This window comes from Streptomyces sp. NPDC056061, assembly GCF_042266885.1.
Taxonomy (GTDB): Bacteria; Actinomycetota; Actinomycetes; order Streptomycetales; family Streptomycetaceae; genus Streptomyces.
The window spans coordinates 284,018-341,688 of sequence record NZ_JBHJWQ010000001.1 but is presented as its reverse complement, the minus strand read 5'-3'; the positions used below and the strand labels follow the sequence as shown (position 1 = coordinate 341,688).

General features: G+C 71.0%; 45 protein-coding genes (2 of these 45 running past the window's edge). 26 read left to right on the top strand and 19 right to left on the bottom strand.

Annotation, left to right across the window (positions count from 1 at the left end):
• The 3 genes from ACFC79_RS01540 to ACFC79_RS01530 form a co-directional block, all read right to left on the bottom strand.
• Window positions 1–373, bottom strand: the 5' portion of a protein-coding gene (locus tag ACFC79_RS01540) for a hypothetical protein (RefSeq protein ID WP_376233671.1). The gene continues 224 nt to the left of window position 1, outside the view; only the first 373 of its 597 coding nucleotides appear in the window; its start codon is at window positions 371–373; the stop codon falls past the left edge of the window.
• Between the two features lie 346 nt (window positions 374–719).
• Complete coding sequence (gene typA / locus ACFC79_RS01535; protein ID WP_376233668.1) at window positions 720–2,591, bottom strand: translational GTPase TypA; 1,872 nt, start codon at window positions 2,589–2,591, stop codon at window positions 720–722.
• A gap of 381 nt (window positions 2,592–2,972) precedes the next feature.
• Window positions 2,973–5,360 carry an ABC transporter family substrate-binding protein gene (locus tag ACFC79_RS01530; protein ID WP_376233666.1) on the bottom strand — a complete coding sequence of 796 codons (2,388 nt, stop codon included), beginning with the start codon at window positions 5,358–5,360 and terminating at the stop codon, window positions 2,973–2,975.
• 447 nt (window positions 5,361–5,807) lie between these two features.
• Between ACFC79_RS01530 and ACFC79_RS01525 the strand changes: the two genes are divergently transcribed.
• On the top strand, window positions 5,808–6,866 hold the full coding sequence (locus tag ACFC79_RS01525; protein WP_376233663.1) for a LacI family DNA-binding transcriptional regulator: 1,059 nt from the start codon (window positions 5,808–5,810) through the stop codon (window positions 6,864–6,866).
• Between the two features lie 230 nt (window positions 6,867–7,096).
• Here ACFC79_RS01525 and ACFC79_RS01520 read toward each other — a convergent pair whose 3' ends face one another.
• Window positions 7,097–8,092 (bottom strand): acetylxylan esterase, encoded by a 996-nt coding sequence (locus ACFC79_RS01520; RefSeq protein ID WP_376233661.1) that lies wholly within the window; start codon window positions 8,090–8,092, stop codon window positions 7,097–7,099.
• A 302-nt stretch (window positions 8,093–8,394) separates the two neighbouring features.
• On the opposite strand from ACFC79_RS01520, the gene ACFC79_RS01515 reads away from it, so the two are divergent.
• The 6 genes from ACFC79_RS01515 (at window position 8,395) to ACFC79_RS01490 (ending at window position 15,140) form a co-directional block, all read left to right on the top strand.
• On the top strand, window positions 8,395–9,645 hold the full coding sequence (locus ACFC79_RS01515; RefSeq protein ID WP_376233659.1) for a sugar ABC transporter substrate-binding protein: 1,251 nt from the start codon (window positions 8,395–8,397) through the stop codon (window positions 9,643–9,645).
• Window positions 9,646–9,650: 5 nt separating this feature from the next.
• Window positions 9,651–10,643 (top strand): carbohydrate ABC transporter permease, encoded by a 993-nt coding sequence (locus tag ACFC79_RS01510; RefSeq protein WP_376233656.1) that lies wholly within the window; start codon window positions 9,651–9,653, stop codon window positions 10,641–10,643.
• On the top strand, window positions 10,640–11,548 hold the full coding sequence (locus tag ACFC79_RS01505) for a carbohydrate ABC transporter permease (protein ID WP_376233653.1): 909 nt from the start codon (window positions 10,640–10,642) through the stop codon (window positions 11,546–11,548). The genes ACFC79_RS01510 and ACFC79_RS01505 overlap by 4 nt, the downstream gene beginning before the upstream one ends.
• Before the next feature lie 198 nt (window positions 11,549–11,746).
• The gene (locus ACFC79_RS01500) at window positions 11,747–12,949 is read left to right on the top strand and encodes a glycoside hydrolase family 1 protein (protein WP_376233651.1); all 1,203 of its coding nucleotides are present in this window, start codon (window positions 11,747–11,749) and stop codon (window positions 12,947–12,949) included.
• Between the two features lie 311 nt (window positions 12,950–13,260).
• Complete coding sequence (locus ACFC79_RS01495) at window positions 13,261–14,757, top strand: glucoamylase family protein (RefSeq protein ID WP_376233649.1); 1,497 nt, start codon at window positions 13,261–13,263, stop codon at window positions 14,755–14,757.
• Window positions 14,758–14,849: 92 nt separating this feature from the next.
• On the top strand, window positions 14,850–15,140 hold the full coding sequence (locus ACFC79_RS01490; RefSeq protein WP_376233647.1) for a hypothetical protein: 291 nt from the start codon (window positions 14,850–14,852) through the stop codon (window positions 15,138–15,140).
• Window positions 15,141–15,347: 207 nt separating this feature from the next.
• Here ACFC79_RS01490 and ACFC79_RS01485 read toward each other — a convergent pair whose 3' ends face one another.
• The 6 genes from ACFC79_RS01485 to ACFC79_RS01460 form a co-directional block, all read right to left on the bottom strand.
• Complete coding sequence (locus tag ACFC79_RS01485; protein ID WP_376234875.1) at window positions 15,348–17,909, bottom strand: SpoIIE family protein phosphatase; 2,562 nt, start codon at window positions 17,907–17,909, stop codon at window positions 15,348–15,350.
• A gap of 189 nt (window positions 17,910–18,098) precedes the next feature.
• Window positions 18,099–18,527, bottom strand: a complete 429-nt coding sequence (locus tag ACFC79_RS01480) for an ATP-binding protein (RefSeq protein ID WP_376233645.1) — start codon at window positions 18,525–18,527, stop codon at window positions 18,099–18,101.
• A 784-nt stretch (window positions 18,528–19,311) separates the two neighbouring features.
• The gene (locus ACFC79_RS01475) at window positions 19,312–19,722 is read right to left on the bottom strand and encodes a (deoxy)nucleoside triphosphate pyrophosphohydrolase (RefSeq protein WP_376233643.1); all 411 of its coding nucleotides are present in this window, start codon (window positions 19,720–19,722) and stop codon (window positions 19,312–19,314) included.
• A gap of 38 nt (window positions 19,723–19,760) precedes the next feature.
• Window positions 19,761–19,943, bottom strand: coding sequence for an SPOR domain-containing protein (locus ACFC79_RS01470; RefSeq protein ID WP_376233640.1), 183 nt, complete (start codon window positions 19,941–19,943; stop codon window positions 19,761–19,763).
• Window positions 19,944–20,254: 311 nt separating this feature from the next.
• Window positions 20,255–21,007, bottom strand: coding sequence for a GntR family transcriptional regulator (locus tag ACFC79_RS01465; protein ID WP_376233638.1), 753 nt, complete (start codon window positions 21,005–21,007; stop codon window positions 20,255–20,257).
• Between the two features lie 359 nt (window positions 21,008–21,366).
• Window positions 21,367–22,953 (bottom strand): S8 family peptidase, encoded by a 1,587-nt coding sequence (locus tag ACFC79_RS01460; protein WP_376233636.1) that lies wholly within the window; start codon window positions 22,951–22,953, stop codon window positions 21,367–21,369.
• Window positions 22,954–23,361: 408 nt separating this feature from the next.
• Between ACFC79_RS01460 and ACFC79_RS01455 the strand changes: the two genes are divergently transcribed.
• Both ACFC79_RS01455 and ACFC79_RS01450 read left to right on the top strand, forming a co-directional pair.
• Window positions 23,362–24,471 carry a pyridoxal-phosphate dependent enzyme gene (locus ACFC79_RS01455; RefSeq protein WP_376233633.1) on the top strand — a complete coding sequence of 370 codons (1,110 nt, stop codon included), beginning with the start codon at window positions 23,362–23,364 and terminating at the stop codon, window positions 24,469–24,471.
• Between the two features lie 81 nt (window positions 24,472–24,552).
• Window positions 24,553–27,180: a discoidin domain-containing protein gene (locus ACFC79_RS01450; protein WP_376233630.1), complete on the top strand. Its 2,628-nt coding sequence runs from the start codon at window positions 24,553–24,555 to the stop codon at window positions 27,178–27,180.
• Between the two features lie 182 nt (window positions 27,181–27,362).
• Here the strand turns inward: ACFC79_RS01450 and ACFC79_RS01445 are convergent, their stop codons facing one another.
• Window positions 27,363–27,920 (bottom strand): levansucrase, encoded by a 558-nt coding sequence (locus ACFC79_RS01445; RefSeq protein WP_376233628.1) that lies wholly within the window; start codon window positions 27,918–27,920, stop codon window positions 27,363–27,365.
• 336 nt (window positions 27,921–28,256) lie between these two features.
• Here ACFC79_RS01445 and ACFC79_RS01440 point away from each other — a divergent pair, with 336 nt between their 5' ends.
• From ACFC79_RS01440 to ACFC79_RS01430, 3 genes are all read left to right on the top strand, one after another.
• Window positions 28,257–28,664 carry a YciI family protein gene (locus tag ACFC79_RS01440; RefSeq protein WP_376233626.1) on the top strand — a complete coding sequence of 136 codons (408 nt, stop codon included), beginning with the start codon at window positions 28,257–28,259 and terminating at the stop codon, window positions 28,662–28,664.
• 8 nt (window positions 28,665–28,672) lie between these two features.
• Window positions 28,673–29,818, top strand: a complete 1,146-nt coding sequence (locus ACFC79_RS01435) for an RNA polymerase sigma factor (RefSeq protein ID WP_376234872.1) — start codon at window positions 28,673–28,675, stop codon at window positions 29,816–29,818.
• Window positions 29,819–30,130: 312 nt separating this feature from the next.
• Entirely contained in the window at window positions 30,131–31,303 is a 1,173-nt protein-coding gene (locus tag ACFC79_RS01430; RefSeq protein ID WP_376233623.1) for a hypothetical protein, read from the top strand.
• Window positions 31,304–31,527: 224 nt separating this feature from the next.
• On the opposite strand, the gene ACFC79_RS01425 is transcribed toward ACFC79_RS01430, so the two are convergent.
• Window positions 31,528–31,887 carry a zinc ribbon domain-containing protein YjdM gene (locus ACFC79_RS01425; RefSeq protein WP_376233621.1) on the bottom strand — a complete coding sequence of 120 codons (360 nt, stop codon included), beginning with the start codon at window positions 31,885–31,887 and terminating at the stop codon, window positions 31,528–31,530.
• Window positions 31,880–32,968 carry a redox-regulated ATPase YchF gene (gene ychF, locus ACFC79_RS01420; protein WP_376233618.1) on the bottom strand — a complete coding sequence of 363 codons (1,089 nt, stop codon included), beginning with the start codon at window positions 32,966–32,968 and terminating at the stop codon, window positions 31,880–31,882. The genes ACFC79_RS01425 and ychF overlap by 8 nt, the downstream gene beginning before the upstream one ends.
• Before the next feature lie 286 nt (window positions 32,969–33,254).
• Between ychF and ACFC79_RS01415 the strand changes: the two genes are divergently transcribed.
• Window positions 33,255–33,860, top strand: coding sequence for a DUF6542 domain-containing protein (locus ACFC79_RS01415; RefSeq protein ID WP_376233616.1), 606 nt, complete (start codon window positions 33,255–33,257; stop codon window positions 33,858–33,860).
• Between the two features lie 87 nt (window positions 33,861–33,947).
• Here ACFC79_RS01415 and ppgK read toward each other — a convergent pair whose 3' ends face one another.
• Entirely contained in the window at window positions 33,948–34,691 is a 744-nt protein-coding gene (ppgK, locus tag ACFC79_RS01410; RefSeq protein ID WP_376233614.1) for a polyphosphate--glucose phosphotransferase, read from the bottom strand.
• A gap of 312 nt (window positions 34,692–35,003) precedes the next feature.
• Window positions 35,004–36,023: a 4-hydroxy-3-methylbut-2-enyl diphosphate reductase gene (locus tag ACFC79_RS01405; RefSeq protein WP_376233612.1), complete on the bottom strand. Its 1,020-nt coding sequence runs from the start codon at window positions 36,021–36,023 to the stop codon at window positions 35,004–35,006.
• Window positions 36,024–36,097: 74 nt separating this feature from the next.
• On the opposite strand from ACFC79_RS01405, the gene ACFC79_RS01400 reads away from it, so the two are divergent.
• The 4 genes from ACFC79_RS01400 to ACFC79_RS01385 all read left to right on the top strand — a co-directional run bounded on the left by ACFC79_RS01400 (window position 36,098) and on the right by ACFC79_RS01385 (window position 40,517).
• On the top strand, window positions 36,098–37,486 hold the full coding sequence (locus ACFC79_RS01400) for an APC family permease (RefSeq protein ID WP_376233610.1): 1,389 nt from the start codon (window positions 36,098–36,100) through the stop codon (window positions 37,484–37,486).
• Between the two features lie 360 nt (window positions 37,487–37,846).
• Window positions 37,847–39,058, top strand: a complete 1,212-nt coding sequence (gene xseA, locus ACFC79_RS01395) for an exodeoxyribonuclease VII large subunit (RefSeq protein WP_376233608.1) — start codon at window positions 37,847–37,849, stop codon at window positions 39,056–39,058.
• Window positions 39,059–39,326: 268 nt separating this feature from the next.
• Window positions 39,327–39,611: an exodeoxyribonuclease VII small subunit gene (locus ACFC79_RS01390; protein ID WP_376233605.1), complete on the top strand. Its 285-nt coding sequence runs from the start codon at window positions 39,327–39,329 to the stop codon at window positions 39,609–39,611.
• Between the two features lie 315 nt (window positions 39,612–39,926).
• Window positions 39,927–40,517 (top strand): malonic semialdehyde reductase, encoded by a 591-nt coding sequence (locus ACFC79_RS01385; protein WP_376233602.1) that lies wholly within the window; start codon window positions 39,927–39,929, stop codon window positions 40,515–40,517.
• 201 nt (window positions 40,518–40,718) lie between these two features.
• Here the strand turns inward: ACFC79_RS01385 and ACFC79_RS01380 are convergent, their stop codons facing one another.
• A complete protein-coding gene (locus tag ACFC79_RS01380; protein WP_376233599.1) occupies window positions 40,719–41,237 on the bottom strand; it encodes a DUF4245 domain-containing protein in 519 nt (172 codons plus the stop codon).
• A gap of 143 nt (window positions 41,238–41,380) precedes the next feature.
• Between ACFC79_RS01380 and glpX the strand changes: the two genes are divergently transcribed.
• A complete protein-coding gene (gene glpX / locus ACFC79_RS01375) occupies window positions 41,381–42,412 on the top strand; it encodes a class II fructose-bisphosphatase (RefSeq protein ID WP_376233597.1) in 1,032 nt (343 codons plus the stop codon).
• A gap of 397 nt (window positions 42,413–42,809) precedes the next feature.
• On the opposite strand, the gene ACFC79_RS01370 is transcribed toward glpX, so the two are convergent.
• Both ACFC79_RS01370 and ACFC79_RS01365 read right to left on the bottom strand, forming a co-directional pair.
• Window positions 42,810–43,193 (bottom strand): WhiB family transcriptional regulator, encoded by a 384-nt coding sequence (locus tag ACFC79_RS01370; protein WP_376233595.1) that lies wholly within the window; start codon window positions 43,191–43,193, stop codon window positions 42,810–42,812.
• A 368-nt stretch (window positions 43,194–43,561) separates the two neighbouring features.
• Window positions 43,562–44,221, bottom strand: coding sequence for a DUF1707 domain-containing protein (locus tag ACFC79_RS01365; RefSeq protein WP_376233593.1), 660 nt, complete (start codon window positions 44,219–44,221; stop codon window positions 43,562–43,564).
• A 307-nt stretch (window positions 44,222–44,528) separates the two neighbouring features.
• On the opposite strand from ACFC79_RS01365, the gene ACFC79_RS01360 reads away from it, so the two are divergent.
• The gene (locus ACFC79_RS01360) at window positions 44,529–46,196 is read left to right on the top strand and encodes a fumarate hydratase (RefSeq protein WP_376233591.1); all 1,668 of its coding nucleotides are present in this window, start codon (window positions 44,529–44,531) and stop codon (window positions 46,194–46,196) included.
• 809 nt (window positions 46,197–47,005) lie between these two features.
• A complete protein-coding gene (locus ACFC79_RS01355) occupies window positions 47,006–48,307 on the top strand; it encodes a M18 family aminopeptidase (protein ID WP_376233589.1) in 1,302 nt (433 codons plus the stop codon).
• Between the two features lie 245 nt (window positions 48,308–48,552).
• Here ACFC79_RS01355 and ACFC79_RS01350 read toward each other — a convergent pair whose 3' ends face one another.
• Window positions 48,553–50,082: a ricin-type beta-trefoil lectin domain protein gene (locus ACFC79_RS01350; RefSeq protein WP_376233587.1), complete on the bottom strand. Its 1,530-nt coding sequence runs from the start codon at window positions 50,080–50,082 to the stop codon at window positions 48,553–48,555.
• A gap of 139 nt (window positions 50,083–50,221) precedes the next feature.
• Between ACFC79_RS01350 and ACFC79_RS01345 the strand changes: the two genes are divergently transcribed.
• The 6 genes from ACFC79_RS01345 to ACFC79_RS01320 all read left to right on the top strand — a co-directional run.
• Window positions 50,222–51,682 (top strand): class II fumarate hydratase, encoded by a 1,461-nt coding sequence (locus tag ACFC79_RS01345; RefSeq protein WP_376233584.1) that lies wholly within the window; start codon window positions 50,222–50,224, stop codon window positions 51,680–51,682.
• A gap of 426 nt (window positions 51,683–52,108) precedes the next feature.
• Window positions 52,109–52,558: a hypothetical protein gene (locus tag ACFC79_RS01340; RefSeq protein ID WP_376233581.1), complete on the top strand. Its 450-nt coding sequence runs from the start codon at window positions 52,109–52,111 to the stop codon at window positions 52,556–52,558.
• A gap of 8 nt (window positions 52,559–52,566) precedes the next feature.
• Window positions 52,567–54,381, top strand: a complete 1,815-nt coding sequence (locus tag ACFC79_RS01335) for an alpha/beta hydrolase (RefSeq protein WP_376233579.1) — start codon at window positions 52,567–52,569, stop codon at window positions 54,379–54,381.
• A gap of 37 nt (window positions 54,382–54,418) precedes the next feature.
• Complete coding sequence (locus ACFC79_RS01330; protein ID WP_376233577.1) at window positions 54,419–54,877, top strand: hypothetical protein; 459 nt, start codon at window positions 54,419–54,421, stop codon at window positions 54,875–54,877.
• A 373-nt stretch (window positions 54,878–55,250) separates the two neighbouring features.
• Window positions 55,251–55,964 (top strand): DUF402 domain-containing protein, encoded by a 714-nt coding sequence (locus ACFC79_RS01325; protein ID WP_376233575.1) that lies wholly within the window; start codon window positions 55,251–55,253, stop codon window positions 55,962–55,964.
• Window positions 55,965–56,337: 373 nt separating this feature from the next.
• Window positions 56,338–57,671 carry the 5' portion of a SpoIIE family protein phosphatase gene (locus tag ACFC79_RS01320; RefSeq protein WP_376233574.1) on the top strand. Its footprint extends 574 nt past the window's final position, so only the first 1,334 of its 1,908 coding nucleotides appear in the window; it begins with the start codon at window positions 56,338–56,340; its stop codon lies off the right edge, out of view.

Sequence of the window (57,671 nt, the reverse complement as noted above, 5' to 3'; positions counted from 1 at the left end):
CGGTGACGCTCTTGGTGGTCGTCTTGCCCTTCTGGTGGTTGTAACTCCCCTCGACATTCGCGTCGAGACTTATCAGCACCTTGGCCACCGACAGACCCGCCGTCGCACCGCCCTGGACGGACCACCCCGAAGTGAGCGTCTTCTCGTGCGCCAGCGTCTTGCTGATTTGCCTACTGCCGCCCGAGTACTCCTTCTCGTACCCCTTCACCTGGTGCGTGAGTACGCGGCTGTGGCTCGTGGTGACCCAGGAGACCGAGCCGGTGCCCGGGTCGCAGATCAGCGGGGCCGCACTTGCCGTGGCCGTCGGCACGACCACCAGCGCCGAGGCGGCAAGTGTCGTCGCTGCGGCCGCCGAGGCGAATCGCATCCTCACGTTGTTCCCCATTTCGTTCTCGCAGACGGCGGGGCATGCGAAATCACCCCCCTCTGCTTGCGCATGCGAATCATCACGACTCGCATCGCAACCCCGTGCCCCACCGGCTGGTGCGACAGGAAGGAGTCTGCCATCAACGACCCCTGCGCGACAGCTTTTTGATGATGCATTTTTGCTTTCGCAACCACTTGCTGGTCGTTCGGGGCGGATCACGGGGGCAGCCGCCGACCGGAGCCGGCCGTACCGGTGCTGCCGCTCGGGCGCCGACCGGGCGGCAGCACCGCGGAAAAGGGCCCGGCCCCTCCACGTCGCACGTGGAGGGGCCGGGCCCGAAAGGAGGGAGAGATCAGCGCTTGGCGCGCGAGGCGGCGCGACCGCGCTCCTTCTGGTCCAGGACGACCTTGCGGATGCGGACCGTCTCCGGGGTCACCTCGATGCACTCGTCCTCGCGGCAGAACTCCAGGGACTGCTCCAGGGAGAGCTTGCGGGCGGGCACCACGTTCTCCGTGGTGTCGGCGGAGGCCGCGCGCATGTTGGTGAGCTTCTTCTCCTTGGTGATGTTGACGTCCATGTCGTCGGCGCGGGAGTTCTCGCCGATGATCATGCCCTCGTACACCTCGGTCCCGGCCTCGGTGAAGATGACGCCGCGCTCCTGGAGGTTGACCATCGCGAACGGCGTCACCGTGCCGGAGCGGTCGGCGACCAGCGAACCGTTGTGGCGGGTGCGCAGCTCGCCGAACCACGGCTCGTGGCCCTCGAAGATGGAGTGCGCGATGCCGGTGCCGCGGGTCTGCGTCAGGAACTCGGTGCGGAAGCCGATGAGGCCGCGGGACGGAACGATCCACTCCATGCGGACCCAGCCGGAACCGTGGTTCGTCATCGTCTCCATGCGGCCCTTGCGGCTCGCCATCAGCTGGGTGATCGCGCCGAGGTGCTCCTCGGGGGAGTCGATCGTCATGCGCTCGATCGGCTCGTACGTCTTGCCGTCGACCTGCTTGGTGACGACCTCGGGCTTGCCGACCGTGAGCTCGAAGCCCTCACGGCGCATCTGCTCGACGAGGATGGCCAGCGCGAGCTCGCCGCGGCCCTGGACCTCCCAGGCGTCGGGGCGCTCGGTGTCCAGGACGCGGAGCGAGACGTTGCCGATCAGCTCGCGGTCGAGGCGGTCCTTCACCTGGCGGGCGGTGACCTTGTGGCCCTTGCCGCCCTTGCCGACCAGCGGCGAGGTGTTGGTGCCGATGGTCATCGAGATGGCGGGCTCGTCGACCGTGATCAGCGGCAGCGCGATCGGGTTCTCCGGGTCGGCAAGGGTCTCGCCGATCATGATGTCCGGGATACCGGCGATGGCGCAGATGTCACCGGGGCCCGCCTTCTCGGCAGGCTTGCGGGTGAGCGCCTCGGTCATCAGCAGTTCGGTGATGCGGACGTTGGACATGGTGCCGTCGCGCTTGATCCAGGTGACGGTCTGGCCCTTGCGCAGCTCGCCCTGCTCGACGCGGCAGAGCGCGATGCGGCCGAGGAAGTTGTCGGCGTCCAGGTTGGTGACGTGCGCCTGGAGCGGGGCCTCGGCGTCGTACTCCGGGGCCGGGACGTGCGCCAGGATCGTGGAGAAGAACGGCTCCAGGTTGTCGCTGTCCTGCGGGACGGTGCCGTCCTCCGGCTTGGTCAGCGACGCGATGCCGTCACGGGCGCAGGCGTAGACGATCGGGAACTCGATCTGGTCCTCGGTCGCGTCCAGGTCCAGGAACAGGTCGTACGTCTCGTCGACGACCTCGGCGATCCGGGAGTCGGGGCGGTCCGTCTTGTTGATGCAGAGGATGACCGGCATCTTCGCGGCGAGCGCCTTGCGCAGCACGAAGCGGGTCTGCGGGAGCGGGCCCTCGGAGGCGTCGACGAGCAGCACGACGGCGTCCACCATCGACAGGCCGCGCTCGACCTCACCACCGAAGTCGGCGTGGCCGGGGGTGTCGATGATGTTGATCGTGATCGGGTCCCCGCCGTCCTTGGGGTGGTACTTCACCGCCGTGTTCTTGGCGAGGATCGTGATGCCCTTCTCACGCTCCAGGTCGTTCGAGTCCATCATGCGTTCGTCGAGGTTCTCGGCGGCGTGCGCGGCGAAGGCGCCGGCCTGCCTGAGCATGGCGTCGACCAGCGTGGTCTTGCCGTGGTCGACGTGGGCGACGATGGCTACGTTACGGATGTCGTGGCGCGTGGGCATGTGTGGCTTGCGCTTCTCTCGATCGTGGGATCAGGCGTCTCAGCCGCTCTCGGGTCCTCGTACGCCCACCGGGCGGATGCGCCACGGCTGACCACCATGGTAAAGGGCCGACGCCGCGACGGCTTCCCCGACGGCTTCCGGCCGCCCGCGCGACGGGCGTCGCACCTCCCTCCGCACGGACCGGTCCGTGCCCCTGTCCTGCGGTGACCCGGCTCCGGGGAGCACGGCGGACCGGGTTCGGGTTTCGTGTTCCCGCCGCCGTGGCCATGTCTTCCGGCGGAGTTCACCGAAGGCGCGGCCGCGGTGCCCGGTGGGGCGTCCGGCACGGGGCGTGGGCCGGTCCCTGGCTCCCTGCGCCGTTCCGGTCGGCGCTCCCCGGGGCTACTGCTTCCGGTCCGGCGGGGCGCCTGCGGGCTGCGGCTTCTTGAAGCCGATGTCCTGGTAGTGGGGTGCGCCGAAGCCGAAGGCGCCGACGTTCAGCAGCCTCCTGTCGGTCGCCACCAGCTGCGGGCGCTGGTAGAGGGGGATCGAGGCCGCGGCGGCCCAGATCCGTGTGTCCGCCTGCCGCATCAGGTCCCGGGCGGTTCCCTCGTCGAGTTCGGAGGCCGCCTGGTCGAAGAGCTGGTCGATGTGGTCGGTGCCGACGCGGGTGTAGTTCTGCTCGACGAGCAGGGAGCCGTCCCCGGCGGGCACCGGCTTGGCGAAGATCGGGCGGTCGTCGGTCGCGGGGTAGGCGGTGGCGGGCCAGGAGTACAGCGCCAGGTCGTAGTCGCCGGAGGCGATGTGGTCCCGGAAGTAGCTGTCGTCGGCGACCTTGGTGATCGACGTGCCGATGCCGATCGAGTCGAGCATCGCGGAAATCTTGTCCCCGACGGCGCGCAACGGCTCCGCACCGGGTCCGGACGGCAGGACGAAGCGCAGGTTCAGCGGTTTGCCGTCCTTGCCGAGCGGGCCGCGGCCGGTGTCCGGCGCCTGGGCCGGGGCCGCGGTGCCCGCGGGGGCGTACGCTCCGGTGGCGCCCCCGGGGCGCTGGTCCCGGACGGCCGCCTCGGCGGTGGTGTCCTCGGAGGTGCCGGTCCGCGCCAGGTGCCCGGCCTGACGCAGCAGGGCGACGCCGTGCGCGGCGGCGGCCGGGGCGGGGGCCAGGACCTGGCGTGCCTGCCCGGTCGCCTCGCCGTCGCCGGGCTTGCCGTCGTCACCGACGACGTAGAGGCCGTCGGCGGCCCCGTGCCCGCCCGCGGTGTCGTGGTGCCGGTCCGCGTCGGCGCGGTGGGCACCGGCGTCCGCGTTCCCGGTGCTCCCGGCGTTCCCGCCCTTGTTGTCCTGGTCGGCCTCGTCCTTGCCGCCCTTCTGCCCCTTCTTCTCCGCCTCGCTGCCCGCCTTCGTGCCGTCCGACTTCTTGACCGCACCCTCACGGGTCCAGCCCGCCTCGGCCAGCAGCGCCTGCGCCTCCTCCTTGTCCTCCCCGCCCAGCGCGCCACTGCCGTCCTGGTACCCGGGCTGTCCGGCCAGGGCGAGGTGGCTGCCGAGCGGTGCGGCGGGGAGACCGAGCGGTTTGAGCACGGTGTCGGCGAGTGCCTGCCGGTCGAGGGCACGGGCGACCGCGCGGCGCACCCGGTCGTCGGCGAGCGGCCCGGACTCGCCGTTCAGGGCGAGCTGGGTGTACGCGGGCTCCAGCGCCTTGCGGACCGTGTAGGCGCGCAGTTTGCCCTGCTCGGCCGTGTACGTCTCGGCGGCGGCGCGGGCCTGTTCCCTGGCCGCCCGCGCGGCGGCCGCCTCCGTCTCGTTCGAACCGTGTGCCACGGCCCAGGAGCGCATCGCGGCGGCCGGTCCGGACTCGGCACCGGGCCCCTGGGCCAGGGGCTGTCCGTTCGCGCCCCCGTCCTGGCCCGCCTGCGCGACCCGGTGGGCGGTGGCGGCGTCGATGTCGGCGACCTCGACCGTGCCCGCGGTCAGGGCCCGGACGCGGTCCTGCGGCTTGACGGCCCGGAAGACCAGCGAGGCGAGCTTGGCCCGGTTGCCCCACCAGTGCGGGTCGCGGACCAGGGTGACCTCGCCCGTCTTCCGGTCCACGCCGCCCAGCCGGAACGGTCCGGCCGTGGCCTTGAGGGTGGTCCGGGCGCCGTCGTTGAAGGCGCTCGGCGAGCCGGTCACCTCCTTCGGGTACAGCGGGGAGAAGAGCGAGCGCCAGTCCGCGTACGGCTTGGCAAAGGTGACGCGGACCTCCTGGTCGTCGGCTCCGCGCTCGATCTTCTCGATCCGCTCGTAGCCGGCGTTGCGGGCGGTCCAGAACGCCGAGTTCTTGCCGTTCAGCGCCCGCCACTGGGCGACGAAATCGGGGGCGCCGATCTCCCGGCCGTCGCTCCACACCGCCCGCGGGTCGAGCCGGTAGAGCACCACCTGCCGGGGCTCGCGCTCCACCACCTCCGCGGACTTCAGGTAGTCCGTGTTGAGCTGCGGCCTGCCCTGGGTGTCCAGCGGGAAGAGCGTCGGCAGCAGGGCGCTGGTGATCCGGGCGGTGGAGGCGTCGGCGTCGGCCTGGAAGGCGTTGAACGTGGCGGGCACGGAATCGATCGCCCAGTGCACCGTGCCACCCGCGGCGACGGCGTCCCGGCTCGCGCGCGCGATGTCCTGCGGGGCGGCCGCCGCCGTTCCGCCGTCGTCGGAGCTGCACCCGGCCAGCACGGGGAGCGTCAGCACGCCCGTCGTGAGGAGCGCGAGCGAGCGGCGCTTTCGGGCCGTCCCCCGCGGGACGCCGACGTGGGTCATGGCTGATACCTCCGGGGCCGGCCCGGCCCACCCGCACCGGATGGGCCGGATTATGCGTTTGAGGCGGCATATGCAGTTGATCAGACTGATCTCGCCCACCCACTGAAGGCGCCCCCGCGCGGGAGGTGGCGCAGACACGGCGCGCACTCCCCCGAACCTCACCCGTGCGGCGCAGCACCCGCGCCCCGGACGGGCAGTACGCCGCACGCCCCGCTCCCGCCCGGCCCCGTTTCCGCAGCGCCCCCGCCTTCGCCCCGCCCCCTGCTCCCGCCCGTGTTCCGGCCCCGTGAGGAGGGGCGGGGAACCCTGCCGGGTCGGCTGTCGCTCCTCGGGACGGCCTTGCCCGTCGCACGGCCCGCGATCTAGGGTGAATGCGCTTTCAGCAGAGGGTCGGTACGTGCGGCAGCAGGTGCTTGAGGACGTAGGAAGAAGCGGACGGTCGGTCGAGTGAGTGCCCCCACGGTGTACGACGTCGCCGAGCGGTCGGGCGTCTCCATTGCCACGGTCTCCCGGGTCTACCGCACCCCCGACTCGGTGCGCGCCCAGACCCGCGAGCGGGTCCTGGAGGCCGCCCGCCAGCTCGGATACGTGCCCAGCGGGAACGCCCGGGGCCTGGCCAGCCGGACCACCGGTGTGCTCGGCCTCTGCTTCCCCGATTACTCGGACCCGGACACCGAGAACGAGGCGGCGGCGACCGACGAGGACGACGACCACGCCTTCATGCTCTACTCCGACCAGATCATCCGGGGCATGGAGCGCGCGGCCCGGCGTCACGGTTATGCCCTGCTGATCGCCGCCTCGCTTAAGGGCGGCCCGGAGAGCCTGGTGGCCAATGTCGCGGGGCGGGTGGACGGCTTCGCGGTGCTGGCCGGCACCGTGCCCACCGCCGATCTCGAAGTGATCTCGCGGCGGTTGCCGGTGGTCATGGTGGCGGGCCGGCGCGGCATCGACCATCTCGACCACATCGTGGTCGCCAACACCGACGGGCAGCGGACGATCACCCGCCACCTCATCGAGGACCACGGGCTGCGCCGCCTCGCCTTCATCGGCGGGGAGGCCGCGTCCCCGGACGCCGAGGCGCGGTTCACGGGGTTCCGGGAGGCGTGCCGCGACGCGGGGCTCCCGGTGCCCGACGAGCCCGCCGCCCGCGTCACGATGATGACCCAGGCGGAGGGGTTCCGGGTGACGGACGCCCTGCTCGACCGGGACGGGGAGCGACCGCAGGCGATGCTCTTCGCCAACGACCAGATGGCCGTCGGCGGACTGCACGCGCTGGAGCGGCGCGGGATCGACGTACCGCGGGACATCGCCGTGACCGGGTTCGACGGGATTCCGCTCAGCCGGCTCGTGCGCCCACCGCTGACGACGGTCCGGCAGCCCATGCGCCGCCTCGGCGAGGAGGCCGTGGAGCTGCTGGTGCGGCGCCTCGCCGACCGGGAGCGCGACCCGGTCTCCCTGATGCTGCCGGTGTCCCTGGCCCGCCGCGCGAGCTGCGGCTGCGGCTGAGTCCCCGTCGCGGGGACGGGCCCGTACGCCACCCCGACCGGAGGCCGTACGACACCGTCCGCCCGGACGCCCGCGCGCCCCGCCCCGCCCCGCCCCGGCAGGGCCCGTACGCCACCGTGCGCGCGGCACCCCGTGCCGAGCGGGCCCGTGCATCACCGCCCGCCCGGCACGCCGCTCCGGCCGGAAGCCTCGCGTCACCGTCCCCCACCCGGCGCCCCGGCCGGGCCGCCTCACCGCCCCAGGTGCGCTCCGAAGAACCTGGTCCGGGCCGCGCGCAGCTCCTCCGCGGCCGCCGCCGTCCCCGGGTGCTCGAAGTGCCCGGCGTCCAGCACCTGGAGCTCGCGCTCCCCTGCCAGGGCGTTGTACACGGCGAACTGCCCCGGCGGCGGCACCGACGGGTCGAAGAGCGCCGCCGCGACCAGGGTGGGCCGCTTCGTCCGGCTCGCCGCCGTGGCGGCGTCGAAGTACGGCAGCACCTCGGTGACCTCCGGGTGCGTCCGGCGGTAGGTGCGCACCGACTCCCCGCTGCCGATGCACGGCAGGGTGAGCCGCAGGGGGTGATTGCCGAAGGTGGGCACCGTCAGCTGCGCGGCCCCGAACCGGTCGTCCCAGGGCAGCGCCAGTGCGCCGAGACCGCCGCCGAAGCTCTCGCCGAGCAGGCCGAGCCGCGGGCCGTCCTGCGTGCGGGCCGTCTCCGGCACCAGTTCGTGCAGGGCGGAGGCGGCGCACCACAGGTCCGCCACGCAGTCGCCGATGACATAGGTGTCGCGGGACGCGATGCCGTGCAGCACGTGCGCGGCGGAGACGTCCGGGATGCCGGTCCGCAGTCCGCGCGCGCCCATGCCCCGTACGCACGGCAGGATCGCCGCGGACCGGGGCAGCGGCAGCGGCACGTCGGGGCCCGGCTCCTGTCGGCCGCCGTACCCGTGCCCGATGACGAACCCGTACTCCGCCTCGGCGCCCTCCGCGGGCAACGCGACCCAGCCGCCGAGCCGCACCCCGCCGACCGAGGTGAACGTCACCCCGTGGATGCGCACGCCGTCGCGCTCCTCCTCCAGCGGCCCCAGCTCGGGTTCCGTGGCGACGCCGCGCGCCTCCTCGTACCGGGCCCGCCAGAACGCGTCGAAATCGTCCGGCGCGTCGTCGGGGGCGGAGATCCGGAGCAGGTCGTCGAGCGTGCGCCCGTAGGCCGGATCGAAGGGGAAATCGTGTGCGAACGAAGCCATGGCCACGACAGTAGCGCCAGGCCCCGGCGGCACTGATCGCCGCCCGACGCCACCGGTGGGGACGACTGATCACCCATTTGGGCGGATCACCACAGGGATCCATCAACGGCGCGAAATCGGTCACAATCATTACCAATTTCGCAAACAACGTGTTTACCGTGCCAAGTTGAACATCCAGGTGTCCGGCACGTTGCACGAGTGTGACCCAACACCCTCTTGCGGATTCCCGAATTCCTGTCGCAGAGTGATGTATGCGCTTACAGGCAGCGCATACATTCGGATTGCTCAAGGAGGAGCCCTCCATGCCCCGCACCGCCAGAACCGTCTCGGCCGGCATCGCCGTCACCGCCGCGCTCACCCTCGGGCTCACCGCGTGCGGCGGCTCCGGTGGCGACGACGTCGCCGCGGACAAGAAGCAGACGCTGACCGTCTGGGCCATGGGCGCCGAGGGCGAGAAGCTCGCGGATGTGGCCAAGGAGTACACCAAGGCCCACCCGAACGTGACCGTGAAGGTGACCCCGGTCGGCTGGGACGTCGCCCACCAGAAGCTGGTCTCCGCCGCTGCCGCCGGCACCCTGCCGGACGTGGCGCAGATGGGCGGCAGCTACATGGGCGAGTTCGCCGAGCTCGGTGTGCTGGAGCCGGTCGACACGAAGACGTTCGACGAGAAGAACTTCTTCCCGTCCGGCTGGAAGCAGGGCGAGGTGAACGGCCAGGCGTACGGCGTGCCGTGGTACGTCGACACCCGCGTCCTCTACTACCGCACCGACCTTGCCGAGAAGGCGGGCATCACCAAGGCTCCGACCAACTGGAAGGAGATGCAGGACCTCGCCACGGCCTACCAGAAGAAGGCCGACACCAAGTGGGGCCTGTCCATCCAGCCGAGCGGCCTGGACACGGTGCAGAACTTCTACTCCTTCCTGTACTCGGCCGGCGGCGAGATCGTCGACGACAAGGGCAAGGCCGTCATCGACAGCCCCGAGGCCGTCAAGGCGCTCAAGGAGTACGCCTCGTACTTCGACAAGGGCCTGGCCAACAAGTCCGTCCAGCCCGGCTACGACGTGGTGAAGGACTTCGGCAACGGCCGCGTCCCGATGTTCTTCGGCGGTCCCTGGCACGTCACCCTGCTGAACGAGGGCCAGCCGCAGATCAAGGGCAAGTGGGCGGTGGCCAACGTGCCCGCCGACAAGTCCTCGGTCTCCATGGCCGGCGGCTCCTCCCTGGTGATCTCCAAGGACAGCGAGCACAAGGCCGCCGCCAAGGAGTTCATCTCGTACCTGACGGACACCAAGGGCCAGGCCGACTGGTACAAGCGCACCAAGGACCTGCCGGCCAACACGTCCGCCTGGACCTCCGGTGACCTCGCGGACGACGCGAACCTCCAGATCTTCAAGAAGCAGATGGACACCGCGAAGTCCTCGCCGTCGCTGTCCAACTGGACCGAGATCACCGACAAGGTCGACCAGGCCATCGCCAAGGTCACCCAGGGCAAGGCGTCCGCCGAGGACGCGCTCAAGACGGCCCAGTCCCAAATCGAAGGCCTCGTGAAGTAGGAGTCATGCGCACCATGACCTCAAAGGCCGCGGAGTCGGCCACGGTGCGGGCCGGGTCGGGGGCCTCCGGGTCCCCGGCCACCGGGCCCGCGGGTCGCCGGGGCGGCAGGAAGCCCTCGATGGGGGTGCAGAACCTGGCCGGCTGGCTGTTCTCCACCCCCTTCCTCGTGCTCTTCCTCGTCTTCATGGCGTTCCCGATCCTCGCGACGTTGGTGATGAGCTTCACCGACTTCGGGCTGCGCAACGTCACGCACCCGATGGACGCGAATTTCATCGGCTTCGAGAACTACGTCCATCTGTTCAGCGACGACAAGTTCCTCAAGTCGCTGTTCAACACGGCGTACTTCGTCGTGATCGGGGTCCCCCTGACGATCTTCCTGGGGCTGGTCGTCGCCGTGCTGCTGAACAACGGCATCGACCGGGCCCGGACCTTCTTCCGGGTCGGCTTCTACGCCCCGGTCGTCACGACCATCGTCGCGGTCGCCGTGGTCTGGCGGTTCGTGCTCGACCCGAGCGACGGGCTCGTCGCGGGGCTCTTCTCCGAAGTGGGCCTCACCTCGCCCGACTTCCTGGGCTCCGAGAAGCTCGCCATGCCGTCGATGATCGCGATGGCGGTCTGGCGCAACCTCGGCACGGTCATGGTGCTCTTCATCGCCGGCCTGCAGGCCATCCCCACCGAGGTGCGGGAGGCCGCCCGGCTCGACGGCGCCGGTGCCTGGCAGGAGTTCAGGGACATCACCGTGCCCCTGCTGCGGCCCACGCTGCTCTACGCCACGGTGATCACCACCATCGGCTACCTCAACGTCTTCGAGGAGCCGTTCGTGATGACCCAGGGCGGTCCCTCGGACTCCACGCTCACCGTGTCCCTGAACATGTACCGCGAGGGCTTCAACTTCTTCCACATGGGCTATGCGAGTGCCATGGCGTACGTCCTCTTCGTGGTGATCATGGGCATCACGGTGCTCCAGCTCCGACTGCTGAAGGACAACACGAAATGAGCGCCACCAGTGCACCGGGCGCCGTCTCGACGGCGCCGCCGCAGAAGTCCGGGGACACCCGGCCGTCCGGCCCGAGGAAGTCCCGCAGCCTGAGGCGTCCCCTCGTCTACGTCCTGCTCTCCCTCGGTCTGCTGATCATGTCGGCGCCGTTCCTGTGGATGGCCCTCGCGGCGTTCAAGACGCCGCAGGAGCTGACCGCGAGCCCGCCGGTGTGGATCCCGACCGAGTGGACCCTGGACAACTTCCGGGACCTGCTCGACAAGCTCGATCTGCCGCTGTACTTCATGAACTCGGTGTTCGTGGCGGTCCTGGTCACCGTCTCGAACCTGGTGTTCTGCTCGATGCTCGGCTACGCCCTGGCCAAGCTGAACTTCGCCGGCCGCAGCAAGATCTTCGGCCTGGTCCTCGGCGCCCTGATGGTGCCGGGCAACCTGATGCTGCTGCCGCTGTTCGTGCTGATGAGCAAGCTGGGGCTGATCGACTCCTACGCCGGTCTGGTGCTGCCGTTCGCCGCCGGGGCATTCGGTGTCTTCCTGATGCGGCAGTTCATGCAGTCGATCCCGGACGAGCTGCTGGAGGCGGCCCGGATGGACGGCGCCGGCGAGTGGTACATCTTCTGGCGGATCGTGATGCCGCTGGTCAAGCCCGCCCTGGCGACGCTCTCGATCTTCACGTTCCTGGGCTCCTGGAACAACTTCGTCTGGCCGCTCATCGCGACCAACGACCCCGACAAGTACACACTTCCGGTCGCCCTGGCCACCTTCGCCACCGACCCCAACAAGGCGGGCGGCTCCAACGGCATGCTGATGGCCGGTTCCTTCCTGATCGTGCTGCCGGTCCTCGTCGTCTTCATCGCGCTCCAGCGGCACTTCACCCAGGGCATCGCCACGGCCGGCATGAAGTAGTCGGCCCGGCGTACCGGGCCCGCCGGGACGGTCCGCGGGACCGTCCGGCCGCCACCCGTGTCGGCACCGGCCGGTCCCGGTCCCGGCGGGTCCGGCCTCGCCGTCGCCCCGCCCCGCCCCACCGAAACGTATGAGGTCGCGCGCCCGTACCCCGCGCGTCGGCCACACCCCTCACACCCATCAGAAGGACAGTCTGCGATGACTCACACCCAGGTCCCGTTCCCCGAAGGCTTCCTGTGGGGCGCCTCCACCGCCGCCCACCAGATCGAGGGCAACAACGTCAACTGCGACTGGTGGGTCAAGGAGCACGCCGAGGGCACCCACATCCAGGAGCCCAGCCTGGACGCCGCCGACAGCTACCACCGCTGGCACGAGGACATGGACGTCCTTGCCTCGCTGGGCTTCACCGACTACCGGTTCTCCATCGAGTGGGCGCGCATCGAGCCCGTCGAGGGCACCTTCTCGCGCGCCGAGCTCGCCCACTACCGCCGCATGGTGGAGGGGGCGATCGAGCGCGGCCTGCGCCCCATGATCACCCTGCACCACTTCACCGTCCCGCAGTGGTTCGAGGCGCGCGGCGGCTGGACCGCCGAGGGTGCGGTCGAACTCTTCGCCTGCTACGTCGCGGCCTGCGCACCGGTGATCTCCGAGGGCGTCGGCCACGTCTGCACCATCAACGAGCCGAACATGATCGCCGTCATGGCCGGTCAGGCCAAGCGCGGTGACAACAGCTTCCCGCCGGCCGGTCTGCCGACCCCCGACGACGAGACCACCGCGGCCGTCATCGCCGCGCACCACGCGGCCGTCAAGGAGGTCCGGGCGATCAACCCCGGCATCCAGGTCGGCTGGACCATCGCCAACCAGGTCTACCAGGCCCTGCCCGGCGCCGAGGAGGTCACCGCGGCCTACCGTCACCCCCGCGAGGACGTGTTCATCGAGGCGTCCCGCGGCGACGACTGGATCGGTGTGCAGTCCTACACCCGGACCAAGATCGGTCCCGAGGGCCCGATACCGACTCCGGAGGACGCCGAGCGCACCCTCACGCAGTGGGAGTACTACCCCCGCGCGGTCGGCCACGCGCTGCGCCACACCGCCGAAGTCCTCGGCAACGACGTGCCACTGATCGTGACCGAGAACGGCATCGCGACCGACGACGACAGCCGCCGGATCGACTACTACGCCGGTGCCCTGGACGAGGTCGCGTCCGCGCTCCAGGACGGCCTGAACATCCAGGGCTACCTGGCCTGGAGCGCCCTCGACAACTACGAGTGGGGCTCCTACAAGCCCACCTTCGGCCTGGTCGGCTGGAACCCGGAGACCTTCGAGCGGCTGCCCAAGCCGTCCGGCGTCTGGCTGGGCGAGATGGGCCGCACCCGCGCCCTGCCGCGCATCGCCGACTGACGTCGGCCCTCCGACCGGGAGCGGTCCGACCGCTCCCGCCCGTACGGGGCCGGCGAACCTGACGGACGCCGGTCCCGTGCCGCCCCATCCGCGTGGGCGGCGCGCGTCTCCAACCCCGCCGACGCCCGCCGCCCGCGCGGGTGCCGTACCCACACGCCGTACGGCGTACGTGTCGTGCGCGCACACGCCGTGCGCGCACACGCCGTACGCGCGGGTGCCCCGCACACCACGGCACCCCGCCCCCTCAGCACGCCCGACGAACGAAACCCGTCCACCGTCCACAGTCGGTGGCTCTTCTTCGAAGGAATCTGATGGATCGTCGAACCTTTCTCGCCACCGCCGGAACCGGGGCCGCCGCCCTGTCCCTCGGCGCGGTGACCATCCCCTCGGCCAACGCCGCCCCCGCCCCGGTCGCGTCCGCCGGGGCCCCCGTCGCGTCCGCACACGCCCCGCTGCTCCTGCGCTGGTTCCGCGACACCTACCGCTCGATGGAGGCGATGACCACCGGCCTCGGCCTGGCCGTCGACAAGATCGACATCAGCGGCCCCGGCGCCCCCGTCCCGTCCCGGCAGACCTCGCCCACCAACATCGGCTGCGGCCTGTGGTCGACCGTCGCCGCCGCCGGACTCGGCGTGATCGACAGGGCCACGATGGAACGTCGCCTGGACCGCACCGTCCGGTCCGTCGAGAAGCTGGAACGCCACCACGGCTTCTGGCTCAACTGGTACGACGCGCACGACGGTTCGGTCCTGACCGAGTGGCCCGGCACCGGCGATCCGGTACGCCCGTTCCTCTCCTCCGTCGACAACGCCTGGCTGATCACCGGGCTGCGCATCGCCGCCGACGCCGCCCCCACCCTGCGCCCGCGCGTCGCCCGCATCCTGGCCACCGCCGACTGGTCGTACTACTACACGCCCTACGACCCGGCCGACCCCGTCGCCGGCCCCGGGCAACTGCGCGGCGGCTTCTGGACCGACACCGGGGAGCCCACCGGCCACCACTACGGCGCGCTCAACACCGAGCCCCGCATGGCCAGTTACCTGGGCATCGCGGACGGATCACTGCCCGCCGACCACTACTGGCACCTGCTGCGCACCATGCTTCCCGAGCACGAGCAGGAGCAGCACCCCGGAGGCGGCTACGTCGCCATGGACGGCGTGCGCGTCTGGCAGGGGCACTACACCCACCGCGGCAGGAAGATCGTCCCCAGCTGGGGCGGGTCGATGTTCGAGGCCCTGATGGTGCCGCTGTTCGTGCCGGAGCCCGAGTGGTCGCCGCGCTCCTGGGGACTGACGCACCGGCGTTATGTGCGCAGCCACATCGAGCACGGCCTGGAGGAGGCCCGGTACGGGTACTGGGGCTTCTCCCCCGCCAACATCCCGGAGGGCGGGTACCAGGAGTACGGGGTCGACGCGATCGGCATGCAGGTCGACGGCTACGCCTCCAACACCGACCGCACCCACACCGTTGACGGCGCCCCGCTGCCTCCCCCGTCGGCGTTCACCAACGGGGTGGTCACCCCGCACGCCTCGTTCCTCGCCCTGCCCTACGCACCGGACGAGGCGATCGCCAACCTGCGGGCGCTGGACCGCGACTTCGGCGCCTATCACGCCGGATACGGGTTCCGGGACTCCGTCAACGTCGGCACCGGACGGGTCAGCGACTACGTGCTCGCCCTCGACCAGGGCATGATCGCCGCGGCACTGGCCCAGGCGCTCCGCCCGGGGCTGTTGCAACGGCCGTTCCGGACCGGCGGGTTCCAGGCACGGGTGCGTCCGCTGCTCACCAAGGAACGCTTCTCCATCTGACCGGACCGGCCGGACGGCGGGCCGCGCCCGGCGCGGGCGCCCCGCCGTCCGCCGGGTCGCGGGTCACCGGAAGCGGACATAGCCTCACAGACGTGACACCGTTCCCCGTGGACCTGATCCTCCCGGTGGCGGTCCTCGGCGCCACCGCGGCGGCCGCCGTCCATGCCTGCGCCGAGCGCCGGAGGCGGGCCACCACCCGCACCACACCCGGCGGAATCGTCCGGGACCCGGACGAGCAGCCCGGCCACGAGCGGCTCGGTCACGACCAGCCCGGTCACGAGCGGTCGGGTCACAACCAGCCCGGTCACGAGCGGTCCTGTGGCGAATCGTCCCGCCGGGAGGGTGTCCGGCGCCCGCCTCGGCACCCGCGCGACGGCCGCTGATTCGGCCCGGCCCATGGCCCCGCCGACTGCTGGACCCGCCCGGCCGATGAGCCCCCGTTCGGTGGCCCATCCGGTCGACGGGCCCGCCCGGCCGATCGCCCCCGCCCCGGCCGGTTGCGCCGACGCCCCGGCACCGCGCGCCGCGCCGGTCGCGGCCCCGGGGCCATCAGGTCACCGGACCACCGGACCATCAAGCCACCGGGCCACTCAGTACATGCTCAGCAGCTGCTCCACCGTGGGTTCGGCGGCCGGTTTCCCATCGGGCAGTGCCAGCTCGAACCAGACGGTCTTGCCGCGTGGTGTCCGCCTGGAGCCCCAGCCCGCGCTCAGCATCCCGACCAGTTGCAGCCCGCGCCCGCCCTCGTCGGTGTCGCGGGCCCGCCGTCGTCGCGGCTGGACGAGGCCCGCATCCCACACCTCGCACACGAGCGTGCGGTCGCGCAGCAGCCGGAGCCGGATCTCGCCCTCCCCGTACCGCAGGGCGTTGGTGACCAGTTCGCTGACCAGCAATTCCGTGGTGTCCACCAGCTCGCCGAGACCCCAGTCGAGCAACTGGTCGCGGGCCAGTTCACGGGCGCGGCCGACGGAGCGGGGCTCACGGGGCAGCCGCCAGTCGCCGACGGCGTCGACCGGGAGCCCCCGGATACGCGCCATGAGCAGGGCGATGTCGTCCTCGCCGTGCCGGGTGTCGAGGGTGTTCAGCACGTGTTCGCAGACGTCCTCCAGCGGCCGCTCGGGTTCGACGAGCGCGTCGCGCAGGGCCTTGAACCCCTCGTCGAGCGGGTGGTCGCGGGACTCGATGAGACCGTCCGTGTAGAGGGCGAGCAGGGCGCCCTCCTTCAGCTCGACCTCGACCTCCTCGAACGGCTCGCCACCGACGCCGAGCGGCATGCCGGGCGGGACGTCGAGCAGCACGGCCCGCTGCCCCGGCTCGACCACGGCCGGGGGGAGGTGTCCGGCGTTGGCGAAGGTGCACCGGCGGGTGACCGGGTCGTAGACGGCGTACACGCAGGTCGCCAGGTACACCTCGGAGAGGTCCGCCTCGCGCGACTTGTGGGCGGCCCGTGAGGGCCATTGGGCGCCGCCCTGGGAGCCCTTCGGGAGCGCACCCGCGCTGCCGCCCGGCGCGCCCAGCCCGCGGGCCACCTCGTCGAGCGCGGCGAGCACCTCGGCCGGTTCCAGGTCGAGCAGGGCCAGGGTCCGCACGGCGGTGCGCAGTTCGCCCATGGCCACGGCGGCGCGCAGGCCGCGCCCCATGACGTCGCCGACGACGAGGGCGGTGCGGTGGCCCGGGAGCTCGATCACGTCGAACCAGTCGCCGCCCACCTCGGTGGCCGTGTTGCCGGGGAGGTAGCGACAGGCGATGTCGAGTCCGGCGGCCTCCGGTGCGCCGGGCGGCAGCAGGCTGCGCTGGAGGATCAGCGCGCGTTCGTGCTCACGCCGGTAGAGGCGGGCGTTGTCGATGCAGACCGCGGCGCGGGCGGCGAGTTCACCGGCAAGCCCCCGGTCACGCTCGCCGAAGGGCTCGCTGCCCTTGGTGCGGGAGAACTGGACGAGGCCGACCACCGTGTCGTGGGCGACCATCGGCACGGCCAGGGTCGACTGGACGAAGCCGCGGTCGTCCCCGGGCACGACCTCGACGTTCCCGGTGCGCAGCGCGACGGCGCACGGCGAGCCGTAGGGGAACTGGTGCACGGCGCCGAGCGCGGGCGGACCGGCGTCCCGGGCCGCAGAGTCCGCCACGGTGGCGCCCATGGCGTCCGACACGGCACTGGCGAGGGCGACGCGACGCAGTTGCGCGGAGCCACCGACGGACTCCTGACGGAGCGAGTCCCAGCTGCCGGGCGGGGCGTCGTCGCCGGTGAGCAGCCCCTGGTAGAGGTCGACGGACGCGAGGTCGCAGAAGCCGGGCACGGCGACGTCGAGGAGTTCGCGGGCGGTGGTCTCCAGGTCGAGGGTGGTCCCGATGCGGGCGCCGGCCTCGTTGAGCAGGGCGAGGTTGCGGCGGGCACTGGCGGCCTCGCGGGCGGCGATGTGTCGTCTGGTCACATCGGTGGCCAGTCCGGCGATGCCGACGGGCCGGCCCGATCCGCTGTGCACCCGGTAGAGGTTCATGGACCAGTGCCTGCGGTCCGGTTCGCCGGGGGCGTGGCCGATGAGCTGGAGGTCGGTGACGGACGTGCCGGTCTCCAGTACCCGCTTCAGAGTGGCGGTGAGGCGGGCCGCCTCGGTGGGCGGAAGGTAGTCGTCGACGGTACGGCCGCGGTGGTCGTCGGCCCGCCCGCCGAAGACGGTGGCGAAGCGCTCGTTGGCCCGCACCACCGCGAGGTCCGTACCGAACAGCACGAAACCGAAAGGTGATTGGCCAAATATCGCCTGTGATGCGGCGAGGTCCGTCTCGATGCGGCGCAGCGCACGGACGTCCACGACGAGGCAGAGCGCGGCCCGTTCCCCGGTCTTCGTCTCGCTCGGCATCACATAGAGTTCGGCGACCCCGCGCACGGCCCGTTCCCCCGGGATCCGGAACGGGACGAGTCCCGTCCACTCCCTGCCGTCGAGGATCTCGACGACCCGGCGGTGGCCGTTGCGGCGCAGTTCCGCGGGCATGAACGCCTCGACCGGATCCATGCCCACCGCGGCGTCCGCGGTCATGCCGAACAGCTCCGCGGCCCGTCGGCTCCACTGCTCGATCAGGCCATCGGGGCCGATCGAGAAGGAGGCGACCCTGATGTAGTCATAGATCGAGCCGGGCGGACTGCTCTGCCACACGATGCTGCCCGCCGTCCCAGGTATTTCGCTCACGCGACCGTCCCCTCCAGCTCACACACCGGACCGGCCATGACCGCAGTATTCAGCACTACAGCCCCGACCGACACGGCGTTCACGATCACAGCACGGTCTCAGTCCCTTTCGGACAAGGTTCCGCCCGACCGCGGTGATCGCCGTCCCACCCCACTCCTAACCAGGCAGCGCCAGCTCGAACCACACGGTCTTGCCGCTCTTTCCGCGTCTGGTCCCCCAGCGACGGGCGGAGCACGCCACCAGTTGCAGCCCCCTGCCGCCCTCGTCGTCGGGGCCGGCCCTCCGTTCGGTGGGCGGATCCGGAAGCGGATCGGAGACTTCCACGAGCAATCCTGGGTAGGCGGAGGGCATGTCACCGTTGGGATGGGGGCGTTGCAGCCGCACGCCGATGGGGCCCGATGTGTACTGCATGGAGTTGGTCACCAACTCGCTGACCAGCAGAACCGTCATGTCTCCGAGCTCCGCGTCGAGCCCCCAGCCGCGCAACGTCCCATGGACCGCGTGCCGCGCGGTGCGCACCGCGCCGGGCTCGGCAGGAAAGATCCACTCGGCGCAGTCGCCTTCGCTGTCGATCACGCCGACCACTTCCCAAGACCAGCAACGGGGACGTCCTGTTTTACGCGGGCTAATCAGCACATACCCGATAATCAGGACGAAGTATCGCCGGGATCGACACGTGGGGCGTACGGGTGTATGACCATGCACACGAACAGATGTACGCAGAGAGAGGGGCGCACAGGACACGCGTCGCGCGCCGTGACGACGGGCGACAACACCACCCGCCACCCGATTCCGCGCCCGCGGCGCACGCCCCGAGGTCCGCCCTCGTCGAGGCACACCACACTGCCCGAATCCGTCGGCGCACACCACGCCGCGATCCGGCACAACCGCGCGGGACTCGCCGCACCCGCACTCCGACCGAGCGGCACGACACCCCCGTGCGCCGTCAATCCCGTGCGCCGTCGAAGCCACACGCCATCGAAGCCACACGCCGTCGATCCCGCACGTCGACGGCCCCGCGCACCGTCGCCCCCCACATGCCGCCGCCCCCGCGTGCCCGATGACCCCGCAGGTTCGATGGATGCGCAGGTCCAGTGGATCCGCGTGCCCGATGGCCGCACACACCGATGCCCCCGCGTGCCTGACGAATCCGCGCACTCGATGACCGCGCAGGTTCAATGGATGCACAGGTCCAAGGGATGCACAGGTCCAACGGATCCGCGTGCCCGATGAATCCGGACGCCGAAGTCCCGGGCCCCGGCCGGGCCCGCGCGGCCGACCCGGCCGCCGGGAAGAGCGGGGCGGCCACGGGGAAAGGCGGGACGGCCGGAATCCGGCCGCCCCGGGGCCGTGCGACGTCCGCGTCGTGTCAGACGTCGGAGGGGGCGCCGTCCGGAAGATGCTTCATCGCCTCCGCGACCGCCGGCCGGTCCTGATCCAGCCAGTCGACCGCGTCGATCTCGCCGGGCCCGAGCCAGCGCAGCTCGTCGTGCTCCTGGAGCGGCGCGGGCACACCGGACACCAGCCGGGCCGTCCACACCCGGAGCACGTACCCAGGCTTCAACGGCCACTCACCGGGAATCCGCGCCAGCGGCGCCACCTCCACGCCGAGCTCCTCCCGGAGTTCGCGCACGAGCGCCTGCTCGCCGCTCTCCCCCGGCTCCATCTTCCCGCCCGGCAGCTCCCAGCGCCCGGCCAGCTCCGGCGGGGTGCTGCGGCGCGCGGCCAGCAGACGCCCCCGGTCGTACACAGCCCCCGCCACCACCACACGATCATTCATGAGCCGGAGCGTAACTCCCCCGCACGCGGGCGCACGCCCTACAACCGCCCCCGCTGCCCGACACGCTCCACCCAATAGAGCTGCTCGTCTCCGTGGACGTCCAGCTTGTCGGCGATCTCCTGAGCCTCACCACGCGTGGCATATCTGCCGACGCGGTAGCGATTGCCGTTGCCGTCCTCCCTTATCACCAGCCAAGGGAGATCGGCACCGCTGTCGTTCATCGCGCCCCTTCCGAGCATCGCGCCCCTCCCTCAAGCAATGTGCATGTCTTTAAAAAATCCCAGGGAACCGCAGTACGCATATGCCGGAGCCTACGCCAGACCTTTACTCAACGAATACGTAATTACACAAAGAGATACCGATCCAGCCAAGAGAAAGGGGCGCATCCTCTCGGATGCACCCCATCCCCCTGATCATCCACCCCCACCGGGATCGAATTCCGCGGACATGACAAACGAAAGCGGGGCGGCCGCAGCCGCTCACGGACCCCGACCCGACGGCGGGGCGGCGGACGCCGCCCCGCGCACACAGGTCACCTGACCGGCAGGTGATAGGCGACCCGGAAGCGGTCGGCGGGCACCACCACATCCGCCGTCTCGACCGCCCGGCCCGAAGCGTAGAACGTACGCTCGATCACCATCACCACATGACCGGGAACGCCGCCGAGCGCCAGGAGCTCCTCCGCCAGCCCCGGACGCGCGCCGACCTGCTCGGCCACGTTGTCCACGACGACATCGATCGCGGCCATCCGCTCGACCACCCCGCAGCCGCCCAACGGCCCCTCCTCCGGCAGCATCACCGGCGTACGCCCGGTCACCGCGAGGGGCTCCCAGGAGGTGGAGAGCATCGTCGGCTCCCCGGCCTCCCGAAAGGTGTACGCCGTACGCATCACCCGGTCACCCGGCTCGATGCCCAGGCGCTCGGCCACCGCGGCGCTCGCACCCTCCTGCTCGCTGCGGGACTCCCACGTCCCCCGCGCGCCCTCCGCCGTCTGCTCCTGACGGAACGGACTGGCCCCCACTCCCGACCGGTACCCGGAACGGGCGATCCGGCGCGGAACAGGACGCTCTCTCACATACGTACCGGAACCGGATCGCCCCTCGACCAGACCCTCGGCCATCAACACCTTGCGCGCCTCCAGCGCGACGGTGTCCGAGACTCCGTACTCCTCGCGAATACGGGCCTGCGACGGCAGGCGCGTACGCGGCGGCAGCGAGCCGTTGACGATCTTCTCTCTCAGATCGCCCGCAACACGCAGATAGGCGGGCTGCTCACCGAAAGTCACAGGCCACTCCCAACAGGTTGACAGTCTGCAACAGACTGACAACGGTCGGTTGTGCATCGCAAGCACGGGCCAAAGTTTCACCTGAAGTGATGACTTCTCTCGGTTCCGCGCATAGCCTCACCCTTTCGCAGGAATGAACCGGCCATGCGTCCAAATCTCGCACAGCCGCGCCCGAGCACAGCGGTAAGCGTCGGCGGTCGCACGGCCGCATGCCGCGCTTCGCCCGCCGGATCGCACCACCCCCTGCGCCCCGCGCCCGCGCATCGGCGGACGGATGAGGGGCGGTCGCGAATGCGACCACCCCTCATCCTCGTCACGCCCTGTCGCGGCTCACGCCCTCGCGGCCCGACGGCTCGTCATCAGAACTGCAGACCCCAGGAGTTGATTCGCCCGGTGTCGCCCGCCCAGTTGTCGGTGACCCGCAGCTTCCAGGTGCCGTCGGCCGCCGAGGACGAGGCGTCCACGGAGTACGTGGCCTTCACGTCGTCGGCGCTGCCGCCCGCCCCGGACGCCTTCAGGTTGCGGACCGTGCCGTCGGGTGCGACCAGATCGATCCTCAGATCGCCGATGTAGGTGTGCGTGATGTCGACGGACACGCTCAGCGCGGCAGGCGCCTTGCCGGTGACACCGGTAACGGTGATCGGCGACTCGACCGTGGAGCGGTCGGCGATGGTGTAGGCGGTCGTGTTCTCGAACTTCTTGCCCGACGGCGGCGTGGTGCCCGCGCTGCCGACGTTCAGCAGGCGGTTGGGGGAGCCGGTGCCCGGGCTCGTCACCACGCCGGTGCTCGCCGCGGCGACCAGTCCGGCCGAGACCTGCGCCGGGCTCTCGTTCGGGTGATCGGCCAGGTAGAGCGCCGCGGCGCCGGCGACGTGCGGGGACGCCATCGAGGTGCCGGAGATCGTGTTGGTCGCGCCGTCACCGGTGTTCCACGTCGAGGTGATCGACGAGCCCGGTGCGAAGATGTCCAGCACGCTGCCGTAGTTGGAGAAGCTGGAACGGGCGTCCGTGCTGGTCGTGGAGCCGACGGTGATCGCCTCGGCGACCCGGGCCGGGGACTTCGTGGAGGCGTCGGTCGACTCGTTGCCCGCGGCCACCGCGTAGGTGACGCCGGACGCGATGGACTTGCGCACGGCGGCGTCCAGCACGGAGTCCGCCCCGCCGCCCAGGCTCATGTTGGCGACGGCAGGCTTGACCGCGTTCGCCGTCACCCAGTCGATACCGGCCACGACCTGTGCGGTCGTGCCGGAGCCGCTGTCGTCCAGCACCCGGACGGCGACGATCTTCGCCTTCTTCGCGACGCCGTACGACGAACCGGCGACGGTGCCCGCCACATGGGTGCCGTGCCCGTTCCCGTCCTGTGCGGTGTTGTCGTTGTCGATCGCGTCGTAGCCGTACGAGGCCCGGCCGCCGAAGTCGCTGTGGCTGATCCGTACACCGGTGTCGATGATGTACGCGGTGACGCCCTCGCCCGCCTTGTCCGGGTAGGCGTAACTCTGGTTCAGCGGCAGGGACTTCTGGTCGATCCGGTCCAGCCCCCACGAGGGCGGCGAGGGCTGGGTGCCGGTGGCGGTGAAGGTCCGGTTCTGCACGACGGACTCGACGGCCGGGTCGGCCGCGAACTTCTTCGCCTGCCTCTCGGAGAGTTCGACCGCGTACCCGTTGAGGGCGGCACGGTAGGTCTTCTTGATCGTGGCGCCGTACTCCTCGGCGAGCGCCTTGCCGCGCGCCGATCCGGCGTCGGCGGCCGCGCTGTCCAGAGTGACGATGTAGCTGCCGCTGATGGCGCCCGGGGCACCCGCGTACTCGATCCGCCCCTCCGCGGCGGCTTCGGCCGCGCCGGCGGGGAACGCCGCCGCGGTGGAGAGCACGAGAGCGGCGCCGGCCATGACGCCCGCGGCCGTGACTCTTCGCCGCGCGTGGGGGGTGTGACGCTTCACTGCCATGGGGGGAAGTCCTCCTCGATTGCGGTGCACTGGTGGGGGGTTCCGCGGAACACGGAGGTGGAACGAGACGAGCGACACCGACCGGAGCCGAACGGAGACGACCGGAGCCGACCGGAGCCGAACAGAGACGACCGGAGCTGACCGGATCGGAACGGGGCCGACCAGGTCGGAACGGGGCCGAACTGAGCCGATCGGAGCTGACTGCGGATCACGCCGAGCGAGACGGTTCACGCCACACACACGACTCTTCGAGTCATGCGCATGACAATCAACGGCTTCCGGCTCCCCGTCGTCCACAACCCGTTCGACAGCGAAAGATTGACCGATCCTTGGCCTTTGCACAAGGGTCCCTTGAGATGTGCCATACCTTCGACATCCGGTCGCCATGCGTCTGACATCCTGTCGGGCATGGCCACCTACGTCTGCCCGAAGGACGGCACCCGGGCCGAAACCACCGCTCTCACCTGGTGTTGTCCGCTCTGCCGCGGCCCCTGGGACCTCGACTTCGAGCCCTCCGCACCGCTCGCGCCCGACTCCCTTTCCGGGCGGGTCAATTCACTGTGGCGTTACACGGAAGCGCTTCCGCTCGGCCCTCCGACGGCCACGCTCGGCGAAGGGCGCACCCCGCTCGTCCCGCTCACCCCGACGGTGTCGGCCAAGCTCGACTTCCTGATGCCGACCCTCTCTTTCAAGGACCGCGGCGCGGTGATGCTCGCCGAGCTCGCCCGGCGTCTGGCCCCCGAACGCGCAATCGCGGACAGCAGCGGCAACGCGGGCACGGCGGTGGCCGCCTACTGCGCCCGCGCCTCGCTCCCCTGCACCGTGTACGTCCCCGAGGGCACCTCACCGAAGAAGACCGAGCAGATCCGCGCCCACGGCGCCCGGCTGGAAATCGTCCCGGGCGACCGCGAGGCGACCGCGCGGGCGGCCCGTGCCGCCGCCGACGTCCCCGGCACCTTCTACGCCTCCCACGTCTTCAACCCGTACTTCCTGCACGGCACGAAGACCTACGTGTACGAGCTGTGGGAAGACCTCGGCGGCAGGCTCCCGGACGCCATCGCGGTCCCGGTCGGCAACGGCACCCTCCTTCTCGGCGCGGCCCTGGCCACCGCCGAACTCCACGCCCAGGGGCTGATCGACAGACGTCCGAAGCTCGTCGCCGTACAGGCCGCGGCCGTATCGCCGCTGGCCGCCGCCTTCCACGCGGGCGCCGACGACCTGCCCGATGTCCCGGCCGATGTCCCGGCCGACACGGCGGCGCCGACCCTCGCCGAGGGCATCGCCATCACCCGCCCGCCGCGCGCCCGCGCCATCCTCGCGGCGGTGCGGGAATCCGGCGGCACCTTCCTCACCGTGACGGAGGAGCAGATCCGGGCCGCCCAACGGGACCTGGCCGCCCGCGGCTTCTACGTGGAGACGACGGGCGTCGCGTGCTGGGCTGCGGTCGGCGACCGGACGGACCGCGAGATCGTCGTACCGCTGTGCGGCGCCGGCCTCAAGACGGGTCTCGCCCCCTGACCGGGGCCGCCCGTTCACCCGCACGCCGCACGCCGTGCGCCGGTCCACCGGGGACGGCGGGGCACCCCCTACGTTCGTGGGGTGAGCCTCTCGCGGATCTGTCTCCTCGCGTCCCTGACGTCCCTGGTCGCAAGTTCCCTGCTCGCGCCGCCACCGGCCCCCTCGTACGCGGCGACGCCCCGCCCGCCCGCCGTCGGCGACTGCGGCCGGGACACCGACCCCGCCTGGGCGCCGGTCTCCACCCGCTACGGCGGGACCGACGGCTACGACCCCTACGTCGGCAACGGCTACCTGGCGCACCGGGTCCCCCCGGCGGGCGCCGGATACGCGGAACCGGGCGGGAAGAGCGGCTGGCCCCTGTTCACCCCGCGCTACGACGGCGCCTTCGTCTCCGGTCTGTTCGGGCGCGAGAAGGACCTCGCCGAGGGCCGCGAGGTGATCGCCGCACTGCCGAGCTGGACGACCCTCGACGTACGCGTCGGCGACGAGACCTACGGTCCCGGCACACCCGCCGGCCGGGTCTCCCGCTACCGCCAGACCCTGTTCCTGCGCTGCGGGCTGGTGCGCACGTCGCTGCGCTGGACCACGGCCGACGGACGAGCGACCGACCTCGTGTACGAGGTGCTCGCCGACCGGTCCGACGTGCACACCGGCGCCGTGCGGCTGCGCCTGACGCCGCACTGGAATGGCACGGCGACCGTGACCGCCCGGCTGGACCCGCGGGGCGCACGCCGGATCGCGCTGAACACGGACGGCACGTTCCGCGCCCGGGGCACCGGGACGGCGGGCGCGGTCGTGCAGACCCTGCGCGCCCCGGCCGCCGGTACCGCGCCCGCGCCGGGCACCGGTGGGCTCCGCCGCGACGTCCGGGTTCGCGACGGGCGGACGTACACCTTCGAGAAGTACGTCGGCGTCGACACCGCGCTCACCTCGTCCGCCCCGCGCACCACCGCCGCCGAGGCGTCGCGGCGTGCCGCCCGGCGCGGCTGGCCGGCCGTGCTCGCCGCGAACGCCACTGCCTGGCGACGGGCCTGGGCCGCCGACATCTCCGTACCCGACGGACCCGACCTCCAGAAGTGGCTGCGCTCCGCGCAGTACGGCCTGCTCGCGGCCACCCGGCCCGGCGCCCGGGACAGCATCGCCCCGGCCGGGCCCACCAGCGACGACTACGCCGGTCTGGTGTTCTGGGACGCCGAGACCTGGATGTACCCGGGGCTGCTCGTCACCCGTCCCGAGCTTGCCCGCTCGGTCGTCGAGTACCGCTACCGCACGCGTGACGCCGCACGCGCCAACGCCCGGAAGCTCGGGCTGAACGGCCTGTTCTACCCGTGGACGAGCGCGAGCCGGGGCGACCTGTGGTCCGAGTGCCAGAGCTGGGACCCCCCGCACTGCCTCACCCAGATCCACCTCCAGGGCGACATCTCGCTCGCCGCCTGGCAGTACTACCTGGCCACCGGGGACCGCGACTGGCTGGCCGGTCGCGGATGGCCCCTGCTCCGGGGCATCGCCGACTTCTGGGTCGCGCGGGCGACCGCGAACAACGACGGCAGCTACTCCCTGAAGGACGTCGCGGGTCCCGACGAGTACAGCAACGGCGTCGACGACGGGGTCTTCACCAACGCCGTCGCGGCCACCGCGCTGCGCGACGCCACCCGTGCGGCACGCCTGCTCGGATATCCCGCACCGGCCGACTGGACGCGGGTCGCCGACGGCCTGCGCATCCCCTACGACCCGGCGCGCAAACTCTTCCTCCAGTACGCGGGCTACAACGGATCGACGATCAAGCAGGCCGACACCGTGCTGCTGATCTACCCCCTGGAATGGCCGATGGAGCCGGGCGCCGCCGCGGCCACGCTCGACCACTACGCCACCCGCACCGACCCGGACGGCCCGGCGATGACGGACTCGGTCCACGCGATCGCCGCCGCCGCGATCGGTGCGGCCGGCTGCCCCACGTACACCTACCTCCAGCGGTCCGTGCGCCCGTTCATGCGCGGCCCGTTCGCCCTGTTCAGCGAGGCGAGGGGCACGAAGGCGGGCGCCCAGGACCCGTTGTCGGGCTCCCCCGCGCAGGACTTCCTCACCGGGAAGGGCGGCTTCCTCCAGGTCTTCACCCACGGCCTGACGGGCCTGCGGCTGCGGGAGGACGGGGTGCGCCTCGACCCGCTGCTGCCGCCCCAGCTCGGCAGGGGCGTCACGCTGACGGGCCTGCGCTACCGGGGCCGTACGTTCGACATCGCGATCGGCCCACTGACCACCACGGTCCGGCTGACCTCCGGCACCCCGTTCACCGTGCACACCCCCACCGGCCCCCGCCTCCTCACCGCCACCCTCACCCTCCCCACCCGCCGCCCCGACCTCGCCGCGACGACGAACGCCGCCCGCTGCCGCCCCGTCGCCGCGACCTCCGAGAGCCCCGGCCTGTACGCAGCGGCCGCCGTGGACGGCAGCCCGGCCACCTCCTGGTCCCCGGCCGGCGCGACGGGGACGCTCACCGTCGATCTGGGCCGGGTCGCCCCGGTGACCTCGATCCGGCCCGAGTGGACGGACGCGCGCACCGTCGCGCACCGCCTGGAGACCTCGCTGAACGGCACCGCCTGGCGGCCGTACCGGCCGGGAGCGACGGCGAGCCGGGTACGGCTGACGGTGACCTCGGAGGACGCGGAGAAGCCGGTGGGCGTACGGGAGTTGAGGGTCACGCAGCCGTGAGACGGCTGCCCGGGACTGCGGTCCGGAGGCCCGCGAGCCGACGCCACCCGGGCCCCGTACCGCCCGGACCTCGTACCGACCAGGCCCCGTACCGCACGGGCCTCATGCCGCACGGACCCCGTGCCGCCCGAAGCAGTTCGGAGCGGACCGGTTCAGAGCGGACCGGTTCGGAGCGGACCGGTTCAGACCGACGGTGAGAAGTATCGATCGCCCTTCTCGATCAGGTGCGAGGCGTAGGCGCGCCCCACGGCCGGCTTCCCCCGGTACATGCCCACGTATCCCCGTGTGCCGTCGACGACGACCGGTCGCGCGAAACAGGCGAACTGGTTGCGCTGTTTCTCCTCCGTCCAGGCCATCGCCGCCGGGTCGATCCGATCGCTGACCAGGACGGGGAAGGCGGCGATGCCGGTCTGCATCCCGACGGGCAGACCGCCCTTGTTCCTCCTGGCGTGGGTGAGCACCTGGGTGGTGAAGGACTCGACGACCGGCAGGCTGACCTCCGGTGCTGCGGCCGCCACGGTGAACAGGTGCAGGTTGGTGGCCGCCCACCGCAGCCGGAAATCGGACCGCCGCCCGACCAGGACCGGAACCCCGCCCCAGTCCTCCCGGCGCGCGGAGCGCAGCCGTCGGCCGCCGGCCTGGCCTCGACCCCTGCCAGGTAATTCCGTATCGCCTCTTCGCTCATGGCCGTGATTGTCCACGAGCCGCGCCGCCGGGAATCCGCCGCGTCCGAAGAACACATCGTCGGGAATCCGCCGCGTCCGAAGAACACATCGTCGGGAATCCGCCGCGTCCGAAGAACACATCGTCGGGAATCCGCCGCGTCCGAAGACCTCATCGCCGGGCATCACCGGGCCTCCCGTCCGAACACCGGGAGACGACTCTCCCGGATGCCGACGACACGACTCGCCCGGGTGCCGGGGACGCGTCTCACCCGGACGCCGGGGAACGAATCACCCGGGCTCGGCCCCCGAACCGAAAAAGATCCGCCGACGGTGTCGAAATCCCCCGCGCGGCTCCGTCCCCGAGGTGAGCGCGCCCACAATGGACCGCACCAGCACCGAGGAGAGATCCCCATGGCCAAGTATTTGCTGCTCAAGCACTACCGCGGCGCTCCGGCGGCGGTGAACGACGTGCCCATGGATCAGTGGACGCCGGAAGAGGTCTCGGCGCACATGCGGTACATGGAGGACTTCGCGGCCCGCCTGGAGCGGACCGGTGAGTTCGTCGACGGTCAGGCGCTCGCACCGGAGGGGACGTTCGTCCGGTACGACGGCGAGGGCCGTCCCCCGGTCACCGACGGCCCCTTCGCCGAGACCAAGGACCTCATCGCCGGCTGGATGGTGATCGATGTCGACAGCTACGAACGCGCCGTCGAACTGGCCGGGGAGCTGTCCGCCGCCCCCGGGGCAGGAGGGAAGCCGATCCACGAGTGGCTGGAGGTGCGCCCCTTCCTGACCGCGCCGCCCACCATCACGGAGTGACGTCACCGATGGACGAGGTCCTGCTCCGCAGCCTTACCCCGAAGGTGATCGCGATCCTCGTCCGCCGCGGAGCCGACTTCGCGGCGGCCGAGGACGCCGTGCAGGACGCACTGGTCGAGGCCCTCCGCGTCTGGCCGGCCGACCCTCCGCGCGACCCGAAGGGCTGGCTGGTCACCGCGGCCTGGCGCCGGTTCCTCGACGCGACCCGGTCAAACGCCGCCCGCCGTCGCCGCGAGGATCTCGTCCACGAGGAACCGCCGCCCGGACCGGCCCCCTCGGTGGACGACACGCTCCGGCTCCACTTCCTGTGCGCCCACCCGTCGCTGACGCCGTCGTCCGCCGTCGCTCTCACCCTGCGCGCCGTCGGCGGACTCACCACCCGCCAGATCGCCCGCGCCTACCTGGTGCCCGAGGCGACCATGGCGCAGCGCATCAGCCGCGCCAAGCGCACTGTCTCCCGCGTACGGTTCGACCGGCCCGGCGATGTCACCACCGTGCTGCGCGTCCTCTACCTGGTCTTCAACGAGGGCTACTCCGGCGACGTCGACCTCGCCACCGAGGCCATCCGGCTCACCCGGCAACTCGCGGCGGCGATCGACCACCCCGAGGTGGCGGGGCTGCTCGCCCTCATGCTGCTCCACCACGCCCGACGCGCCGCCCGTACGACATCCGACGGCAGCCTGGTGCCGCTCGCCGAACAGGACCGCAGCCGATGGGACACCGAGGTAATCGCCGAGGGCGTCGAAATCCTCCAAGCAGCCCTCGTCCGCGACCGGCTGGGCGAGTTCCAGGCCCAGGCCGCCGTCGCCGCGCTCCACGCCGATGCGCCGACCGCCGAGGAGACCGACTGGACGCAGATCGTCGAGTGGTACGACGAACTGGTACGCCTTACCGACAGCCCGGTCGTCCGGCTCAACCGCGCAGTTGCCGTCGGGGAGGCCGACGGCCCGCGCGCCGGTCTCGCGGCGCTCACGACGGTGGACGACTCGGTGCCCCGCCACACCGCGGTGGCGGCCTACCTCCACGAGCGCGACGGCAACTCGACGACGGCCGCCCGGCTGTACGCCGAGGCGGCGCGGAAGGCGACCAACCTCGCCGAACGCGACCACCTGACCCGCCGGGCCGCCCGGCTCAACACCCGCCGGGACGACTGACGGACACCCGCCGGAACGGCTGACGGAGGCAGCTGACAAACGCCCGTCGGGACGGCTGACGGGGCGTGCGGCCGGCTCGTCGGGCGGATGCCTCCTGCCCGCGCTGCCCTCAGCGGCGGGGGGCGGGTCCGGAGGCCGACGACCTCGCCGTGCGTTCCGGGCGCTCGCTCAAGCGGCCACGATCTCGTGGCGCGACTCGCGCAGCCGGTGAACACCGCGCTCCGGACAAACCCCGGATTCCGCGACGGCCTCCCCCGCCACGCAATCCCTACCGGCACGCCCGCTGTCAGTGACGGATGCTTCCATGACGCCATGAGTACCGTGCACGAGACCGCCGCCCGCCTCCCCGGCCCCGTCGAGCTTCGCGCCCATCTGCGCGCGTTGGCCCTTCTGGACGCCGCGATCGGCGACGATCCGCGGTTCTGCTGCTACACCTTCGACACGGCCCGGGGCCCCGGCAAAGAGGCCGCCTCGATGAAGAACGGCGCGGGAGACGAATTCTCCGTCCTCTTCACTCCGGCCGGCGTACTCATAATCGGCTTCGACCACGAGTCGGAGATGAGCCCGTACGGGACGGACGACGAGCAGGTCTGGCCCGGCGTCATCGACGAAGTGCCCGCCGCGCTGAGCCCGCTCCTGAACGAACCCGCCTTCTTCGACGAGGGTCTCGACGCCCCTCGCATCACCGTCTGTCTGTGGTGGGAGACCGGCGACACGGTCTGGCGCACCGGCTCGGCCATCGTCTTCCCGCCGGGAAACGAGGACCCGGACGGCTCCGGTTTCCTCTTCCACCTCCTCGCCGACCGCTCCCCCGAGACCGTCCAGGCCCACTTCGAGAGCTACTACGAACGGCCCGTCCCCCTCGACGCCGTCCGTCACGTCCTCGCCGGGGTCCCCCTCACTCCCACGATCGCCGCGGCCCTCAACCCGGCCGCTGTCGCGGACGCCGCCCTGCTCCGCAGGATCACGGCGCATCCCCAGGTCGCCTCCTACCTGGCCTGCGACGGCGAGTTCGACCTCGCCCGCACCGACCCGATCGAGCCGATCGCCCTGCCCAACGGCCTGCCGGTGGAGCCCGTCGCCGGCTGCAACGCGGGCGGCACCCACTACCTCTGCGGCCCGGCCGTCCCCGACGGTCCCCGCCCCGTCCTCTACACCGACTCCGAGGGCCGGGCATCCTTGATCGCCGAGTCCCTGGCCGAGGCCCTGACCCTCGTCATCGTCCTCCCGTCCTGGCACGACGCCCTGGCCGGATTCCGCCCTCCCGCCCTCAACTCCGACTACCTCGACGACCACCCGGACCACCCCACCGTCCGCGATCGGCTCCTTGCCGCCCTTCGGCTCCCCCCGGCCACCGAGCAGGAGGTCCTGGCCCGCCTCCTCGCCACCGCCGCCCGCACCGTCCCCGACGGTTTCCTCCCGAACGTCTCCGACGACGACGAGGACTCCTCCTTCCGACCGATGCTCGAACCACTTGCCGACTAAAGGCTGCCCCGTAGGCGCTGCTTCACCGGCTCGACGCCGAAGGGGCGGACTCATGAGAGCCCGCCCCTTTCTGACCAGCGTGTTCGCCAGGTCCGCGACGTGGTGTCACGTCATCCGCTCAGACGTTGCAGCGGAATTCCGCGGCATCCGGCTCGGCAGGCACCGTCGGGTTGCACCCCGCGATGGCCGCGCCGACCAGATCCGCCCGCCGGTCGGTCATCCGCTCAGCCGGACTTCTTCACGACGCTCGACTTGAGCTGCATGCGGCCGAATCCGGGCACGGTCGCGTCGATGTCGTGGTCGCCGACGCCGTCGGAGATCAGTCGGATGCCACGCACCTTGGTGCCGACCTTGACCACACCGCCGCCGGCGCCCTTGACCTTGAGGTCCTTGACAACGGTGACCGTGTCGCCGTCGGCGAGCTCGTTGCCGACCGCATCGCGGATCGCCGCAGGCGCTGTGTCCTCGTTCGCGACCGTCCCGGCCGACCACTCGTGGCCGCACATCGGGCACGCCAGCAGCGCGCCGCTCTCATATGTGTACGCCTCGCCGCACTCCGGGCACGGCGGCAGTTGCTCAGACATTGAAGCGGAACTCGACCACGTCGCCGTCCTGCATGACGTAGTCCTTGCCCTCCATGCGGGCCTTGCCCTTGGCGCGGGCCTCGGCGACCGAGCCGGTCTCGACCAGGTCCTCGAAGGAGACGATCTCCGCCTTGATGAAGCCCTTCTGGAAGTCGGTGTGGATCACACCGGCGGCCTCGGGGGCGGTGGCGCCCTTCTTGATCGTCCAGGCGCGGGCTTCTTTCGGGCCGGCCGTGAGGTAGGTCTGGAGACCCAGGGTGTCGAAGCCGACGCGGCCGAGGGTGGCGAGTCCGGGCTCCTCCTGGCCCATGGACTGGAGGAGCTCCAGGGCCTCGTCGTCGTCGAGCTCGATGAGCTCGGACTCGATCTTGGCGTTGAGGAAGATCGCCTCGGCGGGGGCGACCAGGGCGCGCTGCTCGTTCTTGAAGTCCTCGTCGACGAGCTCGTCCTCGTCGACGTTGAAGACGTAGAGGAAGGGCTTGGTGGTGAGGAGGTGCAGCTCGTGGAGGAGCTTGCCCTTCTCGGTGCCCGCCGTGATGCCCGCGGCGAACAGGGTCTGGCCGGACTCCAGGATCTTCTGGGCCTCCTCGACCGCGGCGAGGACCGCGACCTTGTCCTTCTGGAGGCGGGACTCCTTCGTGAGACGCGGGACGGCCTTCTCGACGGACTGGAGGTCGGCGAGGATCAGCTCGGTGTTGATCGTCTCGATGTCGTCCTTGGGCGAGACCTTGCCGTCGACGTGGACGACGTTCTCGTCCTTGAAGGCGCGGATGACCTGGCAGATCGCGTCCGACTCACGGATGTTCGCGAGGAACTTGTTGCCCAGGCCCTCCCCCTCCGAGGCGCCACGGACGATGCCGGCGATGTCGACGAAGTCGACGGTGGCGGGCAGCAACCGCTGGGACCCGAAGATCTCGGCAAGCTTGTTCAGGCGCGCGTCGGGAACGCCCACGACGCCCACGTTCGGCTCGATCGTGGCGAACGGGTAGTTGGCCGCCAGCACGTCGTTCTTGGTCAGGGCGTTGAACAGGGTCGACTTGCCGACATTCGGCAGACCGACGATTCCGATCGTGAGCGACACGTTGGCGACTTCCTGAGGCGATGGGAGGGCGGGTGGCCTCGGCCCCGGGCGGGCCGATTCTCCAGTTTACGGGCGGTGGCAAGCGACCGGCCCCGCAGCCGGAGGAACGGGCGCTCCGGCCGATGCGGGGTCGGCGGAACGGGGCCGGCCCGGGGCCCCGGGCCGGGCCGGCCGGTGGTGCGGTCCGGTTCCGCTTCGGCCCTGTGGGATCGAACTCACCCCCAAGGTCGCCCAAAGGGCGTGTCCCGCACCCGCTTCCTCCCGCTCGGCGACCTACGTTGTCACGGTGGAGCAGCACAGAACACGTCCCCCGCAGCGCAGACAGCCCCAGCAGGCCCCGCTGTCCCCGCAAGGCACCATCGACGAGGCCGCCGCCGTCTACCGAGTGATGGACGCGAAGCCGGAGGGCCGACCCCGGCCGGTGCCGCCGGCCGTTCTCGCGCTCCGCAGACTGCCCAACCCTCGGCTGACCGGCATCGGAGCGGGACTCTTCGCCGCCGCCGTCATGTTCGCACTGGCCTGCCTGGACGCACTGTTGCTCGACGGTTCGGCGACCGTGTTCGGAGTGCTGTTCCTGCCGGTCAGCGCGTTGACCGCGCTGTGGGTGCGGCCGGCCGACCTGGTGACCGCCCCGATCATCGTGCCGATCGCGTTCGCCGTCGGGATCATCCCCATCTCCGGCGGCGACGGGGGCTTCGCGGGCCAGACCATGGCGCTCGTCACCGCGCTCGCCGTGCACGCGGGGTGGCTGTACGGCGGCACGCTCATCGCGGGCCTCATCGCGACCGTGCGCAAGGTGCGGCTGATGCGGCAGCGCAGGCGCCGGGGCACGCCCGGTTCGCCGGCGGTACGGAACCGGGACGAGCAGGGTCCGCGCCGCCCCCGGCGCTGATGGCCGGGCCCGGGATCTCGGGCCGAGCCCGGGCCCCAGGACGCGCCCTTGCGACCTGGGGAGTAGAGGGGCGGACCCCCGAGGTCGTTACGCCACCGTGTCCGAGGCCGCCATCGCCGCGCCCACGATGCCCGCGTTGTTCTGGAGTTCCGCGGGCACCATCTCGGCCCGGACGTGCTCGATCAGGGGCAGGAACTTGTCGGCCTTGCGGCTGACTCCGCCACCGATGACGAACAGCTCCGGCGAGAACAGCATCTCCACATGGCTCAGGTACTTCTGCACCCGGTGCGCCCAGTGGTGCCAGCTGAGCTCCTCGTCCTCCTTGGCCTTGGTGGAGGCGTGCTTCTCCGCGTCGTGGCCGTTCAGCTCCAGGTGGCCCAGTTCGGTGTTGGGGACGAGCTTTCCGTCGACGAACAGGGCGCTGCCGATGCCCGTGCCGAACGTCAGGACGATCACGGTCCCCTTGCGGCCCCGCCCGGCGCCGAACGTCATCTCCGCGATGCCCGCGGCGTCGGCGTCGTTCAGGAGAGTGACGGGGAGGCCGAGTCTGTCGCCCAGCATGCCCCGGGCGTCCGTGTCGATCCATGTCTTGTCGACATTGGCGGCGGTCCGGGTGCAGCCGTCGGTGACGACGCCGGGAAAGGTGATGCCCACCGGGCCCGACCAGTCGAAGCGGCCGACCACCTCGGCCACGCAGGCGGCCACGTCCTCGGGAATGGCCGGATGCGGTGTGAGTACCTTCTGGCGTTCCTGCGCCAGGTCTCCGCGGTCCAGGTCAACGGGAGCGCCCTTGATCCCGGATCCGCCGATGTCCACGCCGAAGATCTGCATGCAATCCACGGTACGGGCAGGTGGCCCGGCCCACTTCCCGAAGCACGGAACCGCCCACCCGCCCGCCGGACACGAGTCCCGACGCGTACGCGGGAACGGCGCGTGCGCCGGACGGCACCGCACGCAGGAACGGCACCGTACGCCGGAACGGCACGTACGCCGGAACGGCACGTACACACCGGAGCAGCGCGTGCACGCCGGAGCAGCGCGTGCACGCCGAAGCAGCGCGTACGCCGGGCCGATACGGGTGGAACCCCGGCACCGGCCGGGATTCCACCCGTCACTGCTGTCACTGCTCCATGAGCACTCCGGCTACTTCTCCGGCTGCTTCTCCAGCTCCGACTGCTTCTCCATGAGTGCCGCGGCCTCGCCGCGCAGATCGCGCCGGAGCTCCTTGGGCAGCGAGAACGTGATGGACTCCTCGGCCGCCTTCACGATCTCCACGTCCTCGAAGCCGCGCGCGGACAGCCACTCCAGGACGCCGTCGACGAGTACCTCCGGGACGGACGCACCCGAGGTGACACCGACCGTGGAGACTCCGTCCAGCCATGCCTCGTCGATCTCGTCGGCGAAGTCGACAAGATGGGCGGCACCGGCTCCGGCACCGAGGGCGACCTCGACCAGGCGGACCGAGTTGGAGGAGTTCTTCGAGCCGACGACGATCACCAGGTCGGCGTCCGTGCCCATCTGCTTCACCGCGGTCTGACGATTCTGCGTGGCGTAGCAGATGTCGTCGCTGGGCGGCGAGATCAGGAGCGGGAACTTCTCCTTGAGCGCGCCGACCGTCTCCATCGTCTCGTCGACGGAGAGCGTGGTCTGGGAGAGCCAGACGACCTTCGACGGGTCGCGCACCTCGACTTCCGCGACATCCTCCGGGCCGTCGACCAGGGTGATGTGGTCAGGGGCCTCGCCGGAGGTGCCGATGACCTCCTCGTGGCCCTCGTGACCGATCAGGAGGATGTCGAAATCCTCCTGCGCGAAGCGGACGGCTTCCTTGTGGACCTTCGTGACCAGCGGGCAGGTCGCGTCGATGGTGGCGAGCTTCCGCTCGGCCGCCTCCTGGTGCACGGTCGGCGCGACACCGTGCGCGGAGAACATCACGATCGAGCCCTCGGGGACCTCCGCCGTCTCCTCGACGAAGATCGCGCCCTTCTTCTCGAGCGTCTGCACGACGTACTTGTTGTGGACGATCTCGTGGCGTACGTAGACCGGGGAGCCGTACTGCTCCAGGGCCTTCTCCACGGCGATCACGGCACGGTCCACGCCCGCGCAGTAGCCACGGGGAGCGGCGAGCAGGACGCGGCGAGGTGTCGGAGCAGTCATGCGCACCATCGTAAGGCCGCGCCGGACGCGCGGAAGATCGACGGGCTCGCCAGACTGATGCGTACGCGATCGACGGAGGGCTCATGTCGGGGACCGGAAGCGGCGGCGGAGTCGACGGAACCGTGGAGGGACAGGGGGCGCACCAGGAGGCGGGGCGGCTGCGGCGCACGCTCGGCTTCCGGGATCTGGTGGTCTACGGGCTCCTCTTCATCGCGCCGATGGCGCCGGTCGGCGTGTTCGGCACGCTCGACGCGAAGTCGGGGGGCGCGGTCGCGCTGGTCTACGTCGCGGCGACCGTGGTGATGGCGTTCACGGCGTTCAGCTACGCCCAGATGGTGCGCGTCGCCCCGTTGGCGGGTTCGGTCTTCGCGTACGCGCGCAAGGGGCTCGGGGAGGGGGCGGGGTTCGTCGCGGGGTGGATGGCGATGCTCGACTATCTGCTGATCCCGGCCGTCGCCTACCTCTTCTCCGGGATCGCGCTGCACGCGCTCGTGCCGTCGGTGTCGCAGTGGGTGTGGACGGCGTTGGCCGTCGTCGTGACCACACTGCTCAATCTCCGGGGCGTACGGACCGCCGCCCGGGTCGGCTTCGCGGTCCTCGCGATGGAGATCGTGGTGCTGCTGGTGTTCCTGGTGTCCGCGGTGGTGGTTCTGGTGCGGGACGGGGCGCAGCGCGGCTGGCTGACCCCGTTCACCGGGGATTCCGGCTTCGCGCTGTCGGCGGTGCTGGGGGCGGTGTCGGTGGCGGTGCTCTCGTATCTGGGCTTCGACGCGATCGCGTCGTTCGCGGAGGAGGTGGCGGGCGGCTCGGAGAAGGTGTCGCGGGCGGTGCTGTTCTGTCTGCTGCTCACGGGCACGCTGTTCGTGGCACAGGGGTACCTGGCGGCGCTGCTGGAGCCGATGTCGTCGGCGGAGCTGGCCGCCGACCCGGCCGCGCAGGGCTCGGCGTTCTACGACGCGGTGGACGTGTCGGTCGGGAGCTGGCTGCACGATCTGGTGGCGGTCAGCAAGGCGATCGGGGCGGCCTTCGCGGCCCTGGCCGGGCAGGCGGCTGCGGGACGGCTGGTGTTCGCGATGGCCAGGGAGCGGCGGCTGCCGTCGGCACTGTCCAGGGTCGATCCGCGGTCCGGGGTGCCGCGGTTCGCGATCCTGCTGGCGGCGGCGGTGACGCTGGTGGCCGCGGTGTGGGCGGCACGGCGGCCGGACGGCCTCGATCATCTGGTGTCGGTCGTCGACATCGGCGCGCTGACGGCGTTCGTGCTGCTGCACGCGTCGGTGGTGGGGTGGTTCGCGGTGCGCCGGATGGAGGGGCCGCCGAGCTGGTGGCGACATGTGCTGGTACCGGTGGTGGGGGCGGGGGTGTTGGTCGCCGTGATCGCGGAGGCCACCGCGAGCGCGCAGGTGGTGGGGGTGTGCTGGTTGGGGGTGGGGCTGGTGGTGCTGGCCGTGCAGTGGGGGCGGCGCCCGATCTGACGGACGAGGTGCCCGGCCTGACGGGCGAGGTGCCCGGCCTGACGGGTGAGGTGCCCGGCCTGACGGACGGGGGTCCGGGGAGCGGTGGGGGTCCGGGGAGCGGTGGGGGTCCGGGGAGCGGTGGGGGTCCGGGGAGCGGCCTGATCGCCGGGAACCCGGGAGGCGGCAAGGTGCCTGGGAATCCGCCGGACCGGATGCCCCCGGCGGCCGGGAACCCGAGAACCGGCCGGAACCCGGGAACCGGCCGGAACCCGGGAACCGGCCGGATCGGATGCCCGGGAACGGTCGCGTCGGATGACGTGTGCGTGGCCGGTTCGCCTGGGCGGCCGTTTGTCGGTGCGGGCGGATACGCTCCCTCGCATGGCTCTCCAAACGTCCGCGGAAGCACCGCTGCCCGTCGGTGAGGTGTCCCGGCTCATCGGCGGCTGGATCGACCGGCTGGGCGCGGTCTGGGTCGAGGGGCAGATCACCCAGCTGTCCCGGCGGCCGGGTGCCGGCGTGGTGTTCCTGACGCTGCGCGACCCGTCGCGGGACGTCTCGGTGGGCGTGACGTGTTTCCGCCAGGTCTTCGACCGGATCGCGGACGTGGTGACGGAGGGGGCGCGGGTCGTCGTCCTGGCGAAGCCGGAGTGGTACGCGCCGCGCGGGCAGCTGTCGCTGCGGGCCACCGAGATACGGCCGGTGGGCGTCGGTGAGCTGCTGGTCCGCCTGGAGCAGCTGAAGAAGTCGCTGGCCTCGGAGGGCCTCTTCGCACTCGACCGGAAGAAGCCGCTGCCGTTCCTGCCGCAGCTGATCGGCCTCGTCTGCGGGCGGGCCTCGGCCGCCGAGCGCGATGTGCTGGAGAACGCCCGTAGGCGGTGGCCCGCGGTCCGGTTCGAGGTGCGCAATACGGCGGTGCAGGGCGTGCACGCGGTCAATCAGGTGGTCCAGGCCGTGAAGGAGCTCGACGATCTCCCGGACGTCGACGTGATCGTCGTGGCGCGGGGCGGCGGCAGCGTGGAGGACCTGTTGCCGTTCTCGGACGAGCAGCTGATCCGTACGGTCGCCGCATGCCGCACGCCGGTCGTGTCCGCGATCGGCCATGAGCCCGACTCCCCGCTGCTCGACCTGGTCGCGGACCTGCGTGCCTCGACACCGACGGACGCGGCGAAGAAGGTCGTGCCCGATGTCGGCGAGGAACTGGACCGGGTGCGGCAGCTGCGGGACCGCGCGCTGCGAACGGTCCGGGGACTGTTGGACCGGGAGGAGCGGGGGCTGGCGCACGCGCTGGGACGGCCGTCGATGGAACGTCCGCAGCGGATGGTGGACGAGCGGGCCTCGGAGATCGACGCGCTGGTCGGGCGGAGCCGCCGGGTGCTGGGCCACTTGCTGGACCGGGCCGATTCGGAGCTCGCCCACACCCGGGCGCGCGTGGTCGCGCTGTCGCCCGCGGCAACGCTGGAGCGCGGATACGCGGTGCTGCAGCGGGCGGACGGTCATGTCGTACGGACCCCCGAGGACGCCGGCCCGGCGGGCGATGTGCTGCGGGCCCGGGTTTCGGGGGGCGAGTTCGCGGTGCGGGTCGCGGAATGAGCGTACGGGCGCCGGTGCGCGGCGGTACGTCGCACGGCGCTCGGCCGCGCCTCCGACGGAACCGTATCCGGCATCTGGCATCCGGCATCCGGCGACGGAACGGAAGCCGGATACCGGTCCCACAGCAACGGAAGCCGGTCCCGCAGCCGAGACCGGCAGCGGGACCGGAACGCAGACGAGGCGGAGCACAGCCGTCCGGCAGCCGCTGCCTCGCCGGCGAACGACGACGTCAAGGGCCCCTGGTGGGCCGGAACATAGGGTGATGAACATGACGGACGACGGAACCACGACGGCGGGTGCCACGGGCACGCTCGGATACGAGCAGGCCCGTGACGAGCTGATCGAAGTGGTACGACGCCTGGAGGCGGGCGGTACGACGCTGGAGGAGTCCCTCGCGCTGTGGGAACGGGGCGAGGAACTGGCGAAGGTCTGCCGGCACTGGCTGGAGGGCGCACGCGCACGCCTGGACGCGGCCCTGGCAGGGCCGGCCGAACCGCGGCAGAGCGGCGACGCCCCCGGTGAGATCGGCGGGGGCACGGCGGACGACGACTGAGGCCCCGGCGCCCCGGGCCCTTTCGCGTCCTCGGCTCTTTCTCGCCCCCGGGCCCTTTCGCGTCGCCCGCTCTTCCTCGCCTCCCCGGCTCTTCCTCGCCCCGGCCCCTTCGCGTCCCCGGCACATTCGAGTCCGGAAAGCGGTCCGAACACGGCCCGGAAAGCGGTTGAAACACGGCCCGGGACGCGGCCCGGGATGCGTGTCCGTTGTGGAAGAGATCACTCCACTTCGTTTTAGTTGAAAGTTAACCTACATCTCCCGTACGGTGTTCGGCGTTGCTCGATCCACGCGTAAGCCCGGAAGGTAGACCGCACCATGTCCCTCGTTCTTGATTCCGCCGCCCAGGACCTCCTTTTCCGTGAGGCCCGTACCGCCAACACCTTCACCGACGAGCCGGTGACCGAGGAGCAGGTCCAGGCGATCTACGACCTGGTCAAGTACGGTCCCACCGCGTTCAACCAGTCGCCGCTGCGCGTCGTCCTGGTCCGCTCCGACGACGCCCGCGCGCGCCTCGTGAAGCACATGGCCGAGGGCAACCAGCCGAAGACGTCGACCGCCCCGCTGGTCGCGATCCTGGCCACCGACAACGAGTTCCACGAGGAGCTCCCGGCGCTGCTGCCGCACTTCCCGCAGGCCAAGGACGCGTTCTTCTCCGAGCGCCCGGTCCGTGAGTCGGCCGCCACGCTCAACGGCGCCCTGCAGGCCGCCTACTTCATCATCGGCATCCGCGCCGCCGGTCTGGCCGCAGGCCCGATGACCGGCTACGACGCCGCGGGCATCGAGAAGGAGTTCCTGGACGGCGACCACAACGTGCTGATGGTCGTCAACATCGGCAAGCCGGGCGAGGACGCCTGGTTCCCGCGCCTGCCGCGCCTGTCCTACGACGAGGTCGTCACCACCGTCTGATCACGTCACCGCGGACCATCCCCCGCGGACGCCGTCGGCACAGCAACGCCCCCGGGGACGCCGTCGCCACGGACCCGAAGAAGGCCCCGGAACAGCACTCATCCCGTTGCTGCCCCGGGGCCTCTTCCGTACACGTCGACACGCACCGCGCGGACTCGGGGAACCGTCGCCCGGACCGGCGACGGGCACGCCGCGCGAACCTCAGGACGCCTTCAGGGCCGCGGCCATCTCCGCGAGCCGCTCCGTCGAGGCGGACCCCGTGACCACGGTGGTCACGTCCTTGCCGTGACGCACGAGGGCGTCGTACTTGTCGCCCTTCCAGTGCTGCCACGCCTCACCGGCCACCTGCTGTGTACGCCCGGTGTCCTTGGCGTCCTGGCTCACCTCGGTCACGTACTTCTTCGCCTGGGACGTGGACTGCTCGACGGCGACGTACTTGCCCTCCGGGTCGAGGAAGCCCAGGTGCCAGCTGTTGCCGGCCTCGCTCTCGTAGCGGACAGAGGTCGGCTTCCACTCCTTGGCCAGCCCGTCCGGGGCGACAATGGGATACGGCGCAGCACGCCGCGCCGTCAGGAGTTCCACCCGGTAGTCGATCGCCTCGACCGGGTTTGCGTTCTCGTCGTGCGGAACGAAGATGTAAACGAACCCTGCCGCGGCGGTGGCCACCGCCATCGACAGGAACATCCCCCGCACCGTCTGCTTGCCTCGCTTGCTAGCCACGGGTCCATGGTCGCATCAGGGCCGTCGGCCCCACTCCTCGGGGCGACCCGCTCAAAAGTGACCCGGTCTGCTCATAATATCGATCTGGCGATAGAGTCACAGCACCCTCTTCCGGTCGTCGCCGTACAGAAAGGTGCGCTCCGATGCCCGAGCATCATCTGCCGTCTCAGCTCGAGGTCTCCCCCGAGGCCCCCGACCGCAACCTCGCCCTGGAACTGGTCCGGGTCACCGAGGCCGCCGCCATGGCGGCGGGGCGCTGGGTCGGCCGCGGCGACAAGATCGGCGCCGACGGTGCCGCCGTGAAGGCCATGCGGACCCTCGTCTCCACCGTGTCGATGAACGGTGTCGTCGTCATCGGCGAGGGCGAGAAGGACGAAGCCCCCATGCTGTTCAACGGCGAGCACGTCGGTGACGGCACCGGCCCCGAGGTCGACATCGCGGTGGACCCGATCGACGGCACGACCCTGAACGCCAAGGGCATGCCGAACGCGATCGCCGTACTGGCCGCCGCCGACCGCGGCGCCATGTTCGACCCGTCCGCGGTCTTCTACATGGACAAGCTCGTCACCGGGCCCGAGGCCGCCGACTTCGTCGACATCAACGCGCCCGTCTCGGTGAACATCCGCCGAGTCGCGAAGGCGAAGAACTCCGCCCCCGAGGACGTCACCGTCGTCGTCCTCGACCGCCCCCGCCACGAGGGCATCGTCAAGGAGATCCGGGAGACCGGCGCCCGGATCAAGTTCATCTCCGACGGCGATGTCGCCGGCTCGATCATGGCCGCCCGCGAAGGCACCGGCGTGGACCTGCTGATGGGCATCGGCGGCACGCCCGAGGGCATCATCTCGGCGTGCGCCATAAAGTGCCTCGGCGGCGTCATCCAGGGCAAGCTCTGGCCGAAGGACGAGGCCGAGCGGCAGCGCGCCCTGGACGCCGGGCACGACCTGGACCGGGTCCTGTCCACCGACGACCTGGTCAGCGGCGACAACGTGTTCTTCGTCGCGACCGGCATCACGGACGGCGAACTGATGCGTGGTGTGCGGTATCGCGCGGAGACGGCGACCACCGAGTCGATCGTCATGCGGTCCAAGTCCGGCACGATCCGGAAGATCGACTCGACGCACCGGCTGTCGAAGCTGCGCGCCTACAGCGCGATCGACTTCGACCGCGCGCAGTAGTCCCACCCCTGCGAGAAGCAGTCCCGCCCCCCCTGAACCGCGGCAGAACCGCGGCAGGACCGGGGCGGAACCCTGTCAGGCCCCTGGCAGAGCCCTGGCAGAACCGCGACCGGTCCGCCCCGCGGACAGGACCACAGCCCCGTTCCGTGGACCTGTACCGGTGGATCCCCTCTGCGGATCCGCCCCGAAGGGCCCGGGGGACGTACGCGAAGAGGCGCCCCGTATGTGCGGTGGGGCGCCTCTTCGCATGCACGGCCCCTGCTCCGCCCGCACCGGGGACGCCCGTCGCCCGGCCGGGAGACGTCCCGGGCCCAGGAACCCGTCGGTGCGCTCCCCGTCGCCCGCGCCGGTGCCGATCGATTCCGGCGTGCCCCCGCGGCTCCGCCGTACCCGCAGTTCAGCCCGCTGCGGCGACGCGGCCCGCGGCCGGGGAGGACGCAGCCGACGCCTTGAGCTCCATCTCGCGGCGCCTGCGGCGGGCGAGCACCACACGGCGTTCGGCGGCGGTGAGGCCACCCCACACGCCGTACGGCTCCGGCTGTATGAGCGCGTGCTCCTGGCATTCGACCATCACCGGGCAGCGTGCGCAGACCCGCTTCGCGGACTCCTCGCGCGCGAGTCTGGCAGCGGTCGGTTCCTTCGACGGCGCGAAGAACAGTCCCGCCTCGTCGCGGCGGCACACCGCCTCCGAGTGCCAGGGGCCGGCCTGGTCCTCCCGAGCGGGGGTGCGCTGGGGAGGGACGGCGGCGACCTGCAGGGGCTGATGCGGCGGTTGCAGCACGGTCTACTCCTGACGACGGCTTCGCGAGCGAGCGGCGATGGAGCAGTCCCTACCCGCTGTGCGTACGCCTATGCACTGAGTGGCCCCCACTTCCAGGCTGCGGAAGTGCGTACGGTCGGGAGTTTGGCTGGATCTCGAAGGCGGTCCGGCAGAGGCTCGAAAGGGGTCCGGCAGAAGCCGGAAAGGGGCACGGCAACGGGCCGAAACGCGACCCGGGAGCCCCCGGAGAGCTGCCGGGAACACGGGTGCCAGGGGCGTTCCGAAGGGGGCGGGCCGGAAGCGGACGGGCCCGGGGAAGGCGGGCCCGCAGAAGAGGCGGACCGGAAGCGGCACCGCTCACCGCCCGGCATCGGCCCGGGTACCCGGCCTCAGCCCAGGTACTTGCGCATGCGCTTCTGGAGGTCGGCGATGAACTTGCCGCGCTTGGGCCTCGCCTCGACGCTGCCGAGGACCGCGTACCCGTTGACGACGACCACCGGCGCCTCGGGATCCTCGGATTCCAGCGTGGCAACCTCGAAACTGCCCAGGACCCCGGTGCCGTTGCCGCGCAGGGAGACGTTCTCCGGGACTCTGATGTCGACGCTGCCGAAGATGGAGGTCGCGTTGATCACCGTGAGCCTCTGGCCGAAAAGCGCCTCGGTCAGATCGATCTCCACGCTGCCGAAGACCGAGAAGGCGTTCGTGCGGCCGCTGACCCGCCAACGCCCCCTGCGCGTCGAACTGCTGAAGACCGCCACCAGGTTCTCGGCCGGCCCGGCCGGGTTCTCCTGGTCGTGGGTGCCGGGCACGGCACTCCGGCCGGAGCCGCCGGGCACGGGCAGGTCGCGCACCAGTGGTTCGAGTTCACCGACGGTCTTGGCGCGGTAGACCGCGTCGATCCGCTCGGAGTGCTCCTCCGCGGTGAGCCGGCCCTCGGCCAGGGCCTCGCGCAGAATGTCCGCGATCCGGTCGCGGTCCGCGTCGGAGGCGCGGATACCGGCCGGTTCGGCCGAGGCTACGGGCTGCTGAGGGTGCTTTTCGAGGTCCACCGCCCCAGGGTACCGAAACGCGATAGATCGCGACTAGCCCCTGCCGTACCCCGCCGTGTCGCCCCGGCGCCGACCACCCCGCACACTCCGCCCACCCCGCCTCCCGGCCCCCGCCGCCCTGCTCGCCCGGCCTCATCTCACCCGCCCGCCCCGCTCACCGGTCCCGCCCTGCTCGGGGGCGCCGCGCGCGCGGACCGTCCGGACTGAGCCCTACCTCACAGCTTGGGCCTCGGTGCGCCGTTCTACCCTGGTGGATGCGCTGCCCGAGGGAGGCCAGCCGCCGTCTGCCGAGTGAGGAATGGCCGTAATGCCAGAGTTTGCGTACTCCGATCTGCTCCCCCTGGGAGAGGACACCACGCCCTATCGTCTGGTGACCTCCCAGGGTGTCTCCACCTTCGAGGCCGACGGCCGTACGTTCCTCAAGGTCTCCCCGGAGGCGCTGCGCACCCTGGCCGCCGAGGCCATGCACGACATCTCGCACTACCTGCGCCCCGCCCACCTGGCGCAGCTGCGGCGGATCGTGGACGACCCCGAGGCGTCGTCCAACGACAAGTTCGTCGCGCTCGACCTGCTGAAGAACGCGAACATCGCCGCCGCGGGTGTCCTGCCGATGTGCCAGGACACCGGCACCGCGATCGTCATGGGCAAGCGCGGGCAGAACGTGCTCACCGAGGGCGGTGACGAGGAGGCGCTGTCGCATGGCATCTTCGACGCGTACACCAAGCTCAACCTGCGCTACTCACAGATGGCCCCGCTCACCATGTGGGAGGAGAAGAACACCGGCTCGAACCTGCCCGCGCAGGTCGAGCTGTACGCCACCGACGGCGGCGCGTACAAGTTCCTCTTCATGGCGAAGGGCGGCGGCTCGGCCAACAAGTCGTTCCTCTTCCAGGAGACGAAGGCCGTGCTGAACGAGACCTCCATGATGAAGTTCCTGGAGGAGAAGATCCGTTCGCTGGGCACGGCCGCCTGCCCGCCGTACCACCTGGCCATCGTCGTCGGCGGCACGTCGGCCGAGTTCGCGCTCAAGACGGCGAAGTACGCCTCGGCGCACTACCTGGACGAGCTGCCTGCCGAGGGCTCCCCCACCGGTCACGGTTTCCGGGACAAGGAGCTGGAAGAGAAGGTCTTCGAGCTGACGCAGAAGATCGGTATCGGCGCCCAGTTCGGCGGCAAGTACTTCTGCCACGACGTGCGTGTGGTCCGCCTGCCCCGGCACGGCGCCTCGTTGCCCGTCGCGATCGCCGTGTCCTGCTCGGCGGACCGTCAGGCCGTCGCGAAGATCACCGCCGAGGGCGTCTTCCTGGAGCAGCTGGAGAAGGACCCGGCGCGCTTCCTGCCGGACACCACCGACGAGCACCTGGACGAGTCGGGCGACGTCGTGCGGATCGACCTCAACCGGCCCATGGACGAGATCCTGGCCGAGCTGACCAAGTACCCGGTCAAGACCCGGCTCTCGCTGACCGGCCCGCTGGTCGTGGCCCGCGACATCGCGCACGCCAAGATCAAGGAGCGGCTGGACGCGGGCGAGGAGATGCCGCAGTACCTGAAGGACCACCCGGTGTACTACGCGGGCCCGGCGAAGACGCCCGAGGGCTATGCCTCCGGTTCCTTCGGTCCGACGACGGCGGGCCGGATGGACAGCTACGTCGCGCAGTTCCAGGAGGCGGGCGGCTCCAAGGTGATGCTGGCCAAGGGCAACCGCTCCAAGCAGGTGACCGACGCGTGCGACACGCACGGCGGCTTCTACCTGGGCTCGATCGGCGGCCCGGCGGCGCGCCTGGCGCAGGACTGCATCAAGAAGGTCGAGGTCGTCGAGTACGAGGAGCTCGGCATGGAGGCGGTGTGGAAGATCGAGGTGGAGGACTTCCCCGCATTCATCGTCGTCGACGACAAGGGCAACGACTTCTTCACCGAGCCCGCCCCGGCGCCGACGTTCACCAGCATTCCGGTGCGCGGCCCCGGTCTCGCCTGACACCGACGGTCCCTCGGGGCGCCTTCCGGTGGTACGGGTCCTGCCCGCACCACCGGAAGGCGCCCCCTTTTTCACCCTCATGGGCAACTTTCACCCTCGTGGGCGACGCGACCCACTGCCCATGCCCATCGGGCCGACCCATCGCTGGTGAGCAACGGGCCCGGCCCGTACCCGCCGGCACCACCCCGCGCCGGAGCACTCATCCGACGCCCGCCCCGCGCCGACGTACTCACCCACCGCACGCGCCGTCCCGGCGCCCGTTCGTGACGGTCGGTAGCCGCGGCGGGCGGTCACGGTGCCGGTCGGCAGTCGTGACGGCAGTGGCCACAAGGGGTTCGCGTACGACGAGTTTCAGCCATTCTTGAGGCGGTCGACGCGGGACCGGCCACCGGCCCCGGCACGGGCGCACCGGTCCGGTCCGCGCAGCCGCCACCGGCCCTCCCTCGCTCACCCGGCACGGGCCCCGTACAGCCCCGCCCACGTCGGCCCGGGGCGCCCCGACGGCCGGTCCGCCACCGCCGCTTTCACGCAGCGGGCCGCTTCGGGGACTTGCGTCGCCCCGGGCCTCTGCGGTGGGTTGTCGGAGTTCCCGGCGCACTCGGTGCTCCGCGTGCGCGGGGAATCGGGACACCGTGCCGGGGAGACCCGAACCGGAACGGGCCCCGGGGAGTCAGCAGTACGGCCCGGGCAGTCCAGAGTTCAGCCGCCACCCCCACACCCCGGACACCACGCCCGGTCCGCAGCGAGCGGCCGGGCGTGGATCCGGGCACCCTCACCACACCGTCGAACACCGGAAAGGCGGACGCCGTATGACGCCGCTTCCCCACCGCAGTCACGCCGACGACCTGCTGTCCTTCATCCAAGCCAGTCCTTCCCCGTACCACGCGGTCGCGAGCGCCGCCCAGCGCCTGGAGAAGGCCGGCTTCCGCGAGTTGCGCGACACGGACGACTGGACGGGCACGACCGGCGGCAGCTTCCGCACCCGCGGCGGTGCCCTGATCGCCTGGTACGTCCCCGAGGATGCCCCGGCGCACACCCCGTTCCGGATCGTCGGCACGCACACCGACTCGCCGAACCTGCGGGTCAAGCCCACCCCCGACACCGGGGCGGCGGGCTGGCGGCAGGTCGCCGTGGAGGTGTACGGCGGTGTCCCGCTGAACACCTGGCTCGACCGCGATCTCGGCATCTCCGGCCGGCTCGCGTTGCGCGCACCCGGCGGCGGGGTCGAGTCACGGCTGGTCCAGATCGACGAACCGCTCCTGCGGGTGCCCCAGTTGGCCATTCATCTGGACCGCACGGTCAACGAGGGGCTGGCTCTGGACCGGCAGCGCCATGTCGCCCCGCTGTGGGCGCTCGGGGCGCCCGAGGAGGGCGCGCTGCTGCGGCGGGTCGCCGAAGCGGCCGAGGTGGACCCGAGCGAGGTCCTCGGCTGGGACCTGATGCTCCACGACGTCCAACCGCCCGGATACCTGGGCGCGGACGGGGAGTTCGTGGTGTCCGCGCGGCTGGACAACCTGGTGTCGGTGCACGCGGGCGTCACGGCCCTGGTGGCCGCGGCGACCGCGGACGAGGAACCGGCGTACGTTCCCGTCCTCGCGGCGTTCGATCACGAGGAGGTCGGCAGCGGTTCGGAGACGGGCGCCCAGAGCCCGCTGCTGGAGCGCGTCCTGGGCCGGTCGGTCACGGCGCGCGGTGGCGATTCGGAGGACTGGTCCCGGGCCCTGTCCGGCGCCTTCTGCGTGTCGTCCGACATGGCGCACGCCGTCCACCCCAATTACGCGGAACGGCACGATCCGGGCCACCACCCCCTGCCCAACGGTGGGCCCACGGTGAAGGTCAACGTCAATCAGCGGTACGCCACGGACAGCACCGGCATGGCGGTGTTCGCGTCGGCGTGCGAGCGGGCGGGGGCTCCGTGGCAGCCGTTCGTCTCCAACAACGCGATGCCGTGCGGCACGTCCATCGGCCCGCTCACCGCGGCCCGGCTGGGCGTCACGACGGTCGACGTGGGGGTGCCCGGCCTGTCCATGCACTCGGCGCGTGAACTGTGCGGTGCCGCGGACCCCGGTCATCTTGCCGCCGTCCTGAGCGCGTTCATGACCTCCGGCTGACCCGGCGGGGGGAGCGCGGCGGCCGAAGGGGCGGAACGGAGAAACGGAGAAGGGGCAGGACGGCCGAAGGGGCGGGGCGGAGAAACGGAGAAGGGTGCGGGACGGCCGACACCGCCCCGCGCCTCCCTCGTCGCCGACACCGCCCCGTCCCCTTCGTCGCCGACGCGGACGCCCTGCGGCGCCGCGCCGGCCTCATGTCACTGCGTCTGCCTCATGCCACCGCGCGAACCGGAAGCGGGGCGGCGTCATGCGAACCGCTGCTTCGCGCCGCCGTCGCAGTTCTGCAGCTTCAGCGGGTCCTGGGCCGCCGCCAGGGTCAGGCACAGCCCGGTCGAGGCGGCCGGGCGCAGGGTGCCCGACTGTTGGACGAACTTCTGGTTGGCCACGCCGGAGCAGTTGTACAGGATGAGCGTGGCGCCGGCCTTGTAATCGGCACCCGGCACGTCCAGGCAGCGGTCGTGGCTCAGCTCCGTGCGCAGGGTCTGTGTGCCGGAGTCGTACCACCAGCCCTGGTTGCGACCGCCATGGCACTCCCAGCCGCCGACCTTCGTGTCGTTGCGGGTCACCGAGGCCGGGGCGTCCAGGCAGGTGCCCGTCGCCTCGTTCCTGAGGGGCTTGAACACGTCGTCCCACGCCACCGGCCGGAGCACCGGCTTCCCGGTGCTCGCCGGGTCGGCACAGCTCGCCTCGCGCAGGCCCGAGTCGTAGATCTGGGTCAGGCAGGAGGCGAAGGCGGTGTGGCCGCGCGCGTTCGGGTGGAAGGACTGCCGGAGGGAGTTGGAGTCCGGCGGGAAGTGCGACAGGTCGATGTAGAGGCCGCGGGCCCAGGTGTTCTCGCTGCACACCTCGTGGCCGTGGAAGAGCCGGGAGTTGTCCAGGTAGACGGCGCCGGTGTCGGCCGCGGCCTTGCGCATGCCGCGCTCGAAGGTGGGGACTGCCACGTCGCGGCCCCAGGCGGCGTCGGAGTCGTATCCGGCGCAGCCGCCGGGCAGCTTGCCGGGGAAGCTCGGGTTGTCGTAGAAGTCCGGGCCGATCGGGCTCGGGTAGCCCATGACCACGAGCTTGTAGTCGCCGTTGCCGTACCCGGCGTCCGACATGACGGTCCGCAGGTCGCGCACCGTCTTCTCCACCTTGGGCACGAGGCCGTCGACGCGCGCCTGCCAGCCGCCCTCGTACTTCGGCTGGCAGGTGCCCTGGGAGAGCACCCAGCGCGTGACGCAGTCCGTCATGACCGGGCCGAACTGGAGGTCGTCGTTGGCCCCGGCGACGAGCACGATCATCTTGATGCGGGTGTTGCGGGCCTTGATGGCGAGGTTGTCGCTCTGCACGAGCTCGTCGGCGTACTGCTTCGAGCCGCCGATCACGATGTTGCCGGTGTACGCGCCGGAGCAGGAGACGTTGTACGTGACGTCGGCCTGGATGCCGGTGCGGTGAATGGCGGAGTCCGGTGAGCGGTGGCACCAGTTGTCCGGGCCGTTGGTGCCCGGCTCGTAGGTGCCGACGCCCTCGCCGGAGATCTCGCTGTCGCCGAGCGAGATCAGGCCGGTCTTGCGGTCGGCGAGGGGCCGCTCGGCAGGGTCCCCGTACAGCCGGGTGGCCTCGGCGGCGCGGATGGCCTCCAGCTCGGGCGACAGGGGGGTGGATGCGGTAGTGCTGGTGCCGGACCGGTCGGCCGCTCCGGCCTGTCCTGCCGCCGCGGCCATGCCGCCGAATGCCGCCGCCATGGCCGCGGCGGTCGCGACCGTACGACGGAGTCTGTGCCTGGTGCGCCTCATGGGGCCTCCCCGGTCGCTGCACGGGGTACGGGGGTCGTCCCCCGGGGAAATGCAGCACCCCCGGTATTTACTGGTCGGTAGGCGACTTGGGAATAGACAGAACCAGACAAGTGCTCAACTTTTTCAGGAGGTTGACCCCATGAACGACACACAGGCCCCCGTACCGGACCCCTCACCCGCCGACTCGGCCGGCCCGGCTCCCACTCTTGAATCCGGCTCCGGCTTCCGTGTGGAGCACGACTCGATGGGCGAGGTGAGGGTGCCCGCGGACGCCAAGTGGCGGGCCCAGACGCAGCGCGCGGTGGAGAACTTCCCGGTCTCCGGGCAGCGGCTGGAGCGGGCCCATATCGAGGCCCTGGCCCGGATCAAGGCGGCGGCGGCCGTGGTCAACGCCGAACTGGGGGTGCTCGACCCCGAGCTCGCCCGGTCCGTGCGGGAGGCCGCCGAGGAGGTGGCCGAAGGGCGCTGGGACGCCCATTTCCCGGTCGACGTCTTCCAGACCGGGTCCGGCACCTCGTCCAACATGAACACCAACGAGGTGGTGGCCACCCTCGCCACCGAGCGCCTGGGCCGCGAGGTCCATCCGAACGACCACGTCAACGCCTCGCAGTCGTCCAACGACGTCTTCCCGTCCTCCATCCACATCGCCGCGACCGCGGCCGTCACCCATGACCTCGTCCCGGCGCTGGAGCACCTGGCCGCCGCCCTGGAACGCAAGGCCGCCGAGTTCGCGACGGTCGTGAAATCGGGGCGCACCCATCTCATGGACGCCACGCCCGTCACCCTGGGACAGGAGTTCGGGGGGTACGCGGCGCAGATCCGGTACGGCGTCGAGCGGCTGCGCGCGTCCCTCCCCCGCCTCGCCGAGCTGCCGCTGGGCGGCACGGCCGTCGGCACCGGCATCAACACCCCGCCCGGCTTCTCGGCCGCCGTCATCGCCGAACTCGCCCGCTCCACCGGGCTGCCGCTCACCGAGGCGCGGGACCACTTCGAGGCGCAGGGCGCGCGGGACGGGCTCGTGGAGACGTCGGGCCAGCTGCGCACCATCGCGGTCTCGCTCACCAAGATCTCCAACGACGTGCGCTGGATGGCCTCCGGCCCGCGCACCGGGCTCGCCGAGATCGCCCTGCCCGACCTCCAGCCGGGCTCGTCGATCATGCCGGGGAAGGTGAATCCGGTCGTCCCGGAGGCCGTGCTGATGGTCGCGGCCCAGGTGATGGGGAACGACGCAACGGTCGCCGTGGCGGGCGCGGCGGGCAACTTCGAGCTGAATGTGATGCTGCCGGTCATCGCGAAGAACCTGCTGGAGTCGGTCCGGCTGCTGGCCAACGCGTCCCGGCTGCTCGCGGACCGCACGGTCGACGGCATCACCGCGAACGCGGAGCGGGCCAGGGAGTACGCCGAGTCCTCGCCGTCCGTCGTGACACCGCTGAACAAGTACATCGGATACGAGGAGGCGGCGAAGGTCGCCAAGAAGTCGCTGGCCGAGCGCCGGACGATCCGCGAGGTCGTGCTGGAGTCGGGCTACGTCGAGCGCGGCGACCTGACGGTGGAGCAGCTGGACGAGGCCCTGGACGTGCTGCGCATGACCCGTCCGTGACCTGCGCCGCGCGGGCGCCCGGTCCCTTCAGGACCTGCCCGGCGGACGAGGACGGACGGGCCCCGGCGTCCGGTGCCGCACATCGCACCGGACACCGGGAAGTCCTGGTGTCTCTGCGCTTTCGAGGACGTCGAGACGGCTCGGACGGAGCACATGCCGACTCGCGACGGTATCGACCACGGCCCCGTCGGCCACGGGCAAATGAACCAATGCTCCGATTCACGTACGAGGATGTCGGGCACCCTCCCGGCGCCGGCGCTCACCGCTGTGTTCACCACATGGGACGCCTGTGCCATGCCTCTGGTCTCCGAAGAAGCACGATGCCTGCGCGTTTGATCGCACTCGACGATCCGGGGATCATGACCCGCGATTTGGTTCCTGGAGCATCTTGGGACCAGGAGTGCGGGGCACGGGGAGGATGCGCTGATGGCGTGGGACGAGTGGGAGCAGCTCAAAAGCGATGTGGCAGCGCGATCGAATCAGATGGTGTTGAACCAGCATCCGGCCGATTCCGGCAGCACGCCCGGGTCCGATGCCTCAGCCGATCTGAAATCGAACAAGAGGGCTTGGGCGAAGGCAGGCGATGACACCAAGGGCCTCGCCGAGCAGATCGGTCCCGCGTTGACGAGACTTGAGGACGGGCAAGCGGGGCTGGACAGCTCAACCGACTGCCGGAGCGCAGTCGCACAGAAAGAGCTGTACGCCTCCTGGAGCAAGTGCGCAAAGGCTGTACGCGAACGCTGCAAGTCCCTTGGTGGGCTGCTTGAGTCTTCAGGGCATGACCTGTCGATGACCGATGAGTCGCTGAAGTCCGAACTGGACGCGATCAGGCACACGGACACCCGCGCCGTTGGCGGTCAGCCGAAGGGGAAGTGACTGGGCACATGGATCCTGCAACATTAAAAGCGCTCAAGCCGTCGGAGTTCGAGAAGGCCGCGGACGCATACCGGGCGACGGACGAAATGGCCAATGCGGCCAGAGACGCCATCGACAACCGGATCGCCTTGGGGATACGCAACCAGCTTGAGGGCGCGGCCGCGAAGGCCGCTCTTCGGGAGCTGGCCGAGTTGGCGAAGAACTTCCACTACATGCAAACCGAATGCGCCCTGGTGAGCACTGCACTGAACGGCTTCGCATTCGATATGGCAGCTGCCAAGCGAAAGCTTGACGCAGCGATCGAGGATGCGCGGGCGAACCACTGCACAGTGAACACAGATGGTTCGGTCAGCTTCCCGGCAGGCAGAAAGCCCGGCGAGGAGAAGGACGCCGAGGGCGGCACAGTGACTGGTAGCGCCGGCGGCAGCCCAACCTCCGAAGCGCTGGATCGCCAGGCGGCGAGCATCCACCCGAACCCTCACTACGGCGCGGCGCTCGGCTATGCCGATCGGGTAGCAGATGTCTTGAAAGAAGCCACTGACGCAGACGCCAAGTGGGCGCCAAAACTCCGCGCCCTCAAGGCCGACGACGACCTCGTAGTCTCGGACCGAGATTGGGTGGACGTGAAGTCCGACCGGGGTGGAGTACTAACGGCCGCCGCCCCCTACCTGGACAGCATCAAGGCCCCGCCGAAGGAAGCCACACCTGAAGAGAATGCGGAGTGGTGGAGCAATCTCACTCCAGAGCAGCGAACTGACTACCTGGCCGTCCATCCAAATTCCATCGGATCGATGAACGGCCTCCCGTCCGACGTTCGTGACGAGGCGAACCGCATGGTTCTGAACGAGACGAAGGCTAGATACCAACTGGACTTGGATGCCATTCCGAAAGAGCCGACCAAGTTCCGCCCGAACCCCAGCGGCGCTTACCCCGCTGTCGTATTCACCCAGGAGTGGCGGGAGTGGCAGGACAAGTACGGAAGCGAGAAGGCGAGGTTGGAGGGCGTGATGAAAGGAATGAACGCCATCCAGGATCGCTTCGACCGCACAGGCAAGGACGGGCTTCCCGAAGCCTACCTGCTCGGCTTCGATCCCACCGGCGCCGGGGACGGAAAGGTCATCCTCGCCAACGGAAATCCAGATAGAGCCGATCACGTAGGCATCTACGTTCCCGGTACGTTCGCCGGCATAGAATCCATCGGCGGCGGCGGGGACAGCCATGGAGACCTCGGCCGCAGCGAACGGCTCTGGGCCGAGAGTCACCGTCTCACTCCCGGCCAGAACGTCTCCACCATCACCTGGCTCGACTACAACGCACCGGACAGCATTCTTCCGGAGGCTACACGCGGGCAGTACGCGGACGAGGGCGGCCCCCGACTCCATGAATTCCTGCAGGGGAACGGAGCCGCTCAGCAGACTGCCGACGGCACTCGCGCGCACACCACTGTAATCGGGCACAGTTACGGCAGCACCGTGGTCGGCGTCTCAGCACAGTCGGGTAGCTGGAAGGACCCTCAGGCCGCCAACGACTTCGTCTTCGCGGGCAGTCCGGGTGTCCAGGCGGATCACGCGGCGGACCTTGGTGTCGGGGCCGACCACGTGTGGGCCATGGGTGCCCCCTGGGACGATCAGGTGGTCCGGCAGGGCGGCCGGCTGATGGGACTCGGCGACAACGGGGTCATCCCCACCGACAGATCCTTCGGCGGGAACATCATGAAGAGCGACTCCGGCGGACACACCAAATTCTTCGACGACAACTCTCTTAGCATGCGCAATCAGGCAGCCGTCATCGCCGGCCAATACGACAAGGTGCAGCTTGAATAGGCGATTTTCGAAACTCGGGTCCATTATCGCGACGTGCATGCTGGCGATGGCGTGCTCGAACGGAAAAGAGGCGGCGGTGAAAACACAGGACAGCGATACGGTGAAGGCGAGCGTCGAGAAGACGTCCAGTCGAATCCTCGAAATCCTCGGCGTCAAGGGGAAAGTCACGGACACGGGCGCGATGACGTCGCGGTGCTCGGACTACGACGCCGACGAGGACGTCTACCGCGCACGCCACCCCTGGAGCATCTACAAGGCTCCCTTCGCGGAAATGCAGCGGGGCATGGACCGCTTGCGCGTCGAACTCCCGAAAGATGGCTGGAAGATCATCCGGGACGGCCCGGACGGCAGCAAGGCCGAGAGCCCGCAGATCGTCGCGGAGTCCAGGGGGAGCGAATTCGCGGTCGACATACGGCTGCACAGGGCAAGCAAAGTCGGAAACGCCCCGGATCTCCTGGAAGTCACCGTCGAATCTGCTTGCTACCGGTCCAAATAGCTCGCCGCGAGGCAGGAGCACGGGCTTCGGCCGCTTCCCCCCCTGCCGTCACATCTCGGTGCCGAGGCCGCTCACCCCGGACTCCGCCTCCCATCGCCCGCTCGACCCGCGCGGGCCCACGCCCGCCACCGGCTCGTGCGCGGCCGGGAGTCGGGAGGGGGCGACTGCCGTCGCACACCCGCCGGAGGTTGTGGGGCAGTCCTCACAGCCTCGTCGGCGGCGGCAAACGGCCCCGCCCCTGCACTGCCGCCTCCGTCGTCGGCGGCGGTCGCGATGGCTCCACGTCATGCCCTCCTCCGCCGTGCGTCCGGAGTCCCACGACGCCGCTCGCCGATCCCCTCTCCATCGCCGGTGACGTCGTTAGGATCTGCCCATGGCAGGCACGGAGTACCCCGAGTGCATCGAGCACTGGACGCCGGGAGATCACATCCTGTGGCGCTACCGCGGCAACGTCCCCGCGCCGCGGAGGGCGGATGGCGGGCCGGACCGTATCCCGGGACCGGTGCACATCTGTCGCCCCGTCACCGTCGTCCAGGACACCGACGAACTGCTCGCCGTGTGGGTGGCGCCCGGCACGGAGTGCGTGAAGCCGGTACTGGCGGACGGCACCGACGTGCACGACGAACCGCTCGTCACCCGCTACACCGCCCCGCGCACCACCGCCCGCTCGGCCTGGCTCGGCAATGGCGTGCTGAAACTCGCCCGTCCGGGTGAACCGTGGTCGGTCTGGCTGTTCTGGGAGACCGGCTGGCACTTCCGCAGCTGGTACGTGAACCTGGAGGAACCGCGCACCCGCTGGGCGGGCGGTATCGACTCCGAGGACCACTTCCTCGACATCTCCGTCTACCCGGACCGCAGCTGGGTCTGGCGCGACGAGGACGAGTTCGCCCAGGCGCAGCGGGTCGGCCTGATGGCCCCGGGGACCGCCCGGCAGGTGCGGCAGGCGGGTCTTGCCGCCGTCGAGGTGATCCAGGACTGGGGCACCCCGTTCCGCGACGGCTGGGAGGACTGGCGGCCCGATCCGCGCTGGCCGGTTCCGACGCTCCCGGATGACTGGGACCGTACCCCCACCCCCATGGCGTCATGAGACCCTTGTCGCACCCCAGGGGGGCAACCGTAGGATCGTCCTCCGAAGTGCTGTACCGCTCCAACCGGTGCGTGCGGCACAGGGCCTGACCACAAGTCATCGCACGAGCATCACGCACTGCATGAGCTGTACGAATCGCACATCAGTCGCATGAGTCGTTTGAGCCACTACGAGGGGGTGGAGACGTGTTCGATGTCCCCCGCCCCGCCACCGGAAACGTTGTCACCGAACTGTTCCTCGGGCATCCGGTTTCGGCCCCTCGATCGGGGGCATCCGGTGACAGCCGTTGTTTTCGCCGCTCTCGCCGGGGCAAAGTAGCGCCCCACGAGGTGACTGCCTCATACAACCGGCCCGGACGGACGGAACCCCACGCGTGACGGAGCATCCCACCTCCCACGAAGGCCGGCAGCCTCTCGCCGCCCGGCCGCAGGAACGTGCCCGGCCCCGGCAGCAGGACGCCGCGCCGGCCGTCGCCCATGCCGCCGCCGCGATCCCCGGTCCGGCCGCCGCGCCGGGCCCGGCGCTCACCGGCCCCGCGGGGCTCGACCCGCAGGCCGCGGTCCGGCGCGAGGGCGACCGGCTGCGGTTCGTCGGGGCGGCCACCCGCCGGATCGCCCGCGGCATCGATCTCGACGAGATCGTGCTGGGCCTGTGCCGGGCCAGCGTGCCGACGTTCTCCGACGCCATACTGGTCTACCTCCGCGACCCGCTGCCGGTCGGCGACGAGCGGCCGGTCTCCCCGTTCGTACTGCGGCTGCGCCGCTCGGACCGGCTGCGGCTGCACGAGGAGGAGACCGACGCCTCGTCGGAGATCGAGCGCCTGCGGCTGCCGGTCGTCGACCCGCACGGCGATCTGCCGCCCGCGGCCGAGCTGTGCGAGGTCCGCTCCGGCGGCGCGCTGTCCGAGGTGCTGCGCGGAGTGCGCCCGGTCTTCGGGGACTCCGCGGCGGCCCGTGCCGCCCTTCCCGAGTTGCTGGGCGCCGACCGGACGGTGCCGACCGGGCACCGCGCGATCCTGGCCCCGCTGCGCGGCCGACGGCGGGTGATCGGCGCCGCCGTATTCCTGCGCGGTCCGGAGCGGCCGCCCTTCGAGGCCAACGACCTGCTGGTCGCCGCCCAGCTGGCGACGCACACCGCGCTCGGCATCGACAAGGCCGTGCTGTACGGGCGCGAGGCTTACATCGCCGACGAGCTCCAGCGCACCATGCTGCCCGACTCGCTGCCGCAGCCGACCGGGGTGCGGCTCGCCTCCCGCTACCTCCCGGCCGCCGAGACGGCCCGGGTCGGCGGCGACTGGTACGACGCGATCCCGCTGCCCGGCAGCAGGGTCGCCCTGGTGGTCGGCGACGTCATGGGGCACTCCATGACGTCCGCCGCGATCATGGGCCAGCTGCGCACCACCGCACAGACGCTGGCCGGTCTGGACCTGCCGCCGCAGGAGGTGCTGCACCACCTCGACGAGCAGGCGCAGCGGCTCGGCAGCGACCGGATGGCGACCTGCATGTACGCGGTGTACGACCCGGTCGCGCACCGCATCACCATCGCCAACGCCGGGCACCCGCCGCCCGTCCTGCTCCATCTGGGAGGGCGGGCCGAGGTGCTGCGGGTGCCGCCCGGCGCACCGATCGGGGTCGGCGGGGTGGACTTCGAGGCGGTCGAGCTGGACGCGCCCGCGGGCGCCACGCTGCTGCTGTACACCGACGGTCT

Excerpts from the sequence above, each read along its gene's own strand:
- typA (WP_376233668.1), bottom strand. The coding sequence starts at position 2,591 with ATGCCCACGCGCCACGACATCCGTAACGTAGCCATCGTCGCCCACGTC.
- ACFC79_RS01530 (WP_376233666.1), bottom strand. The coding sequence starts at position 5,360 with ATGACCCACGTCGGCGTCCCGCGGGGGACGGCCCGAAAGCGCCGCTCG.
- ACFC79_RS01520 (WP_376233661.1), bottom strand. The coding sequence starts at position 8,092 with ATGGCTTCGTTCGCACACGATTTCCCCTTCGATCCGGCCTACGGGCGC.
- ACFC79_RS01515 (WP_376233659.1), top strand. The coding sequence starts at position 8,395 with ATGCCCCGCACCGCCAGAACCGTCTCGGCCGGCATCGCCGTCACCGCC.
- ACFC79_RS01510 (WP_376233656.1), top strand. The coding sequence starts at position 9,651 with ATGCGCACCATGACCTCAAAGGCCGCGGAGTCGGCCACGGTGCGGGCC.
- ACFC79_RS01505 (WP_376233653.1), top strand. The coding sequence starts at position 10,640 with ATGAGCGCCACCAGTGCACCGGGCGCCGTCTCGACGGCGCCGCCGCAG.
- ACFC79_RS01500 (WP_376233651.1), top strand. The coding sequence starts at position 11,747 with ATGACTCACACCCAGGTCCCGTTCCCCGAAGGCTTCCTGTGGGGCGCC.
- ACFC79_RS01495 (WP_376233649.1), top strand. The coding sequence starts at position 13,261 with ATGGATCGTCGAACCTTTCTCGCCACCGCCGGAACCGGGGCCGCCGCC.
- ACFC79_RS01475 (WP_376233643.1), bottom strand. The coding sequence starts at position 19,722 with ATGAATGATCGTGTGGTGGTGGCGGGGGCTGTGTACGACCGGGGGCGT.
- ACFC79_RS01470 (WP_376233640.1), bottom strand. The coding sequence starts at position 19,943 with ATGAACGACAGCGGTGCCGATCTCCCTTGGCTGGTGATAAGGGAGGAC.
- ACFC79_RS01460 (WP_376233636.1), bottom strand. The coding sequence starts at position 22,953 with ATGGCAGTGAAGCGTCACACCCCCCACGCGCGGCGAAGAGTCACGGCC.
- ACFC79_RS01455 (WP_376233633.1), top strand. The coding sequence starts at position 23,362 with ATGGCCACCTACGTCTGCCCGAAGGACGGCACCCGGGCCGAAACCACC.
- ACFC79_RS01440 (WP_376233626.1), top strand. The coding sequence starts at position 28,257 with ATGGCCAAGTATTTGCTGCTCAAGCACTACCGCGGCGCTCCGGCGGCG.
- ACFC79_RS01435 (WP_376234872.1), top strand. The coding sequence starts at position 28,673 with ATGGACGAGGTCCTGCTCCGCAGCCTTACCCCGAAGGTGATCGCGATC.
- ACFC79_RS01430 (WP_376233623.1), top strand. The coding sequence starts at position 30,131 with ATGAGTACCGTGCACGAGACCGCCGCCCGCCTCCCCGGCCCCGTCGAG.
- ACFC79_RS01425 (WP_376233621.1), bottom strand. The coding sequence starts at position 31,887 with ATGTCTGAGCAACTGCCGCCGTGCCCGGAGTGCGGCGAGGCGTACACA.
- ppgK (WP_376233614.1), bottom strand. The coding sequence starts at position 34,691 with ATGCAGATCTTCGGCGTGGACATCGGCGGATCCGGGATCAAGGGCGCT.
- ACFC79_RS01405 (WP_376233612.1), bottom strand. The coding sequence starts at position 36,023 with ATGGTGCGCATGACTGCTCCGACACCTCGCCGCGTCCTGCTCGCCGCT.
- ACFC79_RS01400 (WP_376233610.1), top strand. The coding sequence starts at position 36,098 with ATGTCGGGGACCGGAAGCGGCGGCGGAGTCGACGGAACCGTGGAGGGA.
- xseA (WP_376233608.1), top strand. The coding sequence starts at position 37,847 with ATGGCTCTCCAAACGTCCGCGGAAGCACCGCTGCCCGTCGGTGAGGTG.
- ACFC79_RS01390 (WP_376233605.1), top strand. The coding sequence starts at position 39,327 with ATGACGGACGACGGAACCACGACGGCGGGTGCCACGGGCACGCTCGGA.
- ACFC79_RS01385 (WP_376233602.1), top strand. The coding sequence starts at position 39,927 with ATGTCCCTCGTTCTTGATTCCGCCGCCCAGGACCTCCTTTTCCGTGAG.
- glpX (WP_376233597.1), top strand. The coding sequence starts at position 41,381 with ATGCCCGAGCATCATCTGCCGTCTCAGCTCGAGGTCTCCCCCGAGGCC.
- ACFC79_RS01360 (WP_376233591.1), top strand. The coding sequence starts at position 44,529 with ATGCCAGAGTTTGCGTACTCCGATCTGCTCCCCCTGGGAGAGGACACC.
- ACFC79_RS01355 (WP_376233589.1), top strand. The coding sequence starts at position 47,006 with ATGACGCCGCTTCCCCACCGCAGTCACGCCGACGACCTGCTGTCCTTC.
- ACFC79_RS01350 (WP_376233587.1), bottom strand. The coding sequence starts at position 50,082 with ATGAGGCGCACCAGGCACAGACTCCGTCGTACGGTCGCGACCGCCGCG.
- ACFC79_RS01345 (WP_376233584.1), top strand. The coding sequence starts at position 50,222 with ATGAACGACACACAGGCCCCCGTACCGGACCCCTCACCCGCCGACTCG.
- ACFC79_RS01340 (WP_376233581.1), top strand. The coding sequence starts at position 52,109 with ATGGCGTGGGACGAGTGGGAGCAGCTCAAAAGCGATGTGGCAGCGCGA.
- ACFC79_RS01335 (WP_376233579.1), top strand. The coding sequence starts at position 52,567 with ATGGATCCTGCAACATTAAAAGCGCTCAAGCCGTCGGAGTTCGAGAAG.
- ACFC79_RS01330 (WP_376233577.1), top strand. The coding sequence starts at position 54,419 with ATGCTGGCGATGGCGTGCTCGAACGGAAAAGAGGCGGCGGTGAAAACA.
- ACFC79_RS01325 (WP_376233575.1), top strand. The coding sequence starts at position 55,251 with ATGGCAGGCACGGAGTACCCCGAGTGCATCGAGCACTGGACGCCGGGA.